The organism is Nocardia crassostreae (genome assembly GCF_001613405.1).
Classification (GTDB): Bacteria; Actinomycetota; Actinomycetes; order Mycobacteriales; family Mycobacteriaceae; genus Nocardia; species Nocardia crassostreae.
Genome location: NZ_BDCH01000014.1, coordinates 509,592 through 552,742, shown reverse-complemented (window position 1 = coordinate 552,742; position 43,151 = coordinate 509,592). Strand labels below are relative to the sequence as shown.

Annotated in this window: 43 protein-coding genes, 2 tRNA genes and 3 pseudogenes (1 of these 48 only partly in view); 26 read left to right on the top strand and 22 right to left on the bottom strand. The window is 66.4% G+C overall.

Features of this window, described 5'->3' with window-relative positions:
* The first annotated feature begins 102 nt into the window (after positions 1 to 102).
* From NC4_RS15170 to NC4_RS15145, 6 genes are all read left to right on the top strand, one after another.
* Positions 103 to 669 carry a TetR/AcrR family transcriptional regulator gene (locus tag NC4_RS15170; RefSeq protein WP_067537944.1) on the top strand — a complete coding sequence of 189 codons (567 nt, stop codon included), beginning with the start codon at positions 103 to 105 and terminating at the stop codon, positions 667 to 669.
* 148 nt (positions 670 to 817) lie between these two features.
* Positions 818 to 1,201, top strand: a complete 384-nt coding sequence (locus NC4_RS15165) for a peptidase inhibitor family I36 protein (RefSeq protein ID WP_067537941.1) — start codon at positions 818 to 820, stop codon at positions 1,199 to 1,201.
* Between the two features lie 22 nt (positions 1,202 to 1,223).
* Entirely contained in the window at positions 1,224 to 3,842 is a 2,619-nt protein-coding gene (locus NC4_RS15160) for a LuxR C-terminal-related transcriptional regulator (protein WP_369690746.1), read from the top strand.
* Between the two features lie 61 nt (positions 3,843 to 3,903).
* Positions 3,904 to 4,878 carry a 4Fe-4S binding protein gene (locus NC4_RS15155; protein WP_067537936.1) on the top strand — a complete coding sequence of 325 codons (975 nt, stop codon included), beginning with the start codon at positions 3,904 to 3,906 and terminating at the stop codon, positions 4,876 to 4,878.
* Complete coding sequence (locus NC4_RS15150) at positions 4,875 to 5,987, top strand: 4Fe-4S binding protein (RefSeq protein WP_067537933.1); 1,113 nt, start codon at positions 4,875 to 4,877, stop codon at positions 5,985 to 5,987. Before NC4_RS15155 ends, NC4_RS15150 begins: the two co-directional genes overlap by 4 nt.
* A complete protein-coding gene (locus tag NC4_RS15145) occupies positions 5,980 to 6,576 on the top strand; it encodes a hypothetical protein (RefSeq protein ID WP_067537931.1) in 597 nt (198 codons plus the stop codon). The genes NC4_RS15150 and NC4_RS15145 overlap by 8 nt, the downstream gene beginning before the upstream one ends.
* Here NC4_RS15145 and NC4_RS15140 read toward each other — a convergent pair.
* Positions 6,561 to 7,250, bottom strand: coding sequence for a GNAT family N-acetyltransferase (locus tag NC4_RS15140; protein WP_067537928.1), 690 nt, complete (start codon positions 7,248 to 7,250; stop codon positions 6,561 to 6,563). The genes NC4_RS15145 and NC4_RS15140 overlap by 16 nt on opposite strands.
* A 170-nt stretch (positions 7,251 to 7,420) precedes the next feature.
* Between NC4_RS15140 and NC4_RS15135 the strand changes: the two genes are divergently transcribed.
* The 10 genes and pseudogenes from NC4_RS15135 (at position 7,421) to NC4_RS15090 (ending at position 19,402) form a co-directional block, all read left to right on the top strand.
* Positions 7,421 to 8,722 carry an aminotransferase class I/II-fold pyridoxal phosphate-dependent enzyme gene (locus NC4_RS15135; protein ID WP_169814807.1) on the top strand — a complete coding sequence of 434 codons (1,302 nt, stop codon included), beginning with the start codon at positions 7,421 to 7,423 and terminating at the stop codon, positions 8,720 to 8,722.
* Complete coding sequence (locus tag NC4_RS15130) at positions 8,719 to 10,134, top strand: FAD-dependent oxidoreductase (RefSeq protein WP_067537925.1); 1,416 nt, start codon at positions 8,719 to 8,721, stop codon at positions 10,132 to 10,134. The genes NC4_RS15135 and NC4_RS15130 overlap by 4 nt, the downstream gene beginning before the upstream one ends.
* A complete protein-coding gene (locus NC4_RS15125; RefSeq protein WP_169814806.1) occupies positions 10,127 to 10,858 on the top strand; it encodes an SDR family NAD(P)-dependent oxidoreductase in 732 nt (243 codons plus the stop codon). Before NC4_RS15130 ends, NC4_RS15125 begins: the two co-directional genes overlap by 8 nt.
* 23 nt (positions 10,859 to 10,881) lie before the next feature.
* Positions 10,882 to 11,871, top strand: coding sequence for a UDP-glucuronic acid decarboxylase family protein (locus tag NC4_RS15120; RefSeq protein WP_067537920.1), 990 nt, complete (start codon positions 10,882 to 10,884; stop codon positions 11,869 to 11,871).
* A complete protein-coding gene (locus tag NC4_RS15115; RefSeq protein WP_067538115.1) occupies positions 11,871 to 13,070 on the top strand; it encodes a pyridoxal phosphate-dependent aminotransferase in 1,200 nt (399 codons plus the stop codon). Before NC4_RS15120 ends, NC4_RS15115 begins: the two co-directional genes overlap by 1 nt.
* Positions 13,067 to 14,416: pseudogene (locus NC4_RS15110) on the top strand (UDP-glucose dehydrogenase family protein). The gene NC4_RS15115 and the pseudogene NC4_RS15110 overlap by 4 nt, the downstream one beginning before the upstream one ends.
* Before the next feature lie 39 nt (positions 14,417 to 14,455).
* A complete protein-coding gene (locus NC4_RS15105) occupies positions 14,456 to 15,643 on the top strand; it encodes an acyl-CoA dehydrogenase family protein (RefSeq protein ID WP_067537917.1) in 1,188 nt (395 codons plus the stop codon).
* A gap of 14 nt (positions 15,644 to 15,657) precedes the next feature.
* Positions 15,658 to 16,890: an 8-amino-7-oxononanoate synthase family protein gene (locus tag NC4_RS15100; protein WP_067537916.1), complete on the top strand. Its 1,233-nt coding sequence runs from the start codon at positions 15,658 to 15,660 to the stop codon at positions 16,888 to 16,890.
* On the top strand, positions 16,887 to 18,140 hold the full coding sequence (locus NC4_RS15095; protein ID WP_067537913.1) for an ATP-grasp domain-containing protein: 1,254 nt from the start codon (positions 16,887 to 16,889) through the stop codon (positions 18,138 to 18,140). The genes NC4_RS15100 and NC4_RS15095 overlap by 4 nt, the downstream gene beginning before the upstream one ends.
* Positions 18,137 to 19,402, top strand: coding sequence for an MFS transporter (locus NC4_RS15090; RefSeq protein ID WP_067537910.1), 1,266 nt, complete (start codon positions 18,137 to 18,139; stop codon positions 19,400 to 19,402). The genes NC4_RS15095 and NC4_RS15090 overlap by 4 nt, the downstream gene beginning before the upstream one ends.
* Before the next feature lie 168 nt (positions 19,403 to 19,570).
* Here the strand turns inward: NC4_RS15090 and NC4_RS15085 are convergent, their stop codons facing one another.
* The 11 genes from NC4_RS15085 to NC4_RS15035 form a co-directional block, all read right to left on the bottom strand.
* A complete protein-coding gene (locus NC4_RS15085) occupies positions 19,571 to 20,077 on the bottom strand; it encodes a pentapeptide repeat-containing protein (protein WP_084529108.1) in 507 nt (168 codons plus the stop codon).
* 365 nt (positions 20,078 to 20,442) lie between these two features.
* On the bottom strand, positions 20,443 to 20,922 hold the full coding sequence (locus NC4_RS15080) for a VOC family protein (RefSeq protein ID WP_067537905.1): 480 nt from the start codon (positions 20,920 to 20,922) through the stop codon (positions 20,443 to 20,445).
* A gap of 118 nt (positions 20,923 to 21,040) precedes the next feature.
* Positions 21,041 to 22,237 carry an RNA polymerase sigma factor gene (locus tag NC4_RS15075; protein WP_067537903.1) on the bottom strand — a complete coding sequence of 399 codons (1,197 nt, stop codon included), beginning with the start codon at positions 22,235 to 22,237 and terminating at the stop codon, positions 21,041 to 21,043.
* 6 nt (positions 22,238 to 22,243) lie between these two features.
* The gene (locus tag NC4_RS15070; protein WP_067537900.1) at positions 22,244 to 22,585 is read right to left on the bottom strand and encodes a YciI family protein; all 342 of its coding nucleotides are present in this window, start codon (positions 22,583 to 22,585) and stop codon (positions 22,244 to 22,246) included.
* Positions 22,586 to 22,792: 207 nt separating this feature from the next.
* Complete coding sequence (locus tag NC4_RS15065) at positions 22,793 to 23,725, bottom strand: cutinase family protein (protein ID WP_245721685.1); 933 nt, start codon at positions 23,723 to 23,725, stop codon at positions 22,793 to 22,795.
* A 431-nt stretch (positions 23,726 to 24,156) separates the two neighbouring features.
* Complete coding sequence (locus tag NC4_RS15060; RefSeq protein WP_067537896.1) at positions 24,157 to 24,510, bottom strand: putative type II toxin-antitoxin system PemK/MazF family toxin; 354 nt, start codon at positions 24,508 to 24,510, stop codon at positions 24,157 to 24,159.
* Positions 24,511 to 24,750 (bottom strand): hypothetical protein, encoded by a 240-nt coding sequence (locus NC4_RS15055; protein WP_067537893.1) that lies wholly within the window; start codon positions 24,748 to 24,750, stop codon positions 24,511 to 24,513. It abuts the gene before it with no gap.
* 26 nt (positions 24,751 to 24,776) lie between these two features.
* On the bottom strand, positions 24,777 to 25,226 hold the full coding sequence (locus NC4_RS15050) for a hypothetical protein (RefSeq protein ID WP_174566852.1): 450 nt from the start codon (positions 25,224 to 25,226) through the stop codon (positions 24,777 to 24,779).
* 176 nt (positions 25,227 to 25,402) lie between these two features.
* Positions 25,403 to 25,487, bottom strand: a tRNA-Leu gene (locus NC4_RS15045).
* Positions 25,488 to 25,564: 77 nt separating this feature from the next.
* Positions 25,565 to 25,963 (bottom strand): DUF1003 domain-containing protein, encoded by a 399-nt coding sequence (locus NC4_RS15040; protein ID WP_245721684.1) that lies wholly within the window; start codon positions 25,961 to 25,963, stop codon positions 25,565 to 25,567.
* A gap of 68 nt (positions 25,964 to 26,031) precedes the next feature.
* Positions 26,032 to 26,340, bottom strand: coding sequence for a hypothetical protein (locus NC4_RS15035; protein ID WP_169814805.1), 309 nt, complete (start codon positions 26,338 to 26,340; stop codon positions 26,032 to 26,034).
* Between the two features lie 180 nt (positions 26,341 to 26,520).
* Here NC4_RS15035 and NC4_RS44650 point away from each other — a divergent pair, with 180 nt between their 5' ends.
* The 3 genes and pseudogenes from NC4_RS44650 (at position 26,521) to NC4_RS15025 (ending at position 29,302) form a co-directional block, all read left to right on the top strand.
* Positions 26,521 to 27,933: a hypothetical protein gene (locus NC4_RS44650; protein ID WP_369690745.1), complete on the top strand. Its 1,413-nt coding sequence runs from the start codon at positions 26,521 to 26,523 to the stop codon at positions 27,931 to 27,933.
* 32 nt (positions 27,934 to 27,965) lie between these two features.
* Positions 27,966 to 28,808 (top strand): ATP-binding cassette domain-containing protein, encoded by an 843-nt coding sequence (locus NC4_RS44645; RefSeq protein ID WP_369690753.1) that lies wholly within the window; start codon positions 27,966 to 27,968, stop codon positions 28,806 to 28,808.
* A 31-nt stretch (positions 28,809 to 28,839) separates the two neighbouring features.
* Positions 28,840 to 29,302, top strand: a pseudogene (locus NC4_RS15025) (VOC family protein).
* A 54-nt stretch (positions 29,303 to 29,356) separates the two neighbouring features.
* On the opposite strand, the gene NC4_RS15020 reads toward NC4_RS15025, so the two are convergent.
* Entirely contained in the window at positions 29,357 to 30,112 is a 756-nt protein-coding gene (locus NC4_RS15020; RefSeq protein ID WP_169814804.1) for a tetratricopeptide repeat protein, read from the bottom strand.
* Positions 30,113 to 30,441: 329 nt separating this feature from the next.
* On the opposite strand from NC4_RS15020, the gene mihF reads away from it, so the two are divergent.
* Both mihF and NC4_RS15010 read left to right on the top strand, forming a co-directional pair.
* Positions 30,442 to 30,756 (top strand): integration host factor, actinobacterial type, encoded by a 315-nt coding sequence (mihF, locus tag NC4_RS15015; RefSeq protein ID WP_067537884.1) that lies wholly within the window; start codon positions 30,442 to 30,444, stop codon positions 30,754 to 30,756.
* Positions 30,757 to 30,894: 138 nt separating this feature from the next.
* Positions 30,895 to 30,979: transfer RNA gene (locus tag NC4_RS15010), tRNA-Leu, on the top strand.
* Between the two features lie 94 nt (positions 30,980 to 31,073).
* On the opposite strand, the gene NC4_RS15005 is transcribed toward NC4_RS15010, so the two are convergent.
* The 5 genes and pseudogenes from NC4_RS15005 to NC4_RS14985 all read right to left on the bottom strand — a co-directional run bounded on the left by NC4_RS15005 (position 31,074) and on the right by NC4_RS14985 (position 36,052).
* Positions 31,074 to 31,388: a hypothetical protein gene (locus NC4_RS15005; RefSeq protein WP_067537881.1), complete on the bottom strand. Its 315-nt coding sequence runs from the start codon at positions 31,386 to 31,388 to the stop codon at positions 31,074 to 31,076.
* Positions 31,385 to 31,594 carry a hypothetical protein gene (locus NC4_RS15000; protein WP_029927731.1) on the bottom strand — a complete coding sequence of 70 codons (210 nt, stop codon included), beginning with the start codon at positions 31,592 to 31,594 and terminating at the stop codon, positions 31,385 to 31,387. Before NC4_RS15000 ends, NC4_RS15005 begins: the two co-directional genes overlap by 4 nt.
* Before the next feature lie 543 nt (positions 31,595 to 32,137).
* A complete protein-coding gene (locus NC4_RS14995) occupies positions 32,138 to 32,989 on the bottom strand; it encodes an RNA polymerase sigma factor (RefSeq protein ID WP_067537879.1) in 852 nt (283 codons plus the stop codon).
* Positions 32,982 to 33,944 (bottom strand): class I SAM-dependent methyltransferase, encoded by a 963-nt coding sequence (locus tag NC4_RS14990; RefSeq protein ID WP_067537877.1) that lies wholly within the window; start codon positions 33,942 to 33,944, stop codon positions 32,982 to 32,984. The genes NC4_RS14995 and NC4_RS14990 overlap by 8 nt, the downstream gene beginning before the upstream one ends.
* Before the next feature lie 107 nt (positions 33,945 to 34,051).
* Positions 34,052 to 36,052: pseudogene (locus NC4_RS14985) on the bottom strand (APC family permease).
* A 168-nt stretch (positions 36,053 to 36,220) separates the two neighbouring features.
* On the opposite strand from NC4_RS14985, the gene NC4_RS14980 reads away from it, so the two are divergent.
* On the top strand, positions 36,221 to 36,550 hold the full coding sequence (locus tag NC4_RS14980) for an ArsR/SmtB family transcription factor (protein WP_067537874.1): 330 nt from the start codon (positions 36,221 to 36,223) through the stop codon (positions 36,548 to 36,550).
* A gap of 11 nt (positions 36,551 to 36,561) precedes the next feature.
* Here NC4_RS14980 and NC4_RS14975 read toward each other — a convergent pair whose 3' ends face one another.
* The 4 genes from NC4_RS14975 to NC4_RS44635 form a co-directional block, all read right to left on the bottom strand.
* Positions 36,562 to 37,200, bottom strand: coding sequence for a potassium channel family protein (locus NC4_RS14975; RefSeq protein ID WP_067537871.1), 639 nt, complete (start codon positions 37,198 to 37,200; stop codon positions 36,562 to 36,564).
* 34 nt (positions 37,201 to 37,234) lie between these two features.
* A complete protein-coding gene (locus NC4_RS14970; RefSeq protein ID WP_067537869.1) occupies positions 37,235 to 38,614 on the bottom strand; it encodes a TrkH family potassium uptake protein in 1,380 nt (459 codons plus the stop codon).
* A gap of 181 nt (positions 38,615 to 38,795) precedes the next feature.
* Positions 38,796 to 39,161, bottom strand: coding sequence for an SGNH hydrolase domain-containing protein (locus tag NC4_RS44640; protein WP_067537866.1), 366 nt, complete (start codon positions 39,159 to 39,161; stop codon positions 38,796 to 38,798).
* A 305-nt stretch (positions 39,162 to 39,466) separates the two neighbouring features.
* Complete coding sequence (locus NC4_RS44635; protein WP_369690744.1) at positions 39,467 to 39,973, bottom strand: acyltransferase family protein; 507 nt, start codon at positions 39,971 to 39,973, stop codon at positions 39,467 to 39,469.
* Between the two features lie 260 nt (positions 39,974 to 40,233).
* On the opposite strand from NC4_RS44635, the gene NC4_RS14955 reads away from it, so the two are divergent.
* The 4 genes from NC4_RS14955 to NC4_RS14940 all read left to right on the top strand — a co-directional run.
* Positions 40,234 to 41,454 (top strand): cation:proton antiporter, encoded by a 1,221-nt coding sequence (locus tag NC4_RS14955; protein ID WP_067537862.1) that lies wholly within the window; start codon positions 40,234 to 40,236, stop codon positions 41,452 to 41,454.
* A 62-nt stretch (positions 41,455 to 41,516) separates the two neighbouring features.
* A complete protein-coding gene (locus tag NC4_RS14950) occupies positions 41,517 to 41,912 on the top strand; it encodes a hypothetical protein (protein ID WP_067537859.1) in 396 nt (131 codons plus the stop codon).
* Between the two features lie 146 nt (positions 41,913 to 42,058).
* Positions 42,059 to 42,889 carry an alpha/beta fold hydrolase gene (locus tag NC4_RS14945; RefSeq protein ID WP_218021129.1) on the top strand — a complete coding sequence of 277 codons (831 nt, stop codon included), beginning with the start codon at positions 42,059 to 42,061 and terminating at the stop codon, positions 42,887 to 42,889.
* A 249-nt stretch (positions 42,890 to 43,138) separates the two neighbouring features.
* Positions 43,139 to 43,151: the beginning of a LemA family protein gene (locus NC4_RS14940; RefSeq protein ID WP_067537854.1), read on the top strand. It continues 638 nt past the right edge of the window; the window shows 13 of its 651 coding nt (coding positions 1–13); its start codon is at positions 43,139 to 43,141; the stop codon falls past the right edge of the window.

Sequence of the window (43,151 nt, the reverse complement as noted above, 5' to 3'; positions counted from 1 at the left end):
TTCTGCTCTGCTCCACCGAGCACCCCTTAAGATATGTTCTAGTTTCTTATCGGTCAGGGTAAGGTACGCCGATAAGAAACGTCAAAGGATCTAAGGAGTGCGGTGGGACGACGGCGCGGTGAAGCGCTCGAGGCGGCGATCCTCGACGCGGCCTGGGACGAGCTGACCGAACGCGGCTACGCGAACCTGACCGTCGATTCCGTCGCCCTGCGGGCGGGCACCAGCAAGCCGGTGCTCTACCGGCGCTGGGCGGACAAGCGGCAGTTGGTCGAGGCGGCGGTGGTGCGCCGCAATGCGATTGCGCCGATCACGCCCGCCGATACCGGTTCGCTGCGCGGCGACCTGATCGCCACCCTCACCGAGCTGAGCGAGAAACGCGGCCCCTTTCTCACCCAACTCGGCCTGCTCCTCACCGGCTACCTCGCCGAAACCGAAACGGGCTTCGCCGAACTGCGCGAGCTGTTCCTCGCCGGTCGCCGCTCGGGCCGCGACGAGATCATGGCGCGCGCCATCGAACGCGGCGAGCTGGATCCCGCCAAACTCACCCCCCGCATCGCCGCCCTCCCCTTCGACCTGCTCCGCGCCGAGGCCATGATGACCCAGCGCCCGGTCGCCCCCGAGGTGATCGAGGAGATCGTCGACACCGTCTTCCTCCCGCTGGTCCGCTGATCCGCTCGCTTCGAGTAGTGGCCGGACGCGAGGTGCGCAAATGCGGGTGGTGCACTACCTGCTGGATCGGCTCGGCGCCCGCACATCATGGGTAGGCCGGACCGCGAGGTGATCTCGCATCCGTCCACCGTCTTCGAAAGGGACAGTTATGATTTCGCGTTCCTCATCCCGTCTCGCCGCCCTGGCGGCCGCCGCCGTGCTCACCGGCGCCGCGGGTGTGGCGGTCTTCTCGCCGGTCACGGCCTCGGCGCAGGGCTACGACTGCCCGGGGGGATTGTTCTGTGGCTATGACGGGGCCGATGGGGACAACATGTTCGTGCAGATCAATGCCAATTGCCTGTTGCACGATATCGGCAATGCGGGCAAGGGCGATCGGTTGACCTCGTACTGGAACCGCACCGGAGCCACGGTCGGCATCTACAACTGGACGGGCGGGCGGTGGGATCTGCTCGCTTCCGTGCCCGACAACGGCAGGGGAAACCTGTCCTACACCGTGGACGATACGGCCGACGCGGTGAAGGTGTGCGACTGATCGGATCGCCTAGACTGGCGGGGTGCCGGGATCGTGGCCGTTCGCTGGTCGAGACGCTGAGTACCGCAGAGCCGGAGCGGCTTTGACCCGAGGCGGAGTGGTGCTCGCCGGTGCGGCCGGTATCGGTAAGACGCGCCTGGCGCGGGAACTGGTGGCCGATGCGCGCGTTCGGCGCTACCGCGTGCACTGGGTTTCGGCATCGATTGCGGTGCAAGACATTCCATTGGGGGCCTTCGCCGATGTCATCGGCGCCAGCGTGCTTCCGGAGGCCCGGGTGGTCCGGGAGCTGATCGACGCCCTGAGCCGCGGGTCCGAACCGGGGCGCACGATCGTCGTCGTGGACGATGCGCACTGGCTGGATCCGGTGTCGGCCTTCGTCGTTCAGCTGCTCGTCACGCGGGGGCTGGCATCGGTGGTGGTGACGGTTCGGACCGGCGAACCGGTGCCCGCGCCGGTGACCGCACTGTGGACCGACCTCGGCCTGCCGCGGGTGAGCATCGATCCGCTGCCGGAAGGCGCGACCGGTGAGCTGCTCCGGGCCGCGCTCGGCGATCGGGTCGATCCGCGCACGGTGCGCAGTCTGTGGAATCTGACGCGCGGCAATGTGCTGTATCTGCGACAGGTGCTCGAGGACCACCGCGAGCGCGGCGACGGGCTGGTTCGCGTCGACGGCAGCTGGCGCTGGCTCGGCAGTCCGGTGATCTCCGACAGCCTCGCCGAGCTGCTGGGCCAGCGCATGGACCGGCTCCCGGAGGCGGTCGGTCGGGTGGTCGACGTGCTGGCATTGGGCGGCACTCTGCCCGTCGCGGTGCTCGCGGCGGTGAGCGACGGCGCGGCCGTCGAAGCCGCCGAGCACAGCGGTCTGGTGAGCGTGACCGCCGACTACGCCATGGAACTCGCGCACCCATTGTTCGGTGAAGTGCGCCGCGCGCGAATGGGTTCGGTGCGCGCCCGGCGGCTGCGCGGTGCGCTCGCGCTCGCCCTGCGGGAATCGGCGGCCGGACAGACCCCGGACGGGATCCTGCGCCGCGCCGTTCTGCACCTGGACTCCGATCTGGATCCGGATCGTGAAATCTACGAGCGCGCCGGGCTGTACGCCTCACAGCGCTTCGACTACCTCCTGGCCGAGAGACTGCTGGCCGCCGCGATCACCGCGGGCGCCGGACCCGAGATCCGGGTGCTGCACGCCTATCACCTGTCCATTACCGATCGCGGCGCGGAGTGCGAAACCGCATTGGCGCGATTGTCGGAACAACCGATGAGCGATGCCCTGTTCACCATGCTGTCGGAGATCCGAATCCAGAACTTCGCCGGTGATCTGCATCGGCCCGATGCCGCCCGGGACCTCGTCGACGTCCTCGATCGCCGCGTCACCGATCCCGCGCAGCGCGCCACCGTGGTCATCTGGCGGGGGCTGCTGGGACTCGCGGCCGGGGACACCCGCGCCTGCCTGGCCGCAGCGCGTTCGGTGCTGGCCACCCCCGATGTTTCCGCGGTCTCCTATATGTTCGCCTGCTGGGCGGTCGTGGTGTGCAACGGGCTGTTGGGCAGGCTCGAGGAGGTCGAGGAGGTCGCCGACGAAGGAGCCCGCCGTGCGCTCGCCTCGGCCGCGACCGCCTCGATGTACTTCCCGGTCAGCATGTTTCGACTGACCGGATTGCGGTGGGCGGGACTGTGTGAAGACATGGGCCGCATCGCCGAGGCGGTGACCCTCGAATCCATGGACCTGCTGCACGTGGAAACGGTGGTCGCGACCATCCGGGCCTATACCGCCGCGGCGCGCGGCGATACCGCATCGGCCGTCGAGCTCTACGAATTCGCGCACGCCCACATGCCCGCCGGGCTCGCGCGCATAGGCTGGGGCTCGTGGTCGATCCCCGACCTGGCCCAGCAGTACGCCCAACTGGGCAATCCCGAACGCGCCGAACAGGTGATGCGCCAATGGGAATCGGTCTGGAACCCCATGCTCGGTTTCGTCGAGACCGACCGCATCCTCGCCGTCGCGTGGATCCACGCGGCCCGGGGCCTGATCAGCCGTGCCCTCGCGACCGCCCGGGAAGCCGCCGCCGCGGCCACCCGCATGCAACAACCCGCATTGGAGGTCGTCGCACTGCACGCGCTGGTCCGCTTCGGCGATTCATCGGTAGCCCCGCGCCTGCTCGAACTCACCGCACTGGTCGACGGCCCCCGCGCTCCGGCCGCTGCCGCCCACGCCGCCGCCCTGGCCGACGACAACCCCGAAGCGCTACGCGCCGCCGCGGCGACCCTGGCCCGACTCGGAGACCGCCCCGCGGCCATGGACGCCTACGCCCACGCGTCGCTGTCCTTCGGCCGATCCGGCCTACGCGGTTCGTCCGCAACGACATTGGCAACCGCCCGCACCCTGGCCCAATCCTGCGGCGGTATCACCACTCCCGCCCTGCGCGCGGCCGGTCAGCCGATCTCCCTCACCGGCCGTGAACGCGAAATCGCCGTCCTCGCCGCACAAGGCCTGTCGAACCGGGCCATCGCGGCCCACCTGACGGTCTCCGTCCGCACCGTCGAGGGCCACCTCTACCGCCTCACCACCAAACTCGGCGGCATATCCCGATCCGACCTCGGACTGTTCGTCACCCCGACAGAACCCGAACCGCCTCGGTAATCGTGGGCCCACCGATGATTTTTCGCGCCGAGCCGGGTCTACATCATCGGGAGGTAGTGATATGACCCGAGTTTTGGCTGCGGCGGAACTGCGGCAGGTGTGTGTGGATGCCGGTGCGGACGATGTGGGGTTCGTGGCGTTGGAGACGCCGGGCCTGGAAGGGGAGGTCGATTATGTGCGGGAGGCGCTGCCGAGTACGCGGTCGCTGATCGCGGTGTGCGTGCGGCTGTCGCGGGAGAATTTCACCAGTCGCGCGGCCAGCATGGTCAACACCGAGATCGACACCGCGATACCCGTGCTCGACCGGATCGGACATCGGATCAGTATCGCCCCGCAGGACAGGGGGTTTCGGGCGCTGTACCCGTCGGTGACGTTTCCGGTGGAGGCGCATCGGCTGCCCAGCCGCGGCTGGACGGTTTCGCACAAGCCGGTGGCTGTGGCGGCGGGGCTGGGGCATCTGGGCATCCACCGCTGTGTGATCCACCCGAAGTTCGGCAGCTTCATCGGGCTCGGCACGGTGCTGACCGAAGCCGAGATCTCACCGTATTCGGTGCCGCTGGACTGGAATCCATGTCTGGGCTGCTATCTGTGCGTGGCCGCGTGCCCGGTCGGGGCCATTCACAATGACGGCAGCTTCGACTTCAACAGCTGCTACACCCACACCTACAACCAGTTCGTCAACAACTTCGCCGACTGGGCCGAGACCATGGCCGACAGCGCCGACGCGGCCGATTACGGGGAGCGAATGACGCCGGGGGAGACCACCTCCCAGTCGCGGCGGCAATATCGATCCGGCTACTGCGTCGCGGTCTGTCCCGCCGGAGAAGACGTGATCGGGCCCTATCTGGCCGACCGCAAGGAACATTTGCAGCGGGTACTGCGCCCATTGCAGCGCAAACCCGAGAACGTGTACGTCAGCCCCGGCTCCAATGCGGAAACCCATGTGCGCAAGCGATATCGGACGAAGACGGTGCGCTACGTCGATACCGGGATCATGCCGCCCGACGGCATCGACGCGGCCCCGGAGCCGACATGAACGACGATGAGCGGCTGTGGAATCGGCTGCACGTACCGGTCCGGCGGGGGACACGCGAGCGGGAACATCCGACGGTGGCCGCCGTACGCGCCCGGGCCGAGACCGAGAACGTCGGCGAGGCAGCCGAACTCGATGCCGACTGGCTGCGCGAGCTGTGCCTGGGTGCGGGCCTGGACGACGTCGGATTCGTCGCGTTGGAGACGCCCGGCCTGGAGGGCGAACGTGATTATGTGCTCGAGGCGCTACCGGGCACCCGCGCCTTGATCGGCTTCTGCCTGCGCACCAGCCGCGACAATCTGCGGAGCCGGTCCGTCAGCGCCGCGAATCGCGATGTCGCCACCACGCAGGAGTTGGCACACGAGGCGGCCCGGCACCTCTGCCTGGAACTCCAGCGGCACGGGGTGCGTGCGCTGTATCCCGCCAGCGGGTTCCCGGCGGAGATCCACCGGTACCCGAATCGCAGCTGGGTGGTGTCGCACAAGCTGGTGGCGGTGGCCGCCGGACTCGGCCAGATGGGGTTGCACCGCAATGTCATTCACCCGAAATTCGGGACCTTCATCGTGCTCGGCACCATCCTCGTCGACCGCCCGATTTCCCGGTATTCCCAGCCGGTCGCCGCGAACCCGTGCATCGACTGCGGACTGTGCGTCACCACCTGCCCGGTCGGGGCCATCCACGGGGACGGCGGCTTCGACTTCGATGCCTGCTACACCCACAACAATCATCACGAGTTGTCGAACTTCGCGGGCTGGGTCGAGGAGGTCGTGGACAGCAAGGACGCGGCCGACTACCGCCGCCGCGTCACCCCGAGCGAAACCCTCTCGGTCTGGCAGAGCCTCTCGTTCCAGCCCCAGTTCCGCGCGGGCTACTGCGTCGCTGTCTGTCCGGCGGGCGAGGACGTACTCGGCGCCTACCTCACCGATCCCGACGCCCACGCCCGCGATATCGTGCGACCGCTGGTCCGCAAACCCGAGTACGTCTACGTCGACGCCGACTCCCCGGCCGCATCCCATGTACGGAAACAATTCCCGCACAAAACGATTCGACACCCACGGCGAGTCGATGTGCCGGCACCCGAAATCGACCCTGCGCCGGAACACCATGACTAGCACCTACGACCTCCGCCGCGACCTGCCGATCTTCGAGATCTACTCGGGCGCCAACGGCGCCCGGCTCGAGATCCACCCGTGGTTCTTCGCCGACGGCCGCCAGTATCTGGGCGCCACGCGAATCCTGCCGCCCGGCACCGGCAAGGCTCCGGCCCATGTCCACCCCGGCATCACCCAGCATTCGTTCCTGCTCGACGGCCCCCGTGCCCGCTACCGTCGGGGCCTCCGTTCCGCCACCCTGACCGCCGACGTCCCGCTGACAATCCCGCCGGGAGCCGCCCACATCGACCCCTACAACGACACCGATCACCCGATCGTCGTGCGCACTCTCTACTCACCGGGCCCGGTCTGGATGCTCTCCTACGCCAAAACCCTCGGTCAAGCGATCCGCGACGGAAACGTCAACTCCCAGCAGGAACTTCACCTACCCCACCTGCTGATGATGCTGGGCCAGCCGGGCTCGGTCACCTTCGCGGCCGGACCACCCCGCACCCTCCAGCGCCGCCTTCTGCTCCCCATCGCCGCCCGTATCGCCCGCCGTCGCGGCTACGCACCGGCGGCGGGTCTGCGTGGTCACATCTTCGGCTGAGCGGTCGGTGACGGCGCGAACCGCGCCGCGGCGAACGGTGCGACCACCGTCCACCCCAAACGTTCGTAGAGCGCGCGACCGTCATCGGTGGCAACCAGCACGCCGGTGTCGGCGCCCGCCTCGAGCGCCGCCCGGCCGAGGGTTGCCATGACGAGTGTGCCGAGCCCTCTGCTCCGATGCATCGGTTCGGTGATGATCTGATCGAAGATCGCGAACGGCCCGACGCCCGCGACTTTCCCGCCCGCCGCCTTCACCCCCGATTCCCGCGTTGTCACGACGGCCTCGTGCCCGTGTTCGCTCGAATCGACTGCGACCGTGTAGCCGTCGTGCTGCCGTGCTGGGACGTCCCGCAAGGGCGTGGCCATGAGGAAGCCGTGGTCCTCGGCGATCCAACCGTCGGGAAGGCAGTCCGCGAGCTCGTCATCGGTCACCGGCGCCTTGATCCAGGTGTCCGCTTCGGTGACTCGGCGTGCACAGGCGGCGATCCGGCGCGGGTCGCCGCCATGGAGAACATACCGAGCGACATGCCCCGCCCGGTCGACCCGCACATAGGAACCACCGTCGACCTCGCGACCCCGGTCGGCCACGCCGCGAACGACAGACCACCCGAATACCCACTGCCGCACCAGCTCAGCGATCTCGGCCTCGGTGCACAGCTCCACTATGGGCGACATGTCCTTTGCCTATTGTTGTTTCACTACAGAACTGTTCGGCACTATAGGCAAGTCTGACCCTGGGTGCGGCCGATATCGAATTGCCTTTGCAGTGCAACGTAATTCGAGTCTCTGAAACCGTTACATGTCCGTGTCCAACCGACCGTCCCGAGGGGGCGTATGGCCCAGATGTGACATCACCAGGAATCGTCGGCGGCAACCAGGATCGAACAGCGAAACCGCCTCCCGGCGCGAAGCTGCGGAACACACCGTTCGTCGTCAAGGAAGCGGCCGCCAACTACGAGCGCGCGATCAAGGCCAATCTGATGCAGGTGACCGTGCGGGGGAGAAACGGGAAGCACGTTCTGCTGCCCGACAACTCCGACGTCGTGGAGTTCGTCAACTGCTCGTACCTCGGGCTCGATCTGCACCCGAAGGTGATCGAGGCCTCGAAGTCGGTCGACGAGCAGTGGGGAATGAATTTCTGCTGTGCGCGCTCCCGGTGCTCGATCGAGCCGCAGCGTCTGCTCGAAGAGGAACTGTCGGAGTTGTACCGGGGGCGGGTCATCACCTTTCCCTCGACGACGACCGCGCATATCTCGCTCATGCCGCTCCTCGCCAGCGGGGTGCTCATCGACGAGCACGAACCCCGCAAGACCTGCCTGATCTTCGACCAGTTCGCGCATTCGTCCATGCAGTACCTGAAACCGGTGCTGGCCGTGGAGGGCCGGGTCGAGACCATTCCGCACAATGACCTCGAAGCGCTCCGAGAGCAGGTGCTGCAGGCGAAGGCCCGGGACGAGGTGGCGGTCTATGTCGCCGACGGCATCTACTCGATGGGTGGCCTGTGCCCGGCCCGCGAACTCCTCGCCCTGGCCGAGGAACTCGACTTCTTCCTCTACATCGACGACGCGCACGGCATGACGGTCTTCGGTGAGCGCGGCGAAGGCGTCCTGCTCAGCGAGTTGACCGGTGATGTCCCGGACCGGGTGATCCTCACCTTCTCACTGTCCAAGGGTTTCGGCGCCTACGGCGGCGGGCTGTTGGTCGCCGGTGAATGGCGGGAGCGGCTGATCCGGTCCTACGGGCAGGTCTACTCGTTCTCCGCGGCGCAGACCTTCCAAGCCGTCTACTCCTGCCTGGCCGTCGTCGACCTGCACAAGGACGGCACCATCGCTGGGCTGCAACAGACCCTGCGGGAACGTGTCACGCTGTTCGACGAGCTCATGGGCTGGTCACTGCCGTTCAGCCCGATCCGCATGGTGATGATCGGCGATGAGCAGGACGCCATTTCGGCCGGAGAAGAGATGCTTCGACAGGGGTATTACGTCTCGGTCGTCTTCTTCCCGATCGTGCGCAGGCGATCCGCGCAGTTGCGTGTCTGCATTGCCGCGAACCACACTGAGGCCGATATCCGCGGTCTCGCGGCGGCGCTCAATCGCGTTCAGGCGACTTATGCCAAGCCTCAGGCGATTTCGAGCGGGCTGGCGTGAAGCGCACGGAATTGCATGTGGTCGTCGGAGTGGGGGTCGCCGGATGCCTCGCCGCGATCGCCCGCAGCCGTGCGGGCTATGCCGTCATCGTTCTCGAGCGGGAACGGGCGCGCTCGGCCGGAACGTACCCGGTGTGCACGCAGACCAGCAATATCGTCAGCGAAAACCACAGTGGCGCAGAGTATCCGTTCGACCCGCAGAGCGCCAGGGACTGCCTCGACGGCCGTATCGCGAACGACCGCTTCTTCCCGGAGCTGATCTACAGCGGCAAGACCTACAGCCGCATCATCGCCTCGCAGAGCATGATGAACGACGGGCACGACATCGTCGGCCAGTGCAGATCCAATATGGATGTCCTGCGCGCACACTACGCACAGCGCTGTCAGGAGGACCCGGCGAACGCGGTGTTCGGCGAGCCGTCCGCCATCTGCCGGGAGATCCCGGACGTCCCCGGAGTGCGCGACGTCGCGGCCGGATTCCTCACGCCGCAAAGGGGAATGAACCCCGTGCTGGTGTCCACCGTCCTGGACTGGGAACTGCGGCAGTGCGGTGTCGACTTTCGCGAAGGCAGCACCGTCACTGCCATCGACCGCCGTGCCGACGGCCGGTACCTCGTCGAATACACCGCGGCGGACGGTTCCGCGGAATCCGTGATCGCCGACCAGGTGAGCCTGTGCGTGGCGACCGCCGCCTTCGGGATGGCCAGGCGGCTGAACCCGACACTGACCTTCCCCCGGCTCTTCATGGCGCTGCGGGAGATCCTCTACGTGGATCTGCCCGACGGCACGGACAAGAACTTCACGTGCCTGAAGCTCGAGGATTCCTACGGTGGCATGCTCAGCCCGATCAACGAGCACTGCGCGATGATCTACCACCCGCCCGCCGCGCACATCATGAATATCGTGATGGACCCCGAAACCTGTGAATTCCCCGACGAGTACACGCATTACCTCACCGCGGGACACCCGGAAACGGAGAAGCGCGCCGAGTGGACCCTGACCAGGCTGCGTGACTTCTACCCGGAGCTCGCCCGGTCGGAAATCCTCGGCGCCTACCTGAAGGTCGCCATCAACACGGTTGCGGATTCGCGGGTACGTCGGAATATTGGCGTCTTCGGCGTGCAGCCCGGCGCCACGATGACCGTTCTTCCCAAATGGGCGATGTGCGTGGTGAATGCCAGGAACGAACTGCGCCTCGCCCTTGAGCACTCGGTCGCGAACGGGAACGTCGAGGCCGGGGAGGTCGACGAGCTGCTCGCCGCATCGGTCCGGAGCTGCTGGGAAACCCGTCCCGCCTGGGCGGATTCCGACGAGGCGTGCACGGCTCAGGCGACGAAGCACGCGATCAATATGAACGTTCCGGAGGTGCTGGCGCTGCGGTTCGCCGGACAGAATAGGGCTATCAGTGGGTAAAACGATTGTAATCACCGGCGCTGGAACGGGTATCGGCGCGGCGACCGCGCGCGAGCTGGCGCCGGGAAACCGAATGATTCTGCACTATCACACCTCCAAGGGCGACGCCGTCGCATTACGCGAAGAGTTGGAGCCATTGTGTGAGAGCGTGGATATCGTCGCCGCCGATCTCACCACCGATATCGGCTGTGAGAACCTCTGCGACGAAATCGCCGGGCGATTCCCGGCTCTCGACGTCCTGGTCAACAATGCCGGAGGGATGATCGAGCGGCAGTCGGTGAAGCAGCTTACGTGGTCGCACCTCGCCGACACCTTCGTGCTCAACGCCTTGTCCACCATGCGGCTCACCAGCTTGTGCACCGATGTGCTCGGGCGTGGCACGAATCCCTGTGTGGTGAACGTGACGTCGATCGCCATGCGGCACGGCGCCCCGACCGCGACCGCCTACGGCGCTGCGAAAGCGGCGGTCGATTCCTTTACCAGAGGAGCCGCGAAGGAGTTCGCGCCGAAGATCCGGGTCAATGCCGTCGCTCCCGGAATGATCGACACGCGATTCCACACCCGGGTCACGCCGGAGGCCACGATGCGCCAGTTCATCGAGAACACGCCGCTCGGCCGGATCGGCGACGTCACCGATATCGCCCGCACGATCAGGTTCCTGGCCGAGAGCGAATTCATCACCGGCGAAACGATCGACTGCAACGGCGGATTATCGATGCGCTGAAGATCGCGAAAGGGACACACTCGATGCATTCGAAAAGAATCGTCATCACCGTCGGCGCCGGTTTCATAGGCTCACACCTTTGCGAACGACTACTCGGCGAGGGCCACGAAATCCTGTGCCTCGACAACCTTTACACCGGTTCGCGCCAGAATATCGAGCATCTGCTCGAACACCCCCGATTCGAATTCGTACGGCACGACGTCTGCGCGCCATTCCATTTCGAGGCGGACCAGATTTTCCATCTCGCGTGTCCGGCTTCTCCGATCCACTACCAGCGCAACCCGGTTCGGACCATCACGACCTGCGTCATGGGCACCCTGCACGCGCTCGAGGCGGCGCGGGCGGCCGGGGCGCGATTGTTCATCGCGTCCACCTCGGAGGTCTACGGCGATCCCACCGTGCACCCGCAGTCGGAGGATTACTGGGGCCGCGTGAACCCCATCGGCATCCGTGCCTGCTACGACGAGGGAAAGCGTTGCGCGGAGGCGCTCGCATTCAACTTCTCACAGCAATACGACGTCCCGATCCGGGTCGCGCGCATTTTCAACACCTACGGACCGCGCATGGGCGAGCAGGACGGCAGGGTGATATCGAATTTCACCGTGCAGGCGCTGCGGGGTGAGCCGATGACCATCTACGGCGACGGCACCCAGACCCGCTCGTTCTGCTACATCGACGATCTCGTCGAGGGGGCGGTGCGGCTGATGAACGCCGAGCACGTCACGGGTCCGGTGAACCTCGGCAATCCCGTCGAGGTGACCATCGAGCAGATCGCCCGGGCGATTCGGGAGCTGACCGATTCGCGGTCCGAGTTCGCTTTCGCGCCTTTGCCGCAGGATGATCCGACGCAGCGGCTGCCCGATGTCGCCAAAGCACGCGGACTGTTCGGCTGGAACCCCGGCATCGGCCTCGTCGAGGGACTACGCCGAACCATCGCGGACTTCGCGCGACGCCTGGACCTCCCGGACGACACGAGCGCCGAGATCCCCGACTTACAATGGCAGGCCAGCTGATGACAGAGCCCGAGTCTCGCAGGCCCCGGTTTCTGGCGGACCGCCTGCACGGTCTGGCGCTGTCGGACATCCGGCGGATGAGCCGGGAAAGCGATCGCGTCGGGGCGATCAATCTCGGGCAGGGTATTTGCGATCTGCCGACGCCCCCCGAGGTCGCCGAGGCCGCGAAGGCGGCGATCGACGCGAACGACAGCACCTACACCTACCCCGAGGGAAACCGTGCGCTTCGCGACGCGATCGTTGGGAATCTGTTGCGTGACAACGGTATCGAAGCCGATCCCGGCACCGAGATCGTGGTGACGCTCGGCGCGACGGGCGCGTTCGCGACCGCCGTGAACGCACTGCTCGATCCGGGCGACGGCATCCTGCTGATGGAGCCGTACTACGGGTATCACCTCAACTGCTCGATCGTCGCGGGCCTCGAACCACAACTCCTCACACTCACGCCGCCGACGTTCACCTTGACCGAGGAGGCGCTCCGGGCCGCGCTGCGGCCCAATACCCGGGCGCTCGTCATATGCACGCCAGCGAACCCGAGCGGCAAGATGTTCGACCGCGCCGAACTCGAGGCGGTGGCGCGGGTGGCGCACGAGCGTGATCTGCTGATCATCAGCGACGAGATCTACGAGTACATCCACTTCGACGGCAGGCCGCACATCTCACCGGCGACCGTGGGCGGCCTCGCCCCACGCACGGTCAGTGTCATGGGCCTGTCGAAGACCTTCAGTATCACCGGATGGCGTATCGGTTACGCGGTGGCCGCCGAGCCGATGGCACAGGCGATCGCACTGGTCAACGACCTGTACTACATCTGCGCGCCGAACCCGCTGCAACACGGCGTGACAGCCGGTTTCGCGCTGCCCGAAAGCTATTTCGCCGCGCTCGCATCGGACTACCAGCGCAAGCGCGACAAGCTGTGCGACGCATTGAAAGCCGCCGGTACGGTGCCGATCATCCCGCAGGGGGCGTACTACGTGCTCGCCGACATATCGGCCTGGGGGTACACCACCGCGACCGAAGCCGCGATGGATCTCCTCGAACGGGGGAAGGTGGCGTCGGTGCCCGGCAGCGCCTTCTATCGCGGGACGACCGGCGAATCCCTCCTGCGCTTCTGCTTCGCCAAGGACGACGACACGCTGGCCGAAGGATGCGAGCGGATTCAGCGGTTCGAACCCCGGCCGCGAGGAACGATCCGATGAGGATCGCCGTGATCGGCTGCGGCTAGCTCGGCGCGACGCACGCGGCGTGCATGGCAGAGCTGGGGCACACGGTGCTCGGAGTCGACACCGATCTCGAGAAGATCGGCATGCTCGCACAAGGCAGACCCCCGTTCTTCGAACAGGGCCTCGACGACATCATGCGGCGCAATGTCGACTCCGGGCGGCTGCGGTTCACCGATTCCTTCGCCGCGGCAGGCGAATTCGGCGGCGTGCATTTCCTGACCGTCGGCACTCCGCAGCGTGCCGGTGACGGCGGTGCGGACCTCGGCCAGCTCAAGTCGGCCGTCCGGGCACTGGCGCCGCACCTGGCCGGGCCGTGCGTCGTGGTTGGCAAATCGACGGTGCCGGTCGGCACGGCCGAGGAGATCACCGCCAGCATCCGGCGTCTCGCACCGGCGGGGGACGGCGTGCGGGTGGCGTGGAGTCCGGAGTTCCTCCGGGAGAGCCACGCCGTTGCGGACACCCTGAGCCCGGACCGGCTCGTGTTCGGCTTCGCGCCCGGAGATCAACGTGCCAGCATCGCGCTGCGCGCCGTCTACGAGCCGCTGCTGGCGGCGGGCGTGCCGGTGGTGGAAACCGACCTGCCGACCGCGGAGTTGATCAAGACGGCGGCGAATTCGTTTCTGGCAACGAAGATCTCGTTCGTCAACGCGATGGCGGAAATGTGCGAAGCGGCCGGTGCCGACGTGCATCGACTGGCCGAGGCGCTGTCGTATGACACGCGCATCGGCGGGCAGTTCCTGCGTCCGGGGATCGGCTTCGGTGGCGGCTGTCTGCCAAAAGACATCCGCGCGTTCATTGTCAGGGCCGAGGAACTCGGGGCCGGTGCGGCTCTGGGCTTTCTGCGTGAGGTCGACGCCGTCAACGGCCGTCGCCGCTCGCGCATGGTCGAGCTTGCCCACCAGGCCTGCGGCGGTTCGGTCGATGGTCGGCGGATCGGCGTCTGGGGCGCGGCGTTCAAACCCGGCACCGACGACGTCCGAGATTCCCCCGCACTCGCCGTCGCGGCGGCACTGCACGAACATGGCGCGAATGTTGTGGTGTACGACCCACACCCGCAGGCGCGAGCCAATGCCTTCAAGGCGCACCCGCAACTCGACTACGTGGACAATATCGCCGATGCCGTGACCGGTACGCACGCCGTGCTGCACCTGACCGAGTGGGGCGAGATCGCCGCGCTCGATCCCGCGCGGCTCACCGCCCTCGCGCACACACCCCAGTTGTTGGACGGCCGCAGCGGTCTCGACGCCGTCCGGTGGCGAGCCGCCGGTTGGACCTACCGCGCGCTCGGCTGCCCCCATACCCAGACGGAAGGCAAATCATGAAATTCTCTCGGCGCCAGCTATTTCCGGTGGAGGCGGACCATGACCGGTGACGCGATCGACAGCTGGCTGCGACCGGTGCGCCCGGTCCTCGATCCCGCCGACGAGGTCGACTGGGATCGATTGTCCGCCATGGAGATCAAGCTGGACGAAGTGCTCGCCCCCTACCCGGTCGACCTCCCGGACGGGCCCGAGCGGTCACGCCGCCTCCGAGCTGTCCGGTTCGTCATGGTCGAGGACGGCTTCCTCGATACCATGGCCCATCCGCTGAACGGGCTACTGGCGCAGTTCGTCTGCGGCTACCGGGACATCGACCTCAGAGACGCGGTGACCGTCGGGCACGGCAGTCTGATCGCCCGGTACGGACGCCCCGCGCTGCGCGAGCGCTGGGGAGCCCGCGTCGCGGCGGGCGAACTCGTCGGCGTCGCCACCACCGAACCGCACGGCGGTTCCCGCGCCGTCGAGGCCCGCACCCGCGCCACGACCGGCCCGGACGGGATCTGGCTGGTCAGCGGTCGCAAGACCTGGATCAGCCGACTCACCGAGGCCGCGGTGTTCATCGTGTTCTTCCAGAACCCGGAGGGCAGGCTGGCCGCCGCGGCCATCGATGCCGCCGAACCGGGTCTGGGCCGGGAGCCGGTGATGCCCGCGGGCATGGCCGGATGGACGTGGGGAGTGCTCGACCTCGACGCCGTACCCGTGCACCCCGAACGCGACGTGCTGGTCGGCGACGGAATGTCCTTGTTGCGCAAGCACTTCACCAACTACCGGCCGCTGGTGACCGCCACCGCGCTCGGCGCGGCCGCGGCCGTCTTCGACAGCGTCAACAACCATCTCGGGTACCGGGTCGCCAGCGGGGAACTTCCGCGATTGCGTGACTCGGCGCTGGTCACTCTCGGCCGCGCACACGCTCAGCTGACCACCGCCCTGCTCGGCACCGCCATGGCCGCACGGGTCGCGCACACCGAGCCCGAGCGGGCCGAGCAATTGGGCTGGGAGATGAAGGCCCATGGCATCGACACCGCGCACCAAGCCGCGACCGAGCTCGCGCAACTGCTCGGGGCGGCCGGATACCGGGCCGACTCACCGATCGCCAAGGCCCGCCGTGACCTCGGAGCGCTGCTGATCGCGGACGGGATCCACGACACCCTGTATCGCAGCGCCGGTAAACACCACACCACCCGCACACCGACGGTTGCCGAACCCCGGCGGCAGCTGTTGTCCAGGTAGGAGATCGAAGCATCATGCATCAATTCCTCAATATCAAGAAGTCCGTGGGTATCTGCTCCGACTTCTGGGAAGTCACCCAGCAGGCGGGGTTGTTCGCCATCCCGGTCGAAGGACTCGGCAATGGCCGACACCGTGCGCTCGCCGACGGCCACGAGTTCGTCAATATGTCGTCCTACTCCTATTTGGGACTCGATACGCATCCGGCGCTGGTCCGGGCGGCGGCCGAGGCCGTGCTGGCCGACGGTGCGCTCAACACCTCGTCCTCCCGCATGCGAATGCGGTTCGGCAGGCTCCGGGACGCCGAGGCCGCGCTGTCGGAACTGTTCGAGGTCGAGGCGATCACCCTCAATTCCTGTGCCGCAGCGGCGTGGACGCGCCTGCCGCTGATCGCGTCGGGGCTTTTCACCGACGACATCGCGCCGCTGATGGTGTTCGACAAGAACGCGCACTTCTGCATGAACGCCATGAAGCCGAATGTGGCGGACGAGGCCGAGATTCGCACGATCGCGCACAATGACGTCGACGCCCTCGAGGATCTTTGCAAGCGGCATCGCCAGGTGGCGTACGTGACCGATGGTGTGTACAGCACCGGCGGCCGCGCCCCGATCACGGAACTGATTCGCCTGCAGGACAAGTACGGTCTGTTCCTACTCCTCGACGAGGCGCACAGCATCTCCACGGTCGGGCGCCACGGCCGCGGCGTCGTCCTGGAGGAGATGGGGGAGATCAACGACCGCACCGTCATCATCACCTCGCTGAACAAGGGGTTCGGCGCGTCCGGCGGCGCGATCTTCCTCGGCCCGCGCGGTGCGCGGGGGCGGGTGGACACGGCGCTGCGCAGTGCCGCCCCGCTCATGTGGTCGCAGCGGATCAACACCGCCGGTCTCGGGGCCGTGCTCGCGTCGGCCGAACTGCACCGGACCGCCGAGCTGACCGAGCTACAGAATCGGTTGCAGGCCAATATCGATCTGTTCGACAGCCTGATCGAAACCGCCGAACGTGGTGACGGCCTGCCGATCCGGTTCGTACGGGTCGGTTCCGAAGAGGCGACCGTGCCGCTGGCGCAGGAACTGCTGCGCGCCGGGTTCTTCGCCCCGCCGATCTTCTTCCCGATCATTGCCCGCGGGAAGGCGGGTCTGCGAGTGATGTTGCGCGCCAACATGTCTGCTACCGAGATCGAGGAGTTCTGCGGCCTGATCAACACATTGAGTCGGCGCGGTCCGGTCGCGGCGGGAGTGGGGAAATGAAACCGACACTGCTGCTCGTCGGCGGCGCCCGGGAGCTACGGTTCAGCGTGGATCAGGCCGAGGCCGCACTGGCGCAGGCCGCCGCCCGCGGAATCCGCACGCTGGTCACCTCACCGGTCCTCGCGGCCACGCCCTCGATCGTGGCTGCGGCCGATGAGACCGCGGCCATGGGATTCACCGATCCGGAGGCGACCGCGCACTGGGCGCGCCGCCGGGTCGCGGCGGGCGAGCCCATTACAGCGGTGCTCGCCCTGTTGGAGATGGCTCAGGTCACGGCGGCCGACACCGCGGCGGCGATCGGTGTGCCGGGCAATCCGCCCGAGGCCATCCGCCGGATCCGCACCAAGGACGCCTGCCGAGCGGCCCTGGCTGCGGCCGGATTCGCCCAGCCCGCAGTCCGACTGTGTGCGAGCGCGGCCGATGCGGCGGAGTTTCTGCGGGAACATCCGGGGCCGTGCATCGTCAAACCACGCGATGACATGGGCAGCACGGGGGTCAGCTGGATCTCCTCGGCGGCCGACCTGCCCGCGGCGATGGCGCTGCTGCCCGGCCCGGGGGCCTTCCTGGTCGAGGAGTTCGTGTCCGGGCCGGAGTTCAGTGTCGAAGGGATCTTCCAGGGCGGGCGACCCGTGGTCTTGGCCATCACCGCGAAAGAGACTGTGCCGCCGCCATATTTCGTCGAGATCGCGCACACGATGCCCGCGGACCTGCCCGAAACCCGGTACCGGGAGATTCGCGAAACGGTGTCCGCGGCACTGCTCACCGTAGGGCTGCGCGTCGGGGCCTTCCATGTCGAAGTCTGGTTGACCCCAAGCGGAGTCGTGCTCGGCGAAGTGCACGCCCGCTTCGGCGGCGACCGGATCCACACCATGCTCGAATACACCATCCCCGGTATAGAACTTTTCGGGCTGATCATCGACGACATGCTCGGCAGGCCGCCCGCATCCGGCCCGCTCGAGCCCACCCGCGGTGCGGCGGTGCGCTACCTGACCCCGCCGCCGGGCACGGTCGTCGCGATCGAAGGCTGGGAGGAGATCCGCGCCCACCCCGCGGTGCTGCACGCGGAACTCATGATCGAGCCCGGCGCCGCGATCCGCCCACTGCGGAATTCCCTCGACCGGGTCGCGATGATCGTCTTCGGTGCGGAGACCTCGGCGCGGGCGCGGGAACTCGCCGCGGAACTGGCCGCATCCGTTCGATTCGTGACCGTGGCCGACAGCGCGCGGACCACAGGTGCGCCAGCCGGATGAGCCACACCGCCAGCCTTTCTCGATGGACCACACGGATACTTCCGAACGGCGGCCGACCCGCCCGGCTCCTGGCGACCGCCACCTTGGTCAGCACCATCGGCTACGGCGTCTACCTCACCGCCGGGGTCCTGTACTTCACCCGGGTGGTGCACCTGCCCGTGGCTCAGGTGGGTATCGGTCTGACCGTGGCGGGCGCCGTATCGCTGGCGGCCGGAATACCGTTCGGCCACCTGGCCGACCGGCGCGGCGCGCGGTCGGTCTACGCGCTGACGCTAGGCCTGGGCGCGCTGGCGATGGCGGGCCTGTGCCTCGTGCGCGACTTTAGGATGTTCGTGCTGTTCGCGAGTCTCGTCACGGTCGCGCAATCGGCGAGACAGGCCGCGCGCGGTCCGCTCGTACAGGAGTACGGCGGAGAGCGACCCGCCGAGTTCCGCGGCTACCTGCGCTCGGTCACCAACCTCGGCATCTCCGTGGGCGCGGTCCTCGCGGGCTGGGGAATCACCGTCGACACCCGCTCCGCATACACGCTGCTGATCGCGGGCAGCGGTGTGGCATACGCGGTTTCGGCGCTGCTCATAGGCTTCCTGCCCTACCTCGCGCCCACACTCTCGGTGACCGGGCGGCGATGGGTCGCATTGCGGGACCGCCCCTACCTCGCGCTGACCCTGCTGGACGGCGTGATGGCGATCCAGTACACCGTACTGATCACGGCCGTGCCACTGTGGCTGGTGGACCGAATCCTGGCGCCGCACTGGTCGGTATCGATGGTGATGCTGATCAACACCGTCGTCGTCGTAGCCTTCCAAGTCCGGTTCAGCCGTGGCATCACCACCCTCGCCGCGGGCGGCCGCGCATTTCGCCGCGCGGGCTTCGCCTTCCTGGCCGCCGCTGTTTTGCTCTCACTCCTGGCTGGTGTCCCCGTGTGGGTCGCCCTGGCATTGCTGCCGATTGCGGTCATCATCCACACGATCGGCGAACTCTGGCAGGCCGCAGGCGGTTTCGAACTGTCCTTCGCCTTGGCCCCGCGCCATGCCGTCGGCCAATACCAGGGCATGTTCGGTATCGGCCTCGGCCTCGGAATCACCCTCGGCTCCGCCCTACTCATCACCTTGTGCATCCAATGGGGAATACCCGGATGGTGGCTCGTCGGTGTGCTTTTCCTCCTGACCGGTCTGGCCGTACCGCCGATCGTCCGCTGGGCTGAGAACAACCGCCCACACCAGCGAGTCGGTACCGCCCATGCCGAACCCAGCGAGTCGTAGGCGCCGCATCGCCTGTACCACAAAGGAATTCGTGATTCGTTGTGTCTGGAGGGGGAGGCGATCATAACGCCCTAGCAATCCTCCAGCGAGATCAGCTGGTCATCGAGTAGGTCCGGGGGCAGGTGACTGAGACCGGAATCGCGGAGATCGGCGCAAATTAGCTAATGGTCACGCGGTCGCCTTGGCGTGGCGGCCAGGGGGATTCAGCATGTACTTGCCGTCGCCGAGTGCGACCGAGGATTGGGCAACGGCGTCGTGAACAAGTCCCCAACGTGTCGTTGCTGACCAGCGCACTTCGGACATCTCCGTTAGCGTGGGCAGCTGAGCCTGACTCAGGTCCGCCCCGTCGAGGATGGCGCCAGTCAGGTCTGCGTCCTGTAATACGGCATCTCCGAACACCACTCCGGTGAGGATGGCCCGTCGTAGCGTTGCACCACGCAGGTTCGCTCCGCGAAGGTCCGCCCTATCCAAATCCGCCTCCAATAGGTCGGCGTCGGATAGATCCGCCTCGCGGAGGTCCGTATCGGACAGGTTCGAGGCGTCCAGGTTCGCGCCCGACATATTGATTCCGCGCAGGTATCCGGCGGCGAAGTCAGCTCCGGTCAGATTCGAACCTCTACCGTCCGCACAGTGCAACGCGAGCAGAGGGCGGTTGGACATCGCTGTGACGACCATATCCAGCCATGTCGCAGGGCGCGGTCGCGTTTTCCCGGGAGGCCGTCGCAGCCCCGGCCGCCGCAGTGCACTCGACGACCAGCCGCACGTCCATAGCCATCACCACCCGCGCCAACCACAGGCGGTCGCCAGCCTCATCGCCTACAAAGGCCGTCAACGACACCCGATTCGCACACAACGAGCAACCGCTCACGGGCGCCCGAGGTGGGTTGGGCATATTCACGCTTCGTGGTGTCCGGAGGGGACACGACCACTACGCGCACGCATTCCACCAGCGAAACAGCTGAGTATCGAGTAATCCTGGCCGCATCTCGATGGGTCGCGCGGAAGACCGCGACCAGTTGGTCTCGCGGACCGGTCGTCGATCAGACTGCACCGCTTTGCGTTTCGGACATGCGGCGCATCATTTCCTCGGGCGTGACGTCCTCGACGTGGCTGGCGATCGTCCATCCGTGTCCGAAGGGGTCGACGAGGTAGCCGTTCCGATCGCCGTAGAACTGGTCTTGTGGCGAACGGGCCAGTGTCGCACCGAGTTCCACCGCACGCTGGGCGGTCGCATCGACATCGGGGACGTAGATGAACAGGAAGACGGGAGAGCCGGGCAGGCCGCCCGGCGGGGGCGCGGTGGTGCCCATCAGGGCGGACTCGTCCTCGACGATGACGACCGAGTCACCGATCTCGATTTCGGCGTGCACGATTCCGCCGTCCGGCCCGGGGAATCGCACGCGCTCGTGGGCGCCGAACACTTCGGTGTAGAACTCGATGGCCTTCGCGGCGCTCGAGACCACGAGGGCGGGTGTGATGCGCCGATAGGTCGCGGGGATCGGGGCGGGTGTGGTCGTCATGGCGTTGCTCCTGGTCGATGCGGATATCGAGGGGAAAGGTCGGTGCGTCCGATCGACCCTCCTACCTATCAGACGATCGGCGCTGCGCCGCATACGACATCGCGCGCGAGAAATCTGGTCAGCTCCAGTTGAGCCGCTGTTCGAGCAGCAGTTGCTGGGCGGGATTGGCGGTGAGCGCGCGGGCGCGTGCGTCGGCGGTTTGCGCGGCGTCGGTGTCACCGATTGCCCGCAACAACTCGCCGCGGGTGGCGTGATAGAGCGGATAGCGATCGAGCGGGGCGGCGAGTGGTTCGAGTTCGGTCAGCGCGCGTGCCGGGCCGTGGACATAGCTGGCGGCAATGGCCCTGTGCAGCCGGGTAATCGGTGACGGGGACAGCACCAGCAGCATGTCGTAGAGGGCCACGATCTGCGGCCAGTCGGTGTCCTCCCAGCTCGGTGCTTCCGCATGACAGGCCACCAAGGCGGCCTGCAACTGATAGGGGCCCGGCCGGTGCCGACGTGCCGCCCGGGTCAGCAGGGCGGTCGCGTCGGTAATGGCCCGCCGGTCCCAGCGGGAGCGATCCTGATCGCGCAGCAGGACCAGACCGGCGCCGTCGAACCGGGCCGGGGTTCGCGCCCGGTGCAGCCGGATGAGGGCGAGCAGTCCGGCGGCCTCGGGTTCGGTGGGCATGAGTCCGGCCAGCAGTGCGGCCAGCCATTCCGCGTCCGCGGCCAGATCCGGTCGATGCACCGCATCGGCGGTGGTCGACAGATACGCCTCGTTGAACATCAGATAGATCACCGCGAGCACCTCGCCGAGCCGGGCGGGCAGTTCCTCGGCATCCGGAATCCGGTACGGGATCGCAGCCTCGGCTATCTTGCGCTTCGCTCGCGTCAATCGTTGTGCCACAGTGCTTTCCGTCACCACGAAGGCGGCGTCGATCTGCTCGGTCGTCAATCCGCACACCACCCGCAGTGTGAGCGCGATCTGCGCGGTGCGCGGCAGCGCGGGATGGCAGCAGGTGAAGATGAGCCGCAGCCGGTCATCCGGCGCCGACCGCACCGGCCATTGCAATTCGGCGAGTTTGGCGCGATAGTTCCGTTCTCTGCGCAGGACGTCGATTCCGCGCCGCCGCGCAACGGTCAGCAGCCACGCATCGGGATGTTCGGGAATGCCGTCCACCGGCCAGCGGCGCAGCGCGGCCTCCACCGCGTCCTGCACCAGGTCCTCGGCCGCTCCGACATCCCCGAGCAGCGCGACCAACGAGGCCGTCAGTCGCGCTGCGTGGTCACGAACGACCCGAACCAATTCCTCCTCGTGCGCGGAGTCGCCCATCCCGCATCAGGATTCGAGCGGCCGGATCTCGACGATCGGGCACCCGGGCCACCTCCGCACCATGGACAGCGCTTCGTCCAGATCAGCGACCTCGATCTCGGAATACCCACTGACCACCTCCTTGCCCTCCACGAACGGCCCATCACTGACAACCGGCTCCCCGTCCCCGAGCCGCACCGTGGTCGCCGTCCGCGGATCACACAACTTCGCCCCACCCCGAATCTTGTCCGCATACCGAGCCAACCACGCCCCGACCCGCTCGTACGCCCGATCCCGATCCTCCGGCGACATCGCCTCGAGTTCGGCCGAGAACTTCTCGTCATCGACGAACAACAGCATGTACTTCATAGGTCCTCCTGTTTCGGCGGCCTGGTCATTCCCCAGCCTCTACCCACAAGACGATCGGCACAACGCGATTCACGACATCGCCCGACACTCAACCCTCCGCGCCGGTGGATGCCCTACCGTGGTTCCCCCGGTTTCTGGGAGGGCTCTGACTGTGCACAGGTCAGACTTCGCCGCGGCCACAAGCTATTGCGGTTTTGGAGCGTCAGATCAATAGACGACCCCCTGCGCGGCTTCGTCGAGGACCGCGCTATTGGCGTAGGTCAGATGGATGCCAATCTGGTTGTAGATCTGTCCGATCATGCCCCAGGCGTTGCCTGGTTGCAGCTCCGGGGAGCAGACGATATCGCGTGGCTTGCATACCTCGGTGAAGAAGATGTCCCACTTGGAGGCCATGTCCCGCTCCGAGCCGCTGCCCGACAACCACGGGAACACTTGACCGATCCCAACCGTCTCCGGTCGCGCACCGCCCACCAGATACCCGTCGTGTGCGAGGCGGTCGCCATCGGCAACGAGCAGGGCGCCGATGAACCCGGGCAAGGGTGCCGTCGTGGGGTGCAACTGTTGCAGGACTCGGTGAATGACCATCGCGCCCTGGGAGTATCCGCCGAGTACGAGTTGTTTGCCGCGGCAGTCCGCGCTGTTTCGGTAGTCGTCGAGCAAGCGTCGGGTTTTCGCGACCCCGTCGGCGATGCTGGCGAAGAAGGCGCTGCTATCCCATGGCAGCAGCAACAGCGTATTCGGGTGGAGGGCCCAGTAGTCGACGGCCACGGCGTTGACACGCACCCCGCGCGCGGCCAGCTTCCGGTCCATCGACGAGTATGCAGACCACATCACCGGCCCGAGACCACTACGGCCGAACGGCGATTCACCAGATCCATGCGCACCGATGAACACGACACTGGCGTTGCGGCAGGCGATAGCGATCGCCGGTCGCACCGGGTCCGGCGCAGCGGCCGCGGGCGCGGGCACCGCGAGGGTGGCGGCGACGAGGGCCGATGACAGCAAGCCAGCGACCGCCGTTTTGCGGAGACCGAACCACATGATCAGGGCACCTTCCAGAACGATAGGCACGGGATGGAAATCAAGAGCACTCGAGAACCGCAATAGCCCGGCATCGTAGGAGATGCGTCTGGCAGACACGCCTGAATTCGCAGCCTGAGTCCGCCACGCTTTCGGCCCGGCGCGTCGGCACTTACCGCCAAAGTGCTTCGGCACAACTGTCTCGCAACGAATTCTGCGAAGGAAGGCCGGAGAGGCCGTAGCGCCAGGCGACCGTCATCAATCGCCTGCGGGGTGTGTGGAGCCTCACCGGAATACAGGTTGTGCACCGAATCACCTGCACCCCTTCACGGCGGCTCATACGGCCGACCGCGCGATATCACGAACCGTGGGGGTCAAAGTGGCTTCAAACAAGAACGCCCGAATTGCCTTGCAGTGCAAGACAATGCGGGCATGGTTGTGTCCGGAGGGGGACACGACCACTACGCACACGCCTTCTACCGGCGGAAGTGCCCGACGCTCGGGTAGTAACGATCACGACGCGGTCTGCGGGCGGCGTGTCAGGCGCGGTGTCATTCACCGACGTAGTCGACGAGGGCCGCGAACACTTGCCGCAGGGTGGCCTGGCTGATCGTTCCGACGGGCTCGGTGAACCACGACATCGGGATGACCTTCGGCCAATACACCTGGACCGCCGCGCCCGGAAACGGATCGAGATCGCCGAGCGGCACGATCAAACTGAAGGCCGACGGGTCGAGATCGTTATCTATGTGGTCGAGGATCGGCAGTACGAGAGCGGTGGACATCGCACGGTTGGCGCCGTCGTTGGAGATCACGACCACTCGATCGCCGGATATGGCCGACGGCTTGTCGCGGCCGCTCACGCCGGGCAGATAGGAGCGAATCTCGCCGCGCCGCACTGTCATCTACCGCGCCTCGCCGAGCGCCTGTCTGATCGCCACCTGCTGTAGTTCCAGATCGGCCAGGGCGCGGGCTTCGACGTCATTTCCTTGTCGGCGTTCCCAATCGGCCACCGCCTGCCCGGCCAGGTACATCAGCTCGTGGCGCGCTGCCCGTTCCATGAAGGAACTGATGTTCCCATTGGAGACCTCGCGCACCCGGTTGAGGACGTGCTCATCGATGGTGATCGAGGTATTGGTCTTCATACCACGAAGAGTACCAGCGGAGGTGTTCAGGCATTCGGATTCCCGAGGACGCTGATGCACATGCGGGCGCATTCGGCGGCCAGTTCGGCGGCGTTCATGTCGATGGCGTTGTCGAGCCAGCCTTCGATCAGCTGGTTGACGCCGCCGGTTATGAAAAGCGCGGCGCGGCGTAGCCAGGCTGGATCAGGGGTGACGCCGAGGGCCGCGGGGGCGTATTCGACGACGAGGTCCGCGATCATGGTCAGCACCTCGTGCCGCCGCCGAATCAGTTCCGGTAGGTCGCCGGGTTCACTGGACACGATCCGGTGGATGTGCCGGTCGCTGTCGACGGTCTCCAGGAACGCCTGCAGTGCGGAACGCAGCTTCTCCTCGGCGGGCCCGGCGGTGGACACACCCGCCTGGACCAAGACCGCCAGCAGTTGGTCGCGGATTTCGTCGACGACGGTGGCCAGCAAGGGATTCCACGGCACGTTCATCCGCCGCATCGCCGCACGCAGCGGCCGTGATATCACGATCGAAGGCATGCGACCCGGGGCGCTGATCCTGCGGGCGCGACCGATCACTCAATCCCACGAATCGTGGGGGTTCAATACGGCTTTGAACACCGAATTCTCGAATTTCCTTGCGGTGCAAAGCAATTCGAGCTTCATTGTGTCCGGAGGAGGACTTGAACCCACACGCCCTAATACGGGCACTAGCACCTCAAGCTAGCGCGTCTGCCATTCCGCCACCCGGACCGGTGATGCTCCATAAGATTAGCGGAGGGGTGGCCGAAAATAAAAATCGGGACGAAAGAGCTTGTGGGGGGGCGGTTTTAGCGGGCGTCGGGGTCGTCGATGACGCGGCGGTGGAGCTCGGCGGTCATCTGGTGGATGGCGCGGGTGAGTTCGAGGTTGGTCTTGAGTTCGAGTTCCTGTTCGGTGAAGTCGTGGTCGGCCTTGAGTTGCTGGAACTCGGCTTGGCGGTTCTGGCCGATCATGACGAAGGTGGAGAGGAAGATCGCTTCCAGGGAGACGGCGAGAGTCAGTGTGGGCCAAGGGCTTTTCTCGATGAAGAGCATCCAGACGGCGAAGCCGATGGCGTGGATGTAGACGAACTGCATGGAGCCCGCGAACTTGGTGATCCAGTCGGCGACGCGGAGTTGCAGATCGGCGGCGCGCTGCTGTTGCAGGCGGATGACGGCGGGGTGGTGCGGAAGCTTGGGCGGCGTCACGGTCAACCTCCTCGTCGGCGATCCCCGGGGGGGGGGCGGCGGCGGCCGCGCCCCCGGGGCTGAAAGTTCTACTTGTTGAAGAAGATTCCCGCGAAGTCGGCGTCGCGGATGGGGGTGTTCTCGTTCGCTTGGACGCGGCACAGCGCTTGGACGGCGGCCATGGAGATGTCGACATTGGTGCCGGGGGGCTCGTTGTCACTGCCGGTTTGCTGCTTGATGGCCTTGGTGACGGTCATGCGCTGGGTGTCGGCGTCCTGCTTCAGGTAGTCGGCGCAGGTGGTGTCGCCGCCCTTGTTGAGGGCGCGCTCGACGTCGGTGCAGCCGGACAGCAGGGTTACGGCGAACAGGGCGGCGGCTGCGCCGGCGGTCCATCGCATGGGGTTCATGGTGCGTTCCTCGTTGTCGCGCGCGGCGGATGGGCCGCCGCGATCGACCGCCACTGTAGATGGCCGCCAACCATCGGCAATCAGGGGCGGACCCGGAGATTCTCGGAAGTTGATGTGAGTTGCGTCACATTTTATCGCACGTTCGAGGCGGCCTCGCGGCATGGTTGTGGGATGCCTATTGCCTCCGGCGAAACGATTCGAGTGCTCGGTGCGAGCGAGCACAATCTCCGCAACATTTCGATCGAGATCCCCAAGAACCAGATCACCGTTTTCACGGGGGTGTCGGGCTCGGGCAAGTCGTCCATCGTGTTCGACACCATCGCCGTGGAGTCGCAGCGGCAGCTGTATGCGACCTTTCCGGCCTTCATCCTGAACTTCCTGCCGCGCTACGAGCGGCCGCACGCCGAGGCGATCGAGAATCTGACGGCGCCGGTGATCATCGATCAGCAACCGGTGGGCGGCGGGCCGCGCTCGACGGTCGGGACCATGACCGATATCTACTCCATGATCCGCGCCATGTTCGCCCGCTTCGGATCGCCGTCGACGGGGCTGGTCTACGACTACTCCTTCAATACCCCGCAGGGCATGTGCCCGGAGTGCGACGGCCTGGGGATGACCATCACCGCCGACCCCGACAAGCTTGTGGATAGATCCAAATCCCTCAACGAAGGCGCCATCCTGCTGCCGGGATACGTTGTGGGCAGCGGAGATTGGCAGCTCTACGGCAATTCCGGGCGCTTCGACCTGGACAAGAAGCTCGCCGACTACAGCGAGCCGGAATGGCACGATCTGCTGCACGGCACCGGCGGCAAAGTGGAGCTGACCTTCAACAAGGGGAGTTGGAAGGCGAACTATGAAGGGCTCGTGGACAAGTTCACGCGCTCCAAGCTCAAGCGCGACACCTCCGGACTGTCGGAGAAGACCCGCGAGGAGATCCAGAAGTTCCTGACCGAGGGCGTGTGCCCGGCCTGTCACGGTGCGCGGCTCAATGAGAAGGCCCCGGCCACCAAGATCGACGGGCGCACTATCGCCGAGTGGACGGCGCTGCAGATCACCGATCTCATCGAGGTGCTCGATGCCGTGACCGATCCGGCCGCACAGGGACTCGCCGAGGCCTGCCGCATTGCGCTCGGGCGGGTCGCGGACATCTGGCTCGGCTATCTGAGCCTGGACCGGCCGACCTCCACCCTGTCCGGCGGTGAGGGCCAGCGGCTGAAGATGATCAAACACCTGGGCAGCACCCTGGTCGGGATGACCTACATCTTCGACGAGCCCAGCGTCGGCCTGCATCCGCGCGATGTGGGCCGCCTCAACCGGATGCTGGAGCCCTGCGCGACAAGGGCAATACGGTGCTGGTGGTCGAACACGATCCCGATGTCATCCAGCTCGCCGATCACATCGTGGATGTCGGACCGCGCGCGGGCGTGCACGGCGGCGAGATCATGTTCACCGGCACGTTCGACGAACTGCGCGCCGCCGACACCCTCACCGGGCAGGGACTGCGCCGCACCTTCCGGGTCAAGGACGTCTTCCGGTCCGGCACCGGCGAACTCCGGGTCGAGAATGCGACCGCGCACAATCTGAAGAACGTCTCCCTGGGGATCCCGACCGGCATCATGACCGCCATCACCGGCGTCGCCGGATCGGGCAAGAGCAGCCTCATCCGCGACGAATTCATGTCGCGCTATCCGGATTCGGTCTTCGTCGACCAATCCGCCATCGGCGCGTCCTCGCGCTCCACGTCCGCCACCTACCTCGGCCTGATGGACGCCATCCGCAAGCTGTTCGCCAAGGCCACGGGCGAGCCCGCCGGGCTGTTCAGCTTCAACTCCGACGGCGCCTGCAAGGAATGCGAGGGCCGCGGCGTGATCATCACCGAGGTCGCCTACATGGATCCGGTGACCACACACTGCGAATCCTGTGACGGGCGGCGCTTCTCAGAGGGCGTGCTCGCATTGCACCTGCGCGGCAAGTCGATCGCCGACGTCCTCGAAATGTCCGCGGAGGAGGCCGTGGAGTTTTTCCCGGAAAAGGCATTGAATGCCAAGTTGCGCACCATGATCGAAGTGGGGCTCGACTACCTCAGCCTCGGACAGGCCATGAGCACCCTGTCCGGCGGCGAACGCCAGCGCATCAAGCTCGCCACCCAACTGCAGAACACCGGCAGCGTCTACGTTCTGGACGAACCCACCACCGGGCTGCACATGTCCGATGTCGACACCCTGCTGGCGCTGATGGACAGACTCGTCGAACGCGGCAATACCGTCATAGTCATCGAGCACAATCTGGACGTGGTCGCCCATGCCGACTGGGTCGTCGACCTCGGGCCCGACGGCGGCAAGAACGGCGGCGAGATCGTTTTCACCGGCACTCCGGCCGATCTCCTGGCCGACCAGGTATCCCTGACCGGGGAGTACTTGCGCCGCTACAAGTCCGGCACGCACGCCCGCGGCGCCTGACGATCACCGCACACACGAACGGAGCACACCGATGAGTCGTCATATCCAGGTCACCTTCGACGCCCACGACCCGAAGGCGCTGTCCATTTTCTGGCGCGATGTGCTGGGCTATGTCCACCCGGCCCCGCCCGGGGTCCGAGCTGCCCGAGGGCGCCGATCCGCTGGCCGCCTGGGACGAGTTCCTCGCGCGGATCGGCGTGCCGGAGGATCAGCGCAATACGCGATCGGCCATCGAGGATCCGGACGGGGACGGCCCGCGCGTGTTCTTCCGACAGGTGCCGGAGGACAAGGTCGTGAAGAATCGCGTCCATCTCGATGTCCGGGCGGCGCCGGGCCTGCAGGGCGAGGAGCGCATGGCCGCGCTCGAGGCCGAATGCGATCGGCTCGTCGCCCTGGGCGCGAAACGGCAGCGCCGCGTCGATCCCGCCCCGCCGATGGAATCGGGCTTCATCGTCATGAACGATCCCGAGGGCAACGAGTTCTGCCTGGACTGACTCGCGTTCCGGGCACGGCGCGCGGTCGCGTCCGGAATGGCAGTCGGTGCAACGTTATCGGGAATGCGATTCCGCAGCGCATGCCGCGCGCCACACGCGGGCCTCGCTGATATTGCCGCACCGGTCCAGGACCTCGGCCAGACCGGCCATGGCGCGGGCGTCGCCGTACTCGGCCGCGGTGCGCCACCAGCGTTCGGCCTCGGCCAGATCACCGCGGCGGAAATGGACCACGCCCAGGTCGTAGGCGGCGGCGAGGTGGCCGAGAGCGGCTGCCTGGGACCAGAGTTCGCACGCCTGGTCCTCCTCGCCGCGGCCGTGCATGGCCACCGCCAGCTCGTAGAGCGCGCCGCTGTAGCGGCTCGCCTCGGGCGCCGGAATCGGATCGGGCGGCGTGGGCCCGGTGGTGAATTCCACGACGAGCTCGGTGAAATCGGGCGGGCCGACCCCGGTGCTGCAATGCAGGATGATGTGACCGCGTTCGCGGGTGATGAGCATGCCGTAGTTGCCCGACCAGGACACCACGGCGTCGGTGTCGTCCACCCAGACCGGCGAGAGGGAGATGGCCGCCTCGGATTCGGTGGGGCAGACCTGGAGATCGATACCGCCGGTCATGGCGTCGGACCAGACGTCAACCCCCATCAACTGCCGCCCGTTCAGCAGTACGTGACCGCCGTCCACGCCCATGCCGATCCCGAGGCTACGCACCCCGCGCCGGGGCGCTGCCGTGCGTAGCTCGAACCGGACGTTCACGGGGGAGCGGCCGACGATTTCCTGGTGGACCGGATAGACCTGCGCTCCGTTCGAGGTCACCGGCTCGGCACTGTCGTATCGGTCCGCCAGTGGTGAATCGATGGTGCTCCACTCGGCGCACGGATACGACCCCTGCATTGCCCCGCCTTTCACCGGTGCGCGTGTGCTGTTTCGCGCCTACCATAGTCCCCATCGCGGCCCATAAGCCCCGTATTTGCCAGGTGTCTTCGGCAGCAAACACCTGGTCGGACGACCTGCGAATGAGACCGGTTTTCGCAGGTCGCCCGACGTGTTCCCCCGGTCCGCGCGGTGTGTCGTGCGGGCACCCGGCCAGTCGTCATGTTTACTCGTGGCCGACGTACCAGCGAACGAGTGAAAGGTAAGGACATATGGCTCTGCCCACGATGACCCCCGAACAACGCTTTGAGGCGCTGGCCAAGGCCGCCGCGGTGCGCAAGGCCCGCTCCGAGTTGATCGCGCAGGTGAAGAAGGGTTCGGTCAGCCTGGCCGAGGTGCTCAAGCGCGCGGACAAGGAAGACCTGGTCAAGAAGACCAAGGTGGCCGCGGTCATCAAGGCCCTGCCGGGCATCGGCCCGGTCAAGGCCGCCAAGCTCATGGACGAGGCCGAGATTCCCGCCGACCGCCGCATCGGCGGCCTGGGATCCCGCCAGCGCACCGCTCTGCTGGAGGCGTTGAGCTCGTAGTCTCGAGGGGTCGCCTGCCGGGCCGAACGTGGCCCGGCGGCCAACCACTCCTCCCCGCCACGGTTCTCAGCAAAACGCCCCGTAAACGGCCGATTTGGTCCGGGCGGTCTCATCCGATAACCTTGCTGAGCACCACCGGTCCGGGTGGCGGAATGGCAGACGCGCTAGCTTGAGGTGCTAGTGCCCGTATTAGGGCGTGGGGGTTCAAGTCCCCCTCCGGACACACTGTCGGAAGAGCTCTCCCTGCATAAAGGGAGAGCTCTTTTTCGTTCAGTTTCGACCTCTCGTGACCAGATCGTTGTCGCTCTGCTCCCAAGTCAGAGGTCGAACCTGACGGCCAGCACCATCTTGATGAAGTCCAGCATCTCCTGAGTCGCCGTCCCGTCGTAGGTCCCCGATTCCAGCACGGCTCGCACGCACGGGATGAACCGATGCACCGCCAGCACGCGGCCCTCATCCCATCCCACCGAGAAGATCCGCAGATCCTGCGGCATTTCCCGGGCCTCGACGACCGGCACCGCCACCGCGACATCGCGATGGCGCAGCAGTGCCGGACCATCGACGATCACCACCGTCAGGTAGCCGTCGCCCGCGGCGATGGTGTAGATGTCGCCTTGGCGCAGCTCCCTCACAAGGGCAGGCCCATACCGATGCGCAGCAGGTCGGAATCGCTGTGCTTGGGCGGGTTCGCCTTCTCGTGAGCGGCAATACGCCGCATCTCCTTGTCTGCGAGCCGTTGCAGAACAGCCCGATTGATTTCAGCACTGACATTGCCCTGCGCGCTGGCGCGCAGGGCCTCGGCCGTCGCATCCGGGAGGCTGATATTCAGTTTCGCCATAGCACCACGGTAAAGCGTGACGCTTTACCGTGGCAAGCCGCCGCGACTGCCGCCCGCCCACCAGCGCCCAACGTCTGGGCCTCAGACCGCACCGGCACTTCCGCGCGCCTGACCGCCGTCAAAATTCGCGAACGACACGCCCGCCGCAACCCTGTCGACTGCCGTCACGATTGGTGAACAACCGCCGTCAGCGACTAACGGGATCCGCTCACGCGGCGTCGAGAGTAGTCGCCAATACCCGCGCCGCACACCAAGTTGCGTCAACAATGTGGCAGGAACCCAGACTATCGTCTGCCACATTTCCGACGCACTGCTGCTTGCGGTCCGTCTCATGCACCAACTCAACTGGCAACGGACACCCCCGGTCCAGGGTGAAAAGCAGTGAGCCGGTGCGTCCTTCGCTGATCGCGTCATCGTTGGTGTGATCAGGTAACCGAGATCGCGGTAGCGGATGGTGCCGGTGCCGATGCTGTATCCGCTGAAATCGTGAATCGTGGGTATTGATGGGTTCTTCTGGGATATTTGTGGTTTCACCGACCGGGCTCATCCGGCGAGGGCGGGGCAGGCTTGTCGCAGAGTCTCCCAAACCCTGTGTGGTGCACGGAATTCAGGATCGGAGCGGTAGATCTCGGCGATGGCGGTAGCGGTATCCAGTTGCTGGGCGGCCGCGTCGATTGTGGCGGCCGGGATCGGCGGCTGCGCGCCGGGTACATGGCTCAATACCGGCTGTCCGGGGTCGAGAATGCCGTAGGCGATACTGGATTCGATCTGCCGGTCGCACTGGCACGGGTTGGCGCGGTCGACGAGGCCGCAGCGGTCGGCGATGATTGCCCGCATGGTTTTGCGGGCGCGGGCGAGCCGCTGCCGGAACGCGGCCCGGGTGATGCCCAGCGCCTCGGCCCCCTCGCTGTCGGGCAGCCCGATGAGGTCGCCGAGCAGGTAGGCGATGCGCAGGTCTCGGGTGAGCGCGAGCAGCATGCCGTAGGTGCAGGCGAGCCGCACCTCCCCGGCGAGCAGCCGGAACTCGGCCTCGTCGAAGCGATCCGGCGGGGCGGGCGCGAGATTGCGGTCGATCCAGTCGGCGAACGGTTCCGGCCCGGCCACACTCAGTTCGGCCGGTCCGCGCGTGCTGCGCAGCAGATAGCGGGACGCGATCGTGTACACCCAGGCGGTCAGCTTCGACCGGCCCTGGAACTCCGAGAGGTGGGTGACGACGAGAATGAGGATTTCCTGGGTGGCATCGGCCGCGGCCTCCGGATCCGAACTGAATCGCAGCGCCAGCCGGAACACGGGATCCTGCAGTTCCCGGCACAGGTGCTCGAGCGAGGCCGCGTCACCGGCGACCGCTCGGCCGGCCAGACCCTCGAGGTCCGGCCGGACCGCGGCCTCACGCATCGGCGAACTCGACGGTTGCGTGCTCCATCGACACCATCTCCTTGATGAACGCGAAGGCGGCGGCGCATTCGGGCACCGCGCCGATCCCGGCCGCCGCGGCGTCCGCGGCGGCTCGGTCGCGCCATTGCACCACATCCAGCCAGGTGCGCTCGTCGAGGCGGACCAGCCGCAGCGATACGAACCCGTCGAACTTCTCGCGCAAGGCGGTCAGCATCGCCGGACGCGCGGCCAGCATCGCCTCGGCATCGGACGGATCGACGGTGAAGCGCGCCAGTTCCATGACAGCCATGTTTCTCTCCTCGAGTGATCGAATGATTCGACACAAGATGAGAGACCGGGCGGATCGCGACTGTGACAGCCGATTATCGGTGATGGCGGTCACAGTTCGCCGGAACTCGGTGGGCGCTGCGCCATTACCAGGACGGCCGGAGATTTGTGAGGCATCCATTCGGTATTGATGCGGACGAGGGGAGTGGTAGCGAATTCGCTGGCCAGTCTCGTGGCAGCCCGGCCGTGGGTCAGGGGGGAGCCGGGTCGACAGATCGGCGATGACGGCGGTGGAGTCCTCCCAGAGCTGCCAGACATTGATGCCGTAGATGAGGTCGAAGCCGTGCAGGTCGGCGTCGAGTGCGGTGGCGTCGCCGAGCCGTAGTTCGAGCAGTCCGGGGGCGACGAATTGCCGGTTGCGGCGGTGGGCTTGGCGCCGCATCACCGGTGAGACATCGACGCCGATGATGCGGCCCTCGGGCACCCGACGACATGTCTCGCGCAGGGTCACGCCCGGTCCGTAGCCGAGTTCGAGAACACGTGCGTCGCGGTTCGGTGCGAGTTTGTCGATCGCCCATCGACCTCGGCTGACACTGCTGGGCCGATGGGCCATGATCACCCCGGCGAGTGATCCGAGGGGTCCCCGCGGGCGGGCGAACTGCGTCATGAGCGTGTCGGTGAATGGCACGGCCCTGCTCCTGGATTCGTTGGGCTATGTCTTTCGCCGACCAGGCTTCCCGGCACACCGGGCTGAACTCTAGCCTGATTCGTCGGCTGAATCGGGGATTCGCGGGTTTACGCGGCGGGCGGGCGCGTTATGCCGCGCCGTAGTTCGCCGACGGTGTGTCCGACACGAGGCTGCTCCAGCCTGCGGGAGGAGCGCAGTTGCCACGGGACGCTGGTGACCATCACTCCGGCCTCGAACAGCAGCCGTGTCTTCAGGCGCAGGGAACTCTGGTTGTGGAGCAGGTTCTCCCACCAGTGGCCGACGACGTATTCGGGGATGTAGACGCTCACGACGTCGCGAGGATGGTCTCGGCGCAGGCGTTTGATGTAGTCGATGAGGGGCCGGGTGATCTCCCGGTAGGGCGATTCGATCACCTTGAGCGGGATGGTCACCGCATGCCGATCCCAATCCTGGTGCAGCAGAAGGGTATCGGTGTCGTCCACGTTGACGGTGAGGGCAGTGATCGTGTCCGGCCGCGTGGCACGCGCGAACTGGACGGCACGCTGGGTGGCCTTGTGCCAGCCGGAGACCAGCACGATCGCGTGCACCCGGCTGGGCAGGGTGGCGGTTTCCGCGTCGATGGTGAGCTCGGCGCGCACCGCGCGATAGTGGCGGTTGATGGCGTACATCAGCGCGACGAGGACCGGGATGGCGAAGACGACCAGATACGCGCCGTGGGTGAACTTGGTGACCATGACGACCACGAGCACGACACCGGTGAAGCAGGCGCCGAAGGCGTTGATGAATCGGGCACGGTGGAATCGCCTTCGATCAGTGGGGCTTTCGGTTTCGGAGAGGGTGCGGTTCCAGTGCCGCACCATGCCGATCTGGCAGAGCGTGAAGGAGGTGAAGACGCCGACGATATAGAGCTGGATCAACCGGGTGGCGGAGCCGTCGAAGGCGTAGACGAGTGCGCCCGCGACGATGGCGAGTAGGACGATGCCGTTGGAAAAGGCAAGCCGGTCGCCACGGGTGTGCAACTGGCGAGGCATATAACGATGCTAGGCGAGAATCGAATTCAGCAGCGGGAAGCCGTTGTAGGCGGTGTTGGCGGCGAGGATCAGGATGAGCGCGGTGGTGACCGTCAGGTAGTAGAAGGCGAGACTGCTGCCGCCGAACACAGCCGCGGCGATTTGCGCGATCACGGTGCGCTGCGGGTCGGTGGCACAGTCACCGGGAAATCCGATCAGGGCGCAGGTGTTCTAGGTGACACGAGTATCCGATATGAGGGCCAAGGCGGTGACGCCGGAGAACATGGTGATGGAGATGGCTCCCATGGCCGCCATGGTGAGAGCGGCATTGCGCGCCTTGGGCTTCCGGAATGCCGGTACACCGTTGGAGATGGCTTCGGCGCCTGTGAGCGCGGTACAGCCGGAGGAGAAGGCGCGCAATACCAGGAACGCCAGTGCCGCCGTGCCGAGACCGACCTGCTCGGCGTGGACTCCGTAGTGCGCGCTCTCGGCGACCGGTGCATCGCCGGTGAGAGTCTTGCCCAATCCGAGAACGATGATCGTGAGGACCCCGGCGATGAATGCGTAGGTGGGAATCGCGAAAGCGCGCCCGGACTCACGAACCCCCCGCAGGTTCATCGCGGTGAGGAACGCGATGAATCCGAGGTTGATTACGACCCGGTAGGGATTCAATTCCGGCACAGCGGAAATGATGTTGTCCACACCCGCGGCGATCGATACCGCCACGGTCATGACGTAATCGACCAGCAGCGCGGCCGCCACGACCAACCCCGGCAAAGGTCCCAGGTTCTTCGCGACCACTTCGTAAGAGCCACCGCCGGACGGATACGCCTGTACCACTTGCCGATACGACAGGACCACCACGGCGAGCAGCACCACCACGGCGCAGGCGATCCATGGCGCCAGATGAATGTAGGCCAGCCCGCCGAGAGTAGGGATGAGCAGAATCTCCTGCGTCGCGTACGCCACCGACGACAGGGGGTCGCTGGCGAAGATCGGCAGCGCTAGACGTTTCGGTAGCAGGGTTTCGCCGAGCCGGTCGCTGCGGAACGGGCGTCCCAGAATGAGCCGCTTGAATACGCCGATCGGAGCCGCCACGACAAGCCAGGGTAAAACCGCCGCGGTGCAGCGGAACTGGCCTCAGATGTATGGATTTCGTTAAGAACGTGAACCGCACCACACAGAAGGCGTCAATGCCGAAGTGGCGCGAACAGGGCGCGACTACGGTCCTGAACCGATGGACACACCGCCCCCGAGGCTCCCTCGATGAACCGACCCGCTGCGGATCTCACTGACCTGTGTGCTCTCGTCAGCCACCGCAATGTGGTCGAGACGTTGGACCTGCTTGCCCACACCTCTGCCACCGTCACCGAACTTGCCGCGGCCATCCCCGGCGGCCGACGCACGGTGCAGCCGGCATTGCGTGTCCTCGCCGCGGCCGGGCTCGCAACTCATGGCCACGGCAGTTGGGACTGTGCGCACGCGGGGGCAGACCCGGTGCGATTGACCGAGCGAGGGTGGCGCACCGTCGAAGCGTTGTCCAGTGTCGAGGGATGGACGGAGATGTACGAGCAGTCCGATGCGGCGCCGCGTTGATCCGCGAGCGATCACACGAGATCGGCGAAGGACTCCACGCAGGCGATGGTTCCGGAGACGATCAGTTGATCTCCGTCTGCGACGACGGTTTCCGTTGTAGCGTACGTGAATTCGCCGCCACGGCGTTTGATGGCGACCACAGTGACATTGAATTGCTCGCGCAGTCCGCTCTTGGTGAGGGTAGTGCCGATGACCGTGCGCGGGGCGGTAGTGCGCACCATGGCGTAATCATCGTCGAATTCGATGTAGTCGAGCATGCGGCCGGTGACCAGATGCGCGATGCGTTCACCCATATCGAATTCCGGCAGCACCACCCGGTGGGCGCCGATGCGTTCCAGGATGCGGCCGTGCTGGCGGCTGGTGGCCTTGGCCCAGATGCGGGGGATCTTGAAATCGACCAGCAGCGAGGTGGTGAGAATGCTCGCCTCCAGGTCGGTGCCGATGCCGACCACGGCATGGGGAAAGTGGGGGACCCCGAGCTCTTCGAGTGCTTCCTGGTCGGTGGTGTCGGCGACCGCGACGTGGGTCAGGTCATTGGAGAACTGTTGCACCAGGCGTGGATCGGAGTCGATGGCCAGCACCTCCGAACCGTGCACGACGAGTTCGCGGGCCAGTGAACTGCCGAAGCGGCCGAGGCCGATGACGACCACCCGGGTGGTCGGGTGTTTGGGGGGTTTGGCGTTCCTACCCAACAATGGGGCGCTCCTCCGGTAGCTCGTAGCGACGTTCGTATTCGCGCAGCGCAAGCGCGGATGCCAGGGTTATCGGTCCGACGCGGCCCAGGAACATCACAAGGACCAGCAGCAGGTGCCCGGCGGCGGGCAGATCGGCGGTGATGCCTGTGGACAGGCCGACCGTTCCGAAGGCCGACACCACCTCGAACAACACTGCGTCCAGCCGGTGGACGGACAGGCCGAGCAAGATCGTGGTGGCGATCATGACGACGCCGACGGCGAGCAGGACCACGGTGATGGCCTGGCGCTGGACGGACGCGGCCAGACGCCGTCCCATCACGTGCACGCTGGGCTGGCCACGGACCTCGGCATAGACGACGAAGGCCAGCAGCGCGAAGGTGGTGACCTTGATACCACCGGCCGTGCCGGCGCTGCCGCCGCCGACGAACATGAGTACATCATTGACCAGCAAGGTGGTGGAGTGCATGGAACCCACATCGACCGAGTTGAATCCAGCGGTGCGAGGACTCAATCCGTGGAAGGCGCCCGCCAGCAATCGACCAGGGTAGGAAAGCGTGCCCAGGGTGCCCGGATTGCTCCACTCGAGAGCGGTCACGAGCACTACACCCAGCACGGTCAGGCCGCCGTAGGTCAGCACGGTGACCTTCGTGTGTAGCGACCAGCCGAGCACGGGGGTTCCGCGCAGCCGCGCTCGTAGCGCACGCACCGTCTCGAAGACCACCGGAAATCCGATGCCGCCCAGGACGAAGGCGATTGTGATGGGCACGATGATCCACGGATCGGCGACATGCCGCACGAGACTGTCCTCGTGCAGCGCGAAACCTGCATTGTTGTAGGCCGAAATGGCATGGAACACGCCGTAATACAGTGCCGAACCGAAAGATTCGTCGGTGCTGGTGAACCGGCGCGCAGTCAGGATCGACGCGGTCACGAATTCGATTGCCAGGCTCATCGCCACGACGCCGAGCACCACCCGGCGAGTCTCACCCAATCGCAGCGCCTTCGTCTCGGCCTGCGCGATCAACTGCATACGCAGCCCCATTCGGCGGGCGACCAACAGCCCCAGCAGAGAGGCGGCGGTCATGATGCCGAGTCCGCCGACCTGAATGAGCCCCAGCACCAGCGCTTCGCCGAAACCGGACCAGTAGGTCGAGGTGTCGACAACGACAAGACCGGTCACGCAGATCGCCGAGGTTGAGGTGAACAGCGCCGTAACCGGATCGGTCCACGTGCCGGACTCCGAAGAGATCGGCAAGGTCAGCAGCGCCGCGCCGAGGAGATTGACCGCCAGAAAGCCCACGACGGTGAGTCGCGCCGGATGCCCGAGCGGACCCAGTCGGCGGACCACCGGTTGTGCCTTGCGCGGCATGCGATCAGCGCGCAGGGAACGGCCGCGTGCGCACCGCCCCGGCAGTAGTTGTGCTCGACAATGCTTCCCCTCGGGCTTGTCCGGGCGTCATCGCACGGGTTGGTAGTGCCCGGCGATCCTAACGGTTCGTTTACGGTGCATCGTCGAAGCACCCGGCCCGACGTCGCCTGCGCGTCGGCGGCTACCACCACTGTGTGATCATCGCGATGCGTCGTCCCAGCACAGGAGCCAGTGAGCGGGCGTAGCTGGCGGTGAGATGGTGCTCGTCGCGGTAGATGAGGACGTTGCCCTCGGCGACACGGCAGCGGTCCGGGCGGCATACCGCATCGGTCAGGTCAGGTCGAGCGGGAAGACATAACGGTGCCTCGGCATAGGACGGTTCGTCCACCAGCACCAGCGGGCAGCCTTCCTTCAGGAAGGTGACGATGCGGAACCCGTTATCGCGGGAGAGGACTTCGAGCGCGGGAATCCAGTGCTCGGAATGTGAGCCGCCGACAACCGCGATGGCGCGTCCGGCGGTCGTATCGCCGTAGGTGCAGCTGCGCACCTCGCGATTCGGGGTGATACAGCCGTCGAAGGTCGGCGGCGGGGCACGCCCGCCGCGATGCTTCGCGCCCAGGCGGGCATCGAGATCCAGGGCGCGGCCACGGCGAGCGCGGCTCCGGCCAGCAACTCCCAGATCCGGGCGCCGCTGTCGTAATATGTCCAGGCCTGATGCTGGGTCGTGCCGATCGCGGCATACCAGAACGAAACCAGTGCGCCGAGCACCACCAGGGCCAGTAGAGCGGCGCGGTGGCGGGTCGACCGCGGCCGGACCCGAACCCAGATCGCGATCACGGCCAGGATCGCCAGTTAGAACTGGCCTTGTACCGCCATGGACCACAGGTGCTGTAGCTGACTGATCGAGGGATCGGGTGCGACGTAGTCCATTTCCGCCGTGGCCAGATACCAGTTCTGGAAGTAGAAGCCCGACGCGACCAACTGTGCCGAGATCTCATCCCACTGCGTGTAGGGCCGCGCCACCACGGTGGCCGCGGCAACCGCGACGAGCACCACGATCAACGCGGGGAACAACCTGCGTCCGGTGCGCCGCAATGTCTGGGCGGCCTCGGCGGCACCGGTGGTCTCGGTGCGGCGCAACACCATGCCGGTGAAGAAGAATCCGGACAGCACCAGGAAGACGTCCACGCCACCGGACACCCGCCCCATCCACACATGGAAGGCCACCACCAGCGCGATCGCGACGCCGCGCAAACCATCCAGGTCGTCCCGGTAACCGGGTCGTAGTGAATTCTCCGGCAGCCGATTTCGGGTATCCGACCGGACAGGCGCCAGTGAACCCGGGATACGAGGACGCACGAGAACTCCCACGACGAGACGGCCCCGACCTGACCAACAAGGTGGGGTTGCCGACCAGACTTCCCGGCGCTCCGCTCATAAACATGCCCGAGCACTTGTGCCGGTGGCAAACCGTGATCCGTCAACCCCTTCACGGTATTTTGATTTGCGTCACGGCAATCCTTACGGCATCTTTACTGGCGGGGTGCCGGGAAGTCTGGTCGGCACCACGATCCCGAACCGCGGATCGTGGTCTGCTGATCGATCGAACGGTGGGGATCATGACGCTGGTATTGGCGTTCGGGTTGGTGCTGCTGGTCAGTGTCGCCCTGTCCGGGGTGGCGGCGCGGACCGTATTGTCCACGGCGCTGCTGTTTCTGGTGGCCGGCGCACTTCTCGGTCCGGGCGGATTCGCTGTAGTGGAAATCGATCCGGATGACCACGTGGTGGTCCTGCTGGCCGATGTCGCCCTGTTCACCGTGCTCTTCACCGACGGGCAGCGCGCGAATCTGCCCGCGCTGCGCGAGAATTGGCGGCTGTCGGGGCGGGCTCTCGGGCTGGGTATGCCGTTGACCATGGTGCTGATCGCGTTGCCCGCGCACTGGCTGGTCGGATTGGATTGGCCGACGGCGTTTCTGGTGGGCGCGATCCTCTCGTCGACCGATCCGGTGTTCGCGTCCGCGATCGTGGGCCGCAATGACGTGCCGTTGCGGCTGCGGCGACTGCTGAATGTGGAGTCCGTCCTCAACGACGGCTTGGCCCTGCCGTTCGTGCTGATCTTCCTGGCCACCGCCGCGCACCGCGACTCCGGACTGGGCACCATCGGCATCGAACTGGTGCTGGGCCTGGTGTTCGGTATCGCCATCGCCGCGGCGGTGGCGCTGGCCTGGCGGCTGCCGATCCTGACCGCGGAGCCGCGCCTACAGGCCTTGGGGCCGTTGGCCATTGCGGTGACCCTGTACGCGGCCTGCCACCTGACTCATGCCAACCCGTATCTGGCGGCGTTCGCCGCCGGGTCGACGCTGGCGACGTTGGACAGGGTGGCCGCCGAGGTTTTCGAGCCGTTCGGCGATCTGCTCTCCGAACTCACCAAATTCGCCGCCCTGCTGGTCTTCGGCGCGCTCATTACCCCGGAACGCCTGTCGCACCTGGGTTTCGGCGGCTGGGCCCTGGCCATCGTGGCCATCATCCTGGTACGCCCGGCAGCCATGCTGCTGTCGTTGATCCGCACCCCGCTGACCGGGCAGGAGCGCGCCGCGGCGGCCTGGTTCGGCCCGAAGGGCTTCGCCTCGGTCGTCTACGGCCTACTGGCCCTGCAATCGGGCATACCGAGCAGCGAGCTGGTCTTCGACCTCGTCGCGGTGACCATCGCATTGTCGATCGTGCTGCACTCCTCCACCGACGTGCCGGTGGCGCGGGTGCTGCGGGTGGAGCCGATGGACGATCTGCCGGCCGGGCACGCCGCGTCCGCGCCGACCGAGTCGATGCCCGGTAGGAGCTGAACGGCTATGCGGGACAACGAGGGTCGCCGAAAGAGGGCCCGATGCCAGAACGAGCCGGTGCGATGAGCGGCCCGATACTACCGCTGATCGCCGGTATCGCGAGCAGCACTGCGTTCGGGGCGGTGTGCGGGCTGGCCTATCACCACGTGATCGTGCCGTTCAACGAAGCATTTCGATCCCACGGCCGTCCCAGCTTCACCGGCAGGAGACCGGCCTTGGCGGTGGGGCACAGCTGCACCAGCGAGCACCCGCCGGAAGACTGCCCGTGCCCGCCGCGCCGCAGGCGCACCGTCGTCATGTACCAGGGCGTTGACTGGCGGCGCAGCTGGCACGCGGTCACCGGCCGCTACCCGCTCGGAACCGAGATTCCGGTGCACGTCAGCTACCGGACGAACCGACCCCATCCGCTGACCTGGACCACGGCCGTCCACGGAGCTCTCCGTGGTGCGGCCGGTTGAGCCGGGTTCGGTATTGCGACGGCGGTGCTCACCGCCGTCCTGATAGTGATCTGAAAGGCAGGCACGCGCATGACTTCAGTCGCTCGTGGCGACGAGACTTCCGGGCTCCTGGTATGACTCGGCAACCCGGTCTCGCTGTCGCCGAATTGGCGTCCGGCCCGGTCGAATACCGCCTCGACCGGCGCGGCCATGACACTGTCGCGATCTTTCACGGCGGCCACATGCGCGCGGAGATCGCGCTCGGTGAGCAGGTTTACGCCGATGCCGGATACACCGTGCTGGTGCCCTCGCGTCCCGGCTACGGACGGACGCCGATCACGACGGGTACGACACCGGCGGGCTTCGCCGATGTCTTCGCCGAGTTGTGCGCGCACCTCGGCGTCCGGCGGCTGGTGGCAGTCGTGGGGATCTCGGCGGGCGCCCGCACCGCGATCACCGTGGCCGCGCGGCACCGCACGCTTGTCTCGCGCCTGATTCTGGAGAGTGCGCAGAGCTTCGCACCATGGCCGGATCGGCGCACACGTTTCGGCGCGCAAGTGGTGTTTCATCCCGCCGTTGAGAAGGCGACGTGGGCTCTGACACGGACGCTACTGGATGCCTTGCCGCAGACGGCGTTGCGCTCTCTGCTCGGAAGCCTCACCGGTAAACCCGTTCGCGAGGTGGTGTCCGCGCTCACCCCTGCGGACCGTGCGGCGGTGATCGCTCTACTGCGGGCAATGCGTTCCGGCACAGGGTTTCTCAACGATCTTCGGGAATGCCCGGACGTGGCGGCTCAGATTGCCCAACCCGCACTGGTGATCGCCTCGCGCAACGATGGAGCAGTACCCTTCGCCCATTCCGAGATGCTGGCCGCGGCGATTCCGCGTGCTCGTCTGCTCGAGAGCGTCGCCGACAGCCACCTGATTTGGTTCTCCGCCGACTATCCGGACATTGCCGGGCAGATCGAGCGGTTTCTGGCCGCGCCGCGGAGCATTTAGGCGAACGCCGTCATTCTCAGGTCGTCCGGCGGTCGGAGATCATCTTGGTGCTGCGCAAACTGCTGCGCATCCAGCAAGTCGTGCTGTCGGTCAACCGGGCCTACATCTCCTCCTCCGCCTCCCGCACCGAACCGCCGTTCCACTTGCATGCGGTGAGCTCGGTGATCTTGCGAACTGCCCATTACCGTGGCGCCCTCACCTTCGGTACACCCGGTTGGTTACTTGACCGGGTAGTGCCAAGCTGGGGCAATGGGAGTTGCGC

Bases quoted from the DNA above. Each gene is read 5' to 3' on its own strand.
- NC4_RS15165 (WP_067537941.1), top strand. From the start codon at position 818: ATGATTTCGCGTTCCTCATCCCGTCTCGCCGCCCTGGCGGCCGCCGCC.
- mihF (WP_067537884.1), top strand. From the start codon at position 30,442: ATGGCTCTGCCCACGATGACCCCCGAACAACGCTTTGAGGCGCTGGCC.
- NC4_RS14970 (WP_067537869.1), bottom strand. From the start codon at position 38,614: ATGCCGCGCAAGGCACAACCGGTGGTCCGCCGACTGGGTCCGCTCGGG.
- NC4_RS44650 (WP_369690745.1), top strand. From the start codon at position 26,521: ATGCCTATTGCCTCCGGCGAAACGATTCGAGTGCTCGGTGCGAGCGAG.
- NC4_RS15150 (WP_067537933.1), top strand. From the start codon at position 4,875: ATGAACGACGATGAGCGGCTGTGGAATCGGCTGCACGTACCGGTCCGG.
- NC4_RS44645 (WP_369690753.1), top strand. From the start codon at position 27,966: ATGACCGCCATCACCGGCGTCGCCGGATCGGGCAAGAGCAGCCTCATC.
- NC4_RS15155 (WP_067537936.1), top strand. From the start codon at position 3,904: ATGACCCGAGTTTTGGCTGCGGCGGAACTGCGGCAGGTGTGTGTGGAT.
- NC4_RS14995 (WP_067537879.1), bottom strand. From the start codon at position 32,989: ATGCGTGAGGCCGCGGTCCGGCCGGACCTCGAGGGTCTGGCCGGCCGA.
- NC4_RS15060 (WP_067537896.1), bottom strand. From the start codon at position 24,510: ATGACAGTGCGGCGCGGCGAGATTCGCTCCTATCTGCCCGGCGTGAGC.
- NC4_RS15115 (WP_067538115.1), top strand. From the start codon at position 11,871: ATGACAGAGCCCGAGTCTCGCAGGCCCCGGTTTCTGGCGGACCGCCTG.
- NC4_RS15080 (WP_067537905.1), bottom strand. From the start codon at position 20,922: ATGACGACCACACCCGCCCCGATCCCCGCGACCTATCGGCGCATCACA.
- NC4_RS15070 (WP_067537900.1), bottom strand. From the start codon at position 22,585: ATGAAGTACATGCTGTTGTTCGTCGATGACGAGAAGTTCTCGGCCGAA.
- NC4_RS15055 (WP_067537893.1), bottom strand. From the start codon at position 24,750: ATGAAGACCAATACCTCGATCACCATCGATGAGCACGTCCTCAACCGG.
- NC4_RS15035 (WP_169814805.1), bottom strand. From the start codon at position 26,340: ATGCGATGGACCGCCGGCGCAGCCGCCGCCCTGTTCGCCGTAACCCTG.
- NC4_RS15120 (WP_067537920.1), top strand. From the start codon at position 10,882: ATGCATTCGAAAAGAATCGTCATCACCGTCGGCGCCGGTTTCATAGGC.
- NC4_RS15140 (WP_067537928.1), bottom strand. From the start codon at position 7,250: ATGTCGCCCATAGTGGAGCTGTGCACCGAGGCCGAGATCGCTGAGCTG.
- NC4_RS15075 (WP_067537903.1), bottom strand. From the start codon at position 22,237: ATGGGCGACTCCGCGCACGAGGAGGAATTGGTTCGGGTCGTTCGTGAC.
- NC4_RS15050 (WP_174566852.1), bottom strand. From the start codon at position 25,226: ATGAACGTGCCGTGGAATCCCTTGCTGGCCACCGTCGTCGACGAAATC.
- NC4_RS14980 (WP_067537874.1), top strand. From the start codon at position 36,221: ATGAACCGACCCGCTGCGGATCTCACTGACCTGTGTGCTCTCGTCAGC.
- NC4_RS15100 (WP_067537916.1), top strand. From the start codon at position 15,658: ATGCATCAATTCCTCAATATCAAGAAGTCCGTGGGTATCTGCTCCGAC.
- NC4_RS15145 (WP_067537931.1), top strand. From the start codon at position 5,980: ATGACTAGCACCTACGACCTCCGCCGCGACCTGCCGATCTTCGAGATC.
- NC4_RS15085 (WP_084529108.1), bottom strand. From the start codon at position 20,077: ATGGTCGTCACAGCGATGTCCAACCGCCCTCTGCTCGCGTTGCACTGT.
- NC4_RS15000 (WP_029927731.1), bottom strand. From the start codon at position 31,594: ATGGCGAAACTGAATATCAGCCTCCCGGATGCGACGGCCGAGGCCCTG.
- NC4_RS15090 (WP_067537910.1), top strand. From the start codon at position 18,137: ATGAGCCACACCGCCAGCCTTTCTCGATGGACCACACGGATACTTCCG.
- NC4_RS14950 (WP_067537859.1), top strand. From the start codon at position 41,517: ATGAGCGGCCCGATACTACCGCTGATCGCCGGTATCGCGAGCAGCACT.
- NC4_RS15095 (WP_067537913.1), top strand. From the start codon at position 16,887: ATGAAACCGACACTGCTGCTCGTCGGCGGCGCCCGGGAGCTACGGTTC.
- NC4_RS15105 (WP_067537917.1), top strand. From the start codon at position 14,456: ATGACCGGTGACGCGATCGACAGCTGGCTGCGACCGGTGCGCCCGGTC.
- NC4_RS14955 (WP_067537862.1), top strand. From the start codon at position 40,234: ATGACGCTGGTATTGGCGTTCGGGTTGGTGCTGCTGGTCAGTGTCGCC.